Source organism: Indibacter alkaliphilus LW1, from assembly GCF_000295935.2.
In the GTDB taxonomy this organism is placed as follows: domain Bacteria; phylum Bacteroidota; class Bacteroidia; order Cytophagales; family Cyclobacteriaceae; genus Indibacter; species Indibacter alkaliphilus.
This window is the reverse complement of record NZ_ALWO02000025.1, coordinates 1-57,671: the sequence shown is the minus strand read 5'-3', so window position 1 is coordinate 57,671 and position 57,671 is coordinate 1. Positions and strand designations below refer to the sequence as shown.

General features: G+C 39.8%; 55 protein-coding genes, 1 tRNA gene and 1 pseudogene (1 of these 57 running past the window's edge). 29 read left to right on the top strand and 28 right to left on the bottom strand.

Annotation, left to right across the window (positions count from 1 at the left end; all coding sequences use genetic code 11):
• The 3 genes and pseudogenes from A33Q_RS07060 to A33Q_RS07055 form a co-directional block, all read left to right on the top strand.
• Positions 1-683: the 3' portion of a sterol desaturase family protein gene (locus A33Q_RS07060; protein WP_009035610.1), read on the top strand. Its footprint begins 607 nt before the window's first position; only the last 683 of its 1,290 coding nucleotides appear in the window; its start codon lies beyond the left edge, outside the window; it ends in the stop codon at positions 681-683.
• Between the two features lie 16 nt (positions 684-699).
• Positions 700-921, top strand: a pseudogene (locus A33Q_RS22355) (DUF4221 family protein); the annotation flags it as partial.
• 75 nt (positions 922-996) lie between these two features.
• Positions 997-2,103, top strand: coding sequence for a Fic family protein (locus tag A33Q_RS07055; protein ID WP_009035608.1), 1,107 nt, complete (start codon positions 997-999; stop codon positions 2,101-2,103).
• A 5-nt stretch (positions 2,104-2,108) separates the two neighbouring features.
• On the opposite strand, the gene A33Q_RS07050 is transcribed toward A33Q_RS07055, so the two are convergent.
• The 5 genes from A33Q_RS07050 to A33Q_RS07035 all read right to left on the bottom strand — a co-directional run bounded on the left by A33Q_RS07050 (position 2,109) and on the right by A33Q_RS07035 (position 4,636).
• Positions 2,109-3,242 (bottom strand): DEAD/DEAH box helicase, encoded by a 1,134-nt coding sequence (locus A33Q_RS07050; protein WP_009035607.1) that lies wholly within the window; start codon positions 3,240-3,242, stop codon positions 2,109-2,111.
• Between the two features lie 389 nt (positions 3,243-3,631).
• Positions 3,632-3,949 (bottom strand): type II toxin-antitoxin system RelE/ParE family toxin, encoded by a 318-nt coding sequence (locus tag A33Q_RS07045; protein ID WP_009035606.1) that lies wholly within the window; start codon positions 3,947-3,949, stop codon positions 3,632-3,634.
• Complete coding sequence (locus A33Q_RS07040) at positions 3,940-4,182, bottom strand: hypothetical protein (RefSeq protein WP_009035605.1); 243 nt, start codon at positions 4,180-4,182, stop codon at positions 3,940-3,942. The genes A33Q_RS07045 and A33Q_RS07040 overlap by 10 nt, the downstream gene beginning before the upstream one ends.
• A 15-nt stretch (positions 4,183-4,197) precedes the next feature.
• Positions 4,198-4,401 (bottom strand): GIY-YIG nuclease family protein, encoded by a 204-nt coding sequence (locus A33Q_RS21780; RefSeq protein WP_084328472.1) that lies wholly within the window; start codon positions 4,399-4,401, stop codon positions 4,198-4,200.
• A gap of 162 nt (positions 4,402-4,563) precedes the next feature.
• Positions 4,564-4,636, bottom strand: a tRNA-Met gene (locus tag A33Q_RS07035).
• 392 nt (positions 4,637-5,028) lie between these two features.
• Between A33Q_RS07035 and era the strand changes: the two genes are divergently transcribed.
• The 4 genes from era (at position 5,029) to A33Q_RS07015 (ending at position 8,219) form a co-directional block, all read left to right on the top strand.
• The gene (gene era / locus A33Q_RS07030; protein WP_323749297.1) at positions 5,029-5,928 is read left to right on the top strand and encodes a GTPase Era; all 900 of its coding nucleotides are present in this window, start codon (positions 5,029-5,031) and stop codon (positions 5,926-5,928) included.
• Between the two features lie 11 nt (positions 5,929-5,939).
• Positions 5,940-7,253 carry a ribosome biogenesis GTPase Der gene (gene der, locus A33Q_RS07025; protein ID WP_009035603.1) on the top strand — a complete coding sequence of 438 codons (1,314 nt, stop codon included), beginning with the start codon at positions 5,940-5,942 and terminating at the stop codon, positions 7,251-7,253.
• Between the two features lie 83 nt (positions 7,254-7,336).
• Complete coding sequence (locus tag A33Q_RS07020; RefSeq protein WP_009035602.1) at positions 7,337-7,537, top strand: hypothetical protein; 201 nt, start codon at positions 7,337-7,339, stop codon at positions 7,535-7,537.
• A gap of 61 nt (positions 7,538-7,598) precedes the next feature.
• A complete protein-coding gene (locus tag A33Q_RS07015) occupies positions 7,599-8,219 on the top strand; it encodes a transcription elongation protein SprT (RefSeq protein WP_009035601.1) in 621 nt (206 codons plus the stop codon).
• A gap of 2 nt (positions 8,220-8,221) precedes the next feature.
• Here the strand turns inward: A33Q_RS07015 and scpB are convergent, their stop codons facing one another.
• From scpB to A33Q_RS07000, 4 genes are all read right to left on the bottom strand, one after another.
• Positions 8,222-8,782 carry an SMC-Scp complex subunit ScpB gene (gene scpB, locus A33Q_RS07010; protein WP_016254840.1) on the bottom strand — a complete coding sequence of 187 codons (561 nt, stop codon included), beginning with the start codon at positions 8,780-8,782 and terminating at the stop codon, positions 8,222-8,224.
• The gene (locus A33Q_RS07005) at positions 8,783-9,166 is read right to left on the bottom strand and encodes a TraR/DksA family transcriptional regulator (RefSeq protein ID WP_009035599.1); all 384 of its coding nucleotides are present in this window, start codon (positions 9,164-9,166) and stop codon (positions 8,783-8,785) included. It abuts the gene before it with no gap.
• A gap of 121 nt (positions 9,167-9,287) precedes the next feature.
• A complete protein-coding gene (locus tag A33Q_RS22300) occupies positions 9,288-9,434 on the bottom strand; it encodes a hypothetical protein (RefSeq protein ID WP_016254839.1) in 147 nt (48 codons plus the stop codon).
• Positions 9,435-9,500: 66 nt separating this feature from the next.
• The gene (locus A33Q_RS07000; protein WP_152527387.1) at positions 9,501-12,836 is read right to left on the bottom strand and encodes a lamin tail domain-containing protein; all 3,336 of its coding nucleotides are present in this window, start codon (positions 12,834-12,836) and stop codon (positions 9,501-9,503) included.
• A gap of 183 nt (positions 12,837-13,019) precedes the next feature.
• Here A33Q_RS07000 and A33Q_RS06995 point away from each other — a divergent pair, with 183 nt between their 5' ends.
• The 3 genes from A33Q_RS06995 to A33Q_RS22350 are packed head-to-tail and all read left to right on the top strand — an operon-like array spanning position 13,020 to position 15,214.
• Positions 13,020-14,009, top strand: coding sequence for an aspartate-semialdehyde dehydrogenase (locus A33Q_RS06995; RefSeq protein ID WP_009035596.1), 990 nt, complete (start codon positions 13,020-13,022; stop codon positions 14,007-14,009).
• A gap of 31 nt (positions 14,010-14,040) precedes the next feature.
• A complete protein-coding gene (locus A33Q_RS06990; protein WP_016254838.1) occupies positions 14,041-14,967 on the top strand; it encodes an RsmD family RNA methyltransferase in 927 nt (308 codons plus the stop codon).
• Between the two features lie 4 nt (positions 14,968-14,971).
• Positions 14,972-15,214, top strand: a complete 243-nt coding sequence (locus A33Q_RS22350) for a THUMP-like domain-containing protein (RefSeq protein ID WP_016254837.1) — start codon at positions 14,972-14,974, stop codon at positions 15,212-15,214.
• 99 nt (positions 15,215-15,313) lie between these two features.
• Here the strand turns inward: A33Q_RS22350 and A33Q_RS06985 are convergent, their stop codons facing one another.
• From A33Q_RS06985 to A33Q_RS06960, 6 genes are all read right to left on the bottom strand, one after another.
• Complete coding sequence (locus A33Q_RS06985; protein ID WP_009035595.1) at positions 15,314-15,739, bottom strand: PIN domain-containing protein; 426 nt, start codon at positions 15,737-15,739, stop codon at positions 15,314-15,316.
• Complete coding sequence (locus tag A33Q_RS06980) at positions 15,736-15,984, bottom strand: DUF6364 family protein (RefSeq protein ID WP_009035594.1); 249 nt, start codon at positions 15,982-15,984, stop codon at positions 15,736-15,738. Before A33Q_RS06980 ends, A33Q_RS06985 begins: the two co-directional genes overlap by 4 nt.
• A gap of 144 nt (positions 15,985-16,128) precedes the next feature.
• On the bottom strand, positions 16,129-16,650 hold the full coding sequence (locus A33Q_RS06975) for a transposase (protein WP_009035593.1): 522 nt from the start codon (positions 16,648-16,650) through the stop codon (positions 16,129-16,131).
• A 582-nt stretch (positions 16,651-17,232) separates the two neighbouring features.
• On the bottom strand, positions 17,233-17,490 hold the full coding sequence (locus tag A33Q_RS06970) for a DUF4834 family protein (protein ID WP_009035592.1): 258 nt from the start codon (positions 17,488-17,490) through the stop codon (positions 17,233-17,235).
• Positions 17,491-17,565: 75 nt separating this feature from the next.
• Positions 17,566-20,385: a carbamoyl-phosphate synthase large subunit gene (gene carB, locus A33Q_RS06965; protein ID WP_009035591.1), complete on the bottom strand. Its 2,820-nt coding sequence runs from the start codon at positions 20,383-20,385 to the stop codon at positions 17,566-17,568.
• 217 nt (positions 20,386-20,602) lie between these two features.
• Positions 20,603-21,088: a peptide deformylase gene (locus tag A33Q_RS06960; RefSeq protein ID WP_009035590.1), complete on the bottom strand. Its 486-nt coding sequence runs from the start codon at positions 21,086-21,088 to the stop codon at positions 20,603-20,605.
• A gap of 404 nt (positions 21,089-21,492) precedes the next feature.
• On the opposite strand from A33Q_RS06960, the gene A33Q_RS06955 reads away from it, so the two are divergent.
• Complete coding sequence (locus A33Q_RS06955; RefSeq protein ID WP_009035589.1) at positions 21,493-24,033, top strand: transglutaminase-like domain-containing protein; 2,541 nt, start codon at positions 21,493-21,495, stop codon at positions 24,031-24,033.
• A 262-nt stretch (positions 24,034-24,295) separates the two neighbouring features.
• Here A33Q_RS06955 and lpdA read toward each other — a convergent pair whose 3' ends face one another.
• The 4 genes from lpdA to A33Q_RS06935 all read right to left on the bottom strand — a co-directional run bounded on the left by lpdA (position 24,296) and on the right by A33Q_RS06935 (position 30,698).
• Positions 24,296-25,693, bottom strand: coding sequence for a dihydrolipoyl dehydrogenase (lpdA, locus tag A33Q_RS06950; protein ID WP_040490185.1), 1,398 nt, complete (start codon positions 25,691-25,693; stop codon positions 24,296-24,298).
• A gap of 52 nt (positions 25,694-25,745) precedes the next feature.
• Positions 25,746-26,102: a four helix bundle protein gene (locus A33Q_RS06945; protein ID WP_009035587.1), complete on the bottom strand. Its 357-nt coding sequence runs from the start codon at positions 26,100-26,102 to the stop codon at positions 25,746-25,748.
• 134 nt (positions 26,103-26,236) lie between these two features.
• Entirely contained in the window at positions 26,237-27,796 is a 1,560-nt protein-coding gene (gene odhB / locus A33Q_RS06940; RefSeq protein ID WP_009035586.1) for a 2-oxoglutarate dehydrogenase complex dihydrolipoyllysine-residue succinyltransferase, read from the bottom strand.
• Positions 27,797-27,899: 103 nt separating this feature from the next.
• Positions 27,900-30,698 carry a 2-oxoglutarate dehydrogenase E1 component gene (locus A33Q_RS06935; protein WP_009035585.1) on the bottom strand — a complete coding sequence of 933 codons (2,799 nt, stop codon included), beginning with the start codon at positions 30,696-30,698 and terminating at the stop codon, positions 27,900-27,902.
• A 397-nt stretch (positions 30,699-31,095) separates the two neighbouring features.
• Between A33Q_RS06935 and A33Q_RS22140 the strand changes: the two genes are divergently transcribed.
• The 4 genes from A33Q_RS22140 to A33Q_RS06920 all read left to right on the top strand — a co-directional run bounded on the left by A33Q_RS22140 (position 31,096) and on the right by A33Q_RS06920 (position 33,552).
• Entirely contained in the window at positions 31,096-31,236 is a 141-nt protein-coding gene (locus tag A33Q_RS22140; RefSeq protein ID WP_016254833.1) for a hypothetical protein, read from the top strand.
• Positions 31,237-31,297: 61 nt separating this feature from the next.
• Positions 31,298-31,849, top strand: coding sequence for an RNA polymerase sigma factor (locus A33Q_RS06930; RefSeq protein ID WP_040490173.1), 552 nt, complete (start codon positions 31,298-31,300; stop codon positions 31,847-31,849).
• A complete protein-coding gene (locus tag A33Q_RS06925) occupies positions 31,830-32,459 on the top strand; it encodes a hypothetical protein (protein ID WP_009035583.1) in 630 nt (209 codons plus the stop codon). The genes A33Q_RS06930 and A33Q_RS06925 overlap by 20 nt, the downstream gene beginning before the upstream one ends.
• Positions 32,452-33,552 (top strand): hypothetical protein, encoded by a 1,101-nt coding sequence (locus A33Q_RS06920; protein ID WP_009035582.1) that lies wholly within the window; start codon positions 32,452-32,454, stop codon positions 33,550-33,552. The genes A33Q_RS06925 and A33Q_RS06920 overlap by 8 nt, the downstream gene beginning before the upstream one ends.
• 85 nt (positions 33,553-33,637) lie before the next feature.
• On the opposite strand, the gene A33Q_RS06915 is transcribed toward A33Q_RS06920, so the two are convergent.
• The 4 genes from A33Q_RS06915 to A33Q_RS06900 all read right to left on the bottom strand — a co-directional run bounded on the left by A33Q_RS06915 (position 33,638) and on the right by A33Q_RS06900 (position 39,700).
• Positions 33,638-34,885, bottom strand: coding sequence for an NAD(P)/FAD-dependent oxidoreductase (locus tag A33Q_RS06915; protein ID WP_009035581.1), 1,248 nt, complete (start codon positions 34,883-34,885; stop codon positions 33,638-33,640).
• Between the two features lie 476 nt (positions 34,886-35,361).
• Positions 35,362-36,360 (bottom strand): 4-hydroxyproline epimerase, encoded by a 999-nt coding sequence (locus tag A33Q_RS06910; RefSeq protein WP_009035580.1) that lies wholly within the window; start codon positions 36,358-36,360, stop codon positions 35,362-35,364.
• A 515-nt stretch (positions 36,361-36,875) separates the two neighbouring features.
• A complete protein-coding gene (locus A33Q_RS06905) occupies positions 36,876-38,321 on the bottom strand; it encodes an aldehyde dehydrogenase (NADP(+)) (protein ID WP_009035579.1) in 1,446 nt (481 codons plus the stop codon).
• A gap of 488 nt (positions 38,322-38,809) precedes the next feature.
• A complete protein-coding gene (locus tag A33Q_RS06900) occupies positions 38,810-39,700 on the bottom strand; it encodes a dihydrodipicolinate synthase family protein (RefSeq protein ID WP_009035578.1) in 891 nt (296 codons plus the stop codon).
• 199 nt (positions 39,701-39,899) lie between these two features.
• Between A33Q_RS06900 and A33Q_RS06895 the strand changes: the two genes are divergently transcribed.
• Entirely contained in the window at positions 39,900-40,772 is an 873-nt protein-coding gene (locus tag A33Q_RS06895; protein ID WP_009035577.1) for an AraC family transcriptional regulator, read from the top strand.
• Positions 40,773-40,819: 47 nt separating this feature from the next.
• Here the strand turns inward: A33Q_RS06895 and A33Q_RS06890 are convergent, their stop codons facing one another.
• Entirely contained in the window at positions 40,820-41,104 is a 285-nt protein-coding gene (locus tag A33Q_RS06890) for a hypothetical protein (RefSeq protein WP_009035576.1), read from the bottom strand.
• Positions 41,101-42,258, bottom strand: coding sequence for an ATP-binding protein (locus tag A33Q_RS06885; protein WP_009035575.1), 1,158 nt, complete (start codon positions 42,256-42,258; stop codon positions 41,101-41,103). The genes A33Q_RS06890 and A33Q_RS06885 overlap by 4 nt, the downstream gene beginning before the upstream one ends.
• Before the next feature lie 494 nt (positions 42,259-42,752).
• On the opposite strand from A33Q_RS06885, the gene A33Q_RS06880 reads away from it, so the two are divergent.
• Positions 42,753-44,438: a DUF885 family protein gene (locus A33Q_RS06880; RefSeq protein WP_009035574.1), complete on the top strand. Its 1,686-nt coding sequence runs from the start codon at positions 42,753-42,755 to the stop codon at positions 44,436-44,438.
• A 642-nt stretch (positions 44,439-45,080) separates the two neighbouring features.
• The gene (locus A33Q_RS06875) at positions 45,081-45,341 is read left to right on the top strand and encodes a hypothetical protein (protein ID WP_009035573.1); all 261 of its coding nucleotides are present in this window, start codon (positions 45,081-45,083) and stop codon (positions 45,339-45,341) included.
• Between the two features lie 22 nt (positions 45,342-45,363).
• On the opposite strand, the gene A33Q_RS06870 is transcribed toward A33Q_RS06875, so the two are convergent.
• Positions 45,364-46,080 carry a pyridoxine 5'-phosphate synthase gene (locus A33Q_RS06870; protein WP_009035572.1) on the bottom strand — a complete coding sequence of 239 codons (717 nt, stop codon included), beginning with the start codon at positions 46,078-46,080 and terminating at the stop codon, positions 45,364-45,366.
• A gap of 61 nt (positions 46,081-46,141) precedes the next feature.
• Between A33Q_RS06870 and A33Q_RS06865 the strand changes: the two genes are divergently transcribed.
• The 11 genes from A33Q_RS06865 to trxA all read left to right on the top strand — a co-directional run bounded on the left by A33Q_RS06865 (position 46,142) and on the right by trxA (position 55,262).
• Positions 46,142-46,591 (top strand): GatB/YqeY domain-containing protein, encoded by a 450-nt coding sequence (locus tag A33Q_RS06865; RefSeq protein ID WP_009035571.1) that lies wholly within the window; start codon positions 46,142-46,144, stop codon positions 46,589-46,591.
• 20 nt (positions 46,592-46,611) lie between these two features.
• The gene (locus A33Q_RS06860; RefSeq protein WP_016254829.1) at positions 46,612-47,148 is read left to right on the top strand and encodes a CvpA family protein; all 537 of its coding nucleotides are present in this window, start codon (positions 46,612-46,614) and stop codon (positions 47,146-47,148) included.
• Complete coding sequence (locus A33Q_RS06855; RefSeq protein ID WP_009035569.1) at positions 47,132-47,713, top strand: anthranilate synthase component II; 582 nt, start codon at positions 47,132-47,134, stop codon at positions 47,711-47,713. Before A33Q_RS06860 ends, A33Q_RS06855 begins: the two co-directional genes overlap by 17 nt.
• A 98-nt stretch (positions 47,714-47,811) precedes the next feature.
• Positions 47,812-48,477 carry a CBS domain-containing protein gene (locus tag A33Q_RS06850; protein WP_009035568.1) on the top strand — a complete coding sequence of 222 codons (666 nt, stop codon included), beginning with the start codon at positions 47,812-47,814 and terminating at the stop codon, positions 48,475-48,477.
• A 10-nt stretch (positions 48,478-48,487) separates the two neighbouring features.
• The gene (locus tag A33Q_RS06845; protein WP_009035567.1) at positions 48,488-49,363 is read left to right on the top strand and encodes an NAD kinase; all 876 of its coding nucleotides are present in this window, start codon (positions 48,488-48,490) and stop codon (positions 49,361-49,363) included.
• Positions 49,364-49,512: 149 nt separating this feature from the next.
• Positions 49,513-50,259, top strand: coding sequence for a type IX secretion system protein PorG (gene porG / locus A33Q_RS06840; RefSeq protein ID WP_009035566.1), 747 nt, complete (start codon positions 49,513-49,515; stop codon positions 50,257-50,259).
• Positions 50,260-50,343: 84 nt separating this feature from the next.
• Positions 50,344-51,087: an isoprenyl transferase gene (locus tag A33Q_RS06835; protein ID WP_009035565.1), complete on the top strand. Its 744-nt coding sequence runs from the start codon at positions 50,344-50,346 to the stop codon at positions 51,085-51,087.
• Entirely contained in the window at positions 51,087-53,789 is a 2,703-nt protein-coding gene (locus A33Q_RS06830; protein ID WP_009035564.1) for a BamA/OMP85 family outer membrane protein, read from the top strand. The genes A33Q_RS06835 and A33Q_RS06830 overlap by 1 nt, the downstream gene beginning before the upstream one ends.
• A 2-nt stretch (positions 53,790-53,791) precedes the next feature.
• A complete protein-coding gene (locus A33Q_RS06825) occupies positions 53,792-54,322 on the top strand; it encodes an OmpH family outer membrane protein (RefSeq protein ID WP_040490183.1) in 531 nt (176 codons plus the stop codon).
• 21 nt (positions 54,323-54,343) lie between these two features.
• Entirely contained in the window at positions 54,344-54,883 is a 540-nt protein-coding gene (locus A33Q_RS06820; RefSeq protein ID WP_009035562.1) for an OmpH family outer membrane protein, read from the top strand.
• Between the two features lie 73 nt (positions 54,884-54,956).
• Positions 54,957-55,262, top strand: coding sequence for a thioredoxin (gene trxA / locus A33Q_RS06815; RefSeq protein ID WP_009035561.1), 306 nt, complete (start codon positions 54,957-54,959; stop codon positions 55,260-55,262).
• A 188-nt stretch (positions 55,263-55,450) separates the two neighbouring features.
• Here the strand turns inward: trxA and A33Q_RS06810 are convergent, their stop codons facing one another.
• Positions 55,451-56,194, bottom strand: a complete 744-nt coding sequence (locus tag A33Q_RS06810) for a hypothetical protein (protein ID WP_009035560.1) — start codon at positions 56,192-56,194, stop codon at positions 55,451-55,453.
• Positions 56,195-56,196: 2 nt separating this feature from the next.
• Complete coding sequence (locus tag A33Q_RS06805) at positions 56,197-57,243, bottom strand: hypothetical protein (protein WP_009035559.1); 1,047 nt, start codon at positions 57,241-57,243, stop codon at positions 56,197-56,199.
• Positions 57,244-57,671: the final 428 nt, after the last annotated feature.

Genomic DNA, 57,671 nt, shown 5'->3' with positions numbered 1-57,671 from the left:
ATCTTGGGCAGATTTTTATTTTTTGGGACAAGATTTTTGGCACTTTTCAGGAAGAACGGGAGGAAGAGCCACCTGTCTATGGGGTGAAAAAACCTGTTAATACATGGAATCCCCTGATCATCAATTATGTGCATTTTTGGGCCTTGATACAGGATGCCTGGAGAACCAAAAGCTGGTGGGACAAGCTCAGGATCTGGTTTATGCCTACCGGATGGAGGCCTTCCGATGTAGCAGAAAGGTATCCTTGGGCATATTGGAAAAATGCCTTCGATCAGGTCAAATATGACAGCAAGCCTTCCAGGCAGCTCTTGGTCTGGTCTTGGGTACAAATGATTGTGGCATTTGGAATGGTGTTCCATGTTTTGATCAGTTTTGTCAATTTCCAATACCTGGAAGTAATGCTGTATGCGGTCTTTATGATGGTGTCTATTTTTGCCTACACCAGTCTGATGGATAAGTCTAAAATATCCATTCCTGCGGAAGTGCTGAGGTTGACGATGGGCTTTGGCTTGTTTTATTGGACGGGAGGCTGGTTTGGTCTGGATGCTTTGATCCCGGGAGCTGGATATACTGTATTGGCATTTTTGCTGCTTTCTTTCCTCATGACTGTATGGCTGATTCAGAAGGAATCAAAACAGTCGGTAAAAGAAGTGCCTGCTCAGTCCTTTGCAGCGGGTACTTGAATGAAATGAAGTTTTTTATAGATTTGCTTACAAAGAGAAAGGGAATGAGGACCAGGCAGCTCCTTCAGCAGAAACCTATTTGGTGATTATGAACAAGGAGTTTGAGGTCCTGCATGAAATCAAGGTGCCACAGTTGACCAAAAGTCCGAATTTTCATTTTGTAAAGGACGGGATGATCTGGATTTTTGAAAATGTGGACGATGAGGTCAGTTTCATCAGGATAAAGGTCTCATCCTGATCTCTGATTTATATTTTTTGATTTATAACTCAAATATTGCTTATTTTTGAGTTATAAAATACTCATTTATAACTCATGAGCTGGAATTGGCAAAAAAAGAACTGGCCAGACTTTGTATTCGAAGTCACTTCGTTATCGGATTCATTGGATGATTTTTTTCATAATGCTGGCCAACTACTAGGTATAATGAAACACATTTCTCCTACAGATCAGCTTGAGTTGAAATTTGAGCTGCTAACTGATGAAGCATTAAAGACATCAGAAATAGAAGGTGAATTTTTTAATAGAGAGAGTATTCAGTCATCTATTCGGAGACAATTTGGTCTGCAAGAAGATGCAAGGCGACCCTCCGCTGCTGAATATGGTATTTCAGAAATGATGGGGAGTTTATATCGTTCTATTGATGAACCTTTGAGTCATGAAGTTATTTTTACCTGGCATAGAATGCTTTGTAACGGAAGAAGAGACCTTAAAAACATTGGTTCATATAGGAGTGGTTCCGAAGCCATGCAGGTGGTTTCAGGTCCTATAGGAAGGCCAGTTGTGCATTTTGAGGCTCCTCCTTCCGAATTAGTAAGGAATGAAATGAACAGGTTTTTGGGTTGGTTTGAGGCTACATCTCCAAAAGGCTCAGTGCCTTTACACCCTATCATTAGGGCTGGAATCGCCCACCTCTATTTTGTATCTATTCACCCTTTGGAAGATGGGAACGGGAGAATAGGTAGGGCCATTGCAGAGAAGGCCCTTTCAGAAGGGCTTGGAAGACCAAGCTTAATTGCTTTATCCCATACTATAGAAAAGTACAGGAAAGACTATTATGAAGCTCTTGCAAGAAACAATCAAAGCCTTGAAATAACAGGTTGGTTGGAATATTTTACAGAAACAGTACTGTTAGCACAAAAGAGAAGTATGTCTCTTGTTGAATTTATTGTTATTAAATCAAAACTATTCCAAAAAGTTGAAGGTAGATTGAATCCAAGGCAGGCCAAGCTCCTGAATAGGATGTTTAAGGAAGGGCCAGATGGTTTTAAAGGTGGGCTAAGCTTAAAAAATTATGTCACCATCACTTCTGCCAGTAGAGCAACTGCAACGAGAGATTTGCAAGATTTGGTAGAGATGGGAGTGCTTTATAAAACCGGTGAATTGAAAGGAACCCGATACCACCTGCTTTTGCAGAATTGATTTTTTCAAAAATCCAGGTTGTCCGTATCTACCAGTTCTACCCAGCGCTTCATTTTCTTTTGGATTACTTTCCAATGGTGTCTATCTTCTTCAGTAATCAGGGAAATGGCTTCCCCTGAAGCTCCCGCCCTGCCAGTTCTTCCTATCCGGTGGATGTAATCCTTGGGTGATCTTGGGAGTTCGAAATTGACTACATGGGGCAAAAATTGTATGTCTATCCCTCTTGCCGCAAGATCTGTTGCAACAAGTACACGAAGTGTTCCTCCTTTGAATTGCTTCAAGGCCTCTGTCCTGGCTCCCTGACTTTTGTCACCATGGAAAGCCATGGCCTGTATGCCGTTTTTATTCAGCTTTGCTGTCAGGTTATCAGCTGTTCGGATAGAGGAAGCAAAGACCAATACCTGCTTCCAATCTCCCTCCTGTATCAAATGCCTCAAAAGCGGTCCCTTTTTCTCTTGGGCTACCAAGTAGGCAGTTTGGTTGATGAGTTCAGGTGTGATTTCTTCCGGTTTGACTTCAATTTTTACCGGATTCTGTAGCAGTCTATCAATCAATTGGCCTACCGAGTCTTCCATAGTGGCAGAAAAGAGCAGGTTTTGTCTTTTCTTAGGTAGGCGGGAGAGGATTTCATCCAACTCTGCCTTGAACCCGAGATTGAGCACTTTATCAGCTTCATCCAATACAAGGGTTTTCAGATCGGAGATGGAAATGGCGTTTCTAGCAATCAGATCCAGAAGCCTGCCAGGTGTAGCCACTAAGATGTCCGTACCGTTGAGTTTGATCATTTGGGGATTGATGGATACTCCACCAAAGACCGCGTTGCTTTTTACTTTTCTAGGTAAAAACTTACCGAACATCCGGATGACTTCCTCTACCTGGGCTGCGAGTTCCCTTGTAGGTACTATGATCAGGACAGGGACTGATCTGCTTTTGTGGATGGAGGATTTCTGCAATTCCTCCAGTATGGGAAGGATGTAAGCGGCTGTTTTGCCGGATCCAGTCTGTGCCAGGCCCAGCAAATCCCTTTTTTGCAAAATGGCTGGAATGGCTTCCACCTGTATGGGATAAGGTTTTTCGTAATTTGCTTTTTGGATGGCTTGTAAGATGTCGGGAGATAAGCCCAGGTCTGAAAAGTTCATGATCAATCGGTTTTCAGGACAAAGGTAGGGTTTATTTTAATACCAGTTTGTTGAAAGGAATTTCTCAGGGATTGGATTGGTTTTTAGTTTTTTATTGATTCCAGTGAGCCGAATAATGTTTTTAATCGGCTCAAATATCATATAGTCCAAACTCATATGGTAGCTAACAAAAAAATGAGAAATTCTTAACATTAAGCCAATACAATGTAAAAGAATTCAAATTTTCTTTACATTAAGGCTTGCTGAAAAAGTGTAAGGTATGCCAGCTCTACCTGTCAGTAAGCAAGTTCAAAGCGGGCGAATGAAGATGAATGCTTATATGCGAATGAATGCTGAGAATATTGTGGGAGTCGAAATCAAAAAGTGATGTTTATTTATATTTTACCTCCCTATTTTGTTTCATTTATTTTATCAGGATTTAGCCTTGTATCAAAAACATTGGCTATTTCTACACGATTAAATTCTTTGTTGATCCAATAAACTATTTTGTAATTTTTATAAATTAAATATCTGAATTTTTGTGGCCTTTTTTCTAAACTTAACTCAATAGGCCCAACTTCTGGCTGATTCTTAAGTTTAATAGTACTATCAACAATTCCGTTAACTAATTTTTCAGCAACTCTTTTACTAGCTCTTATGGAATAATAACCGTAGATATCTTCTAGTTTATTTTCGGCAAGTTCAAGCCAGTAAACTTCTAACGCCATTTTTGAATTTTAGATTTTAGATCTGTCGCTTTGATCATTCGTCCATTTTGTGAGTCCTTCATTGCCTGATCAATTTCTGCATTGTATTCCTCTTTTGTCATCGGCTTAAAATTTCTTTCAATTAACTCGGCCTTTTGTTTTCTCAGTAAATTCTCAAGAACACTAACGATTTCCTCGTTTTGAAGTCTTAAGAACTCTTGAACAAACAATATCTTTCTTGCTTCTAAATCCATTATTTTAGTCTTTGATCAAATATACAAAATTAAAAAATTACATTTAATTTTTGTAAAAGCATAAAAGAAGATAATTGGACGTTCAAAACATGCTTCACGATCAAGACAGAAATTAAATTTATTCACATTATGGGAAAGTAGTCTTTGCTCTAAATTAGAGGTGAAGCCAACGTAAATCTTGTCAAAAGCCGGACTGTAAAGGGCATATACGGTAAACATGTGGTCTAAAAATTAATTTGCAAAAAAAAGGGCGCAGTTTCCAGTTTCCTTTGAAGTAGCGGGAACAGTCCCGAAAGCCTGTGTCCACCGTGGCGGATATGAGTCAGACGATCTGGTAAACGGGAACAAAAAAAACCGGTCAGTTATGACCGGTCTTCGTAGTAGCGGGAACAGGACTCGAACCTGTGACCTTCGGGTTATGAGCCCGACGAGCTACCAACTGCTCCATCCCGCGATATATTTTCAATATTTCAAATCAAATAATTTCCGGACTCGAGGCTGTGTCCGCCGCGTCGGATATGAGCCCGACGATCTGCCGTTGCAGATCCATCCCGCGATATATTTTTAAAGCTTTTAGCTTTTAAATTCGATTGTTGAAAGGCCATTTGCCTTTAGTGTGGTACAAAAGTATGGGGCTTAAGATTAAAATGCAAACATGTGTACTTATTTTTTATTCAATTTCCTTTTTCAGAGAGCTGGAAATTGGAATATATTGCTGATTGAGAGGTGATTTAACCATTAAAATTCTTTTTCGAGCCCGATTAGATGCTGTTAATCGAAAGCTTCTTTGGTTTATGGGGGTTAAACTGACTGATACTCAAAAAAATCAAGTACCTTTGTGAAAAAATTATTGTCATGACCGAACAAACACACAAAGCAGGATTTGTAAACATAGTGGGCAAGCCCAATGTAGGCAAATCTACCTTGATGAATGTATTGATCGGTGAGAGACTTTCGATCATCTCCTCTAAGGCACAGACTACCCGGCATAGGATCATGGGTATCATCAATGATGATGCGTACCAGATTGTGTTTTCGGATACACCAGGTATGCTCAAACCCAAATATGAACTGCATAAGAACATGATGGGTTTTGTGAATATGTCGCTGGAGGACGCAGATGTGATCCTTTTCGTAACCGATCTATTTGAAACAGATGCTGAAATAGAAGACGTAATTGAAAAGATCAACCAATCAGGTGTTCCTGTATTACTTGTTATCAACAAAATTGATCTTTCCAAAGAAAATCAATTGGAGGAAGTAACGGCGTATTGGACACAGAGAATCAAAGCAGAAACGGTAATCCCCATTTCAGCCACCGAAAGTTTCAATACCGAACGCATTCTGATTGAAATTTTGGAAAGACTTCCGCAACATCCTCCATTTTATGACAAAGAAGAACTTACTGACAAACCCGAGCGTTTCTTTGCATCTGAAATTGTCAGGGAGAAGATTTTCCTGAATTATAAAAAAGAGATTCCTTACAGTACTGAAGTGGCAATTGAGGATTTTTATGAAGACGAAAAAATCATCAGAGTCCGGGCTATCATTTATGTGGAAAGAAAAAGCCAGAAGGGAATTATCATAGGCGAGGGTGGAAAAGCACTCAAAAGGGTAGGAATTCAGGCAAGGGAGGAAATGGAGAAATTTTTCGGAAAGAAGATTTTCCTGGAGACCTTTGTCAAAGTAGAAGATGATTGGAGAAAAAATAAAAATAAGTTGAGAAAATTTGGTTACGACCAATAAGTAATATAAGTATGGCAAATATAGTAGCAATAGTAGGTAGGCCCAATGTAGGCAAATCTACCTTTTTTAATAGATTGGTTGAAGAGCGTAAAGCAATAGAAGATAACGTATCAGGAGTCACCCGTGACCGACATTATGGACATGCCACTTGGGGTGGGAAGTTTTTTTCTGTAATTGATACTGGAGGTTACGTGATGGGTTCAGAGGATGTTTATGAAGCTGAAATACGCAAGCAGGTGAAGTTGGCTTTGGAAGAGGCCAATGTGATTCTCTTTGTGGTGGACTGCCATGACGGACTGACTGACATGGATAAAGATTTTGCAAATGTCTTAAGAACATCTGAAAAGCCGGTATTTATTGTAGCGAATAAGGCAGACACACCTGAAAAGTCCTTGGCCGCTGCTGAATTTTATGCGATGGGTATTGGGGAAAACGAGGTGTTTCCTATCGCAGCAGCGAGTGGGAGTGGGACAGGAGACCTTTTGGATGAGGTTATCAAGCATTTTCCTGATGAAGGAGTAGAAGATCCTGAGGATGGAATTCCGAAGATAGCTATTCTAGGAAGACCCAACGTTGGAAAATCTTCTTTCCTTAATGCGCTTTTAGGTAAAGAAAGGTCTATAGTCACAAATGAAGCCGGAACAACCCGAGATGCAATCCATACAAGGTATAAGCTATATGGCCAGGACTTTATTATCACAGATACAGCTGGTATCAGAAAAAAAGCTAAAGTCAAAGAAGATATCGAGTTTTATTCTGTCATGCGTTCTTTGAGGACTTTGGAGGAATCTGATGTTTTGATAGTCATGGTAGATGCGAGTAGGGGGCTGGAATCTCAGGATATGAACCTGATTTCACTTGGAATCAAAAACAACAAAGGAATTATGATCATGGTCAATAAGTGGGATTTGATCGAAAAGGATCACAAGACCATGGATAAGATCAAGAAGGATATGCTCGAAAAGTTGGGCGAAAATAAGTGGATCCCGATTATTTTTACTTCGGTAGAAGAAAAGCAACGGATATTTCAGGCAATCGAATTGGCTGTCAAGGTATTTGAAAATAAGACCAGAAAAGTGTCTACCTCTAAGCTGAATGATAAAATCCTTCCGGAAATTGAAAAATATCCTCCTCCTGCAAATAAAGGGAAGTATATTAAAATCAAATACATCACGCAATTACCCACCAAAAATCCGGTATTTGCTTTCTTCTGTAATCTTCCCCAATATATCAAGGAGCCCTATACCAGATATCTGGAAAATAGACTTCGTGAAAACTTTGATTTTGAGGGAGTTCCAATCAAAGTGACTTTCAAAAAGAAGTAAAAAATAATTGCTAGCTGAGCTTGACAATCCATTTCATTGTTTTACATTTGCGTGCTTAAATTTTAAGAAACAAACAAAACATCATGAAAAAGGTATTTGCAATGTTCGCTGTGGCTGGTATGTTATTTACTGCTGCTTGCGGAAACAAAGAATCAAACGAGGAAACAGAAGAAATCGAAGTAATCATCGAAGAAACTGAAGAGGCTATCGAAGAATCAGCTGAAGAAGTAGAAGGTGCAATCGAAGACACTGTTGAAGTTATTGAAGAAGAAGTAGAAGCTTAATTTTCTACCTATTTCATTCAAAAGTCCCGTTGAAAAGCGGGACTTTTTTTATATTCGACCAATGAGTGCGGATGATAAATTTCTTAAGGCTTTTCAAAAACATGTACCTGCAGGTTCTGTAGATTATTGCTTTGACCTTTGGAGAGAAAAACCTTTCAACTTTTTGATTACGAAGGAAAGAAGTAGTAAGCTTGGTGATTTTAGATTCAGGAAAGACAGGATTATCCAAACGATCTCAATCAATCATAATCTAAATCCCTACCAATTTCTGATTACCTACATTCATGAGGTAGCACATTACAGAGCCTATTTGCAGTATGGCTTAGGTATAGCTCCGCATGGAAGAGAATGGAAGCAGACTTTTCAAAAATTGCTTTCTCCGGTATTGAATGAACATGTGTTTCCAAAAGATATCCGACTTGCACTGACCAGGCACATGGCAAACCCAAAAGCCAGTACCGGTGCTGATTTATTTTTGAGTAAAGTGGTAAAAGGGTACGATAAAAAAGACTCAATTTCAGGGGTTTTGTTAGCAGACCTGAAATTTGGTGAAAGTTTTGAACTGAGAGGAAGAAAGTTTAGAAAAGAAGTTTTAAGGCGGACAAGGGTGCTTTGCGAGGAATTGTCAACTGGGAGAAAATATTTGATTTCAGCACATGCCGAAGTCAGCAGGGTAGAGTAACCCTAATCTTTCTCTTCTCCAATCTGGTTTTCTTCTTGGGTGAAATCCTTTGGTTGAGGGAGATCGGAAATTTTGTTGATTCCAAAATACTCCATGAATTTTTCGCTTGTGCCATAAAGCAAGGGTTTTCCTACAGAATCAGCTTTGCCTTTTATAGCAACCAATTCTTTTTCCAGTAACTTTTGAATGGAGTAATCGCAACTTACACCACGAATTTGCTCTATTTCTGACTTGGTTACCGGTTGCTTATATGCGATGATGGAGAGTGTTTCCAACTGTGCTGCTGATAATCGTTTTTGGGATTGTTGTTTAAGCAGAATAGAAATGCTGGTTTGATATGCAGGCTTGGTTAAGAACTGATAGCCCCCCCCAAGTTGCTCCAGGGCAAAAGAAAAGTCTTCTTGGACATATTTGTCCTGAAGAACCTCTATAGCTTCCAAAATATGATCTTTGGGGACTTCTGTTTCAAACATCTCCGTGAGGCATTTTTGAATTTCATCAATACCCAACGGAGATGGAGAACAGAATATTAAAGCTTCAATATGCTTGTGTAGAAACTCCAATTATTTTTTTGCAAGTTTAGCTTCGATGGAGTGCATCGTATGAGGTACAGCTTTCAAGCGGTCTTTGGAAATTAATTTCCCAGTATCCACACATACTCCGTATGTACCGTTTTTTATTCTGACCAAAGCATTTTCCAGGTTGATGATGAATTTTTGTTGCCTAGCTGCCAGTTGGCTTAGGCTTTCTCTTTCCAGCGTGTCTGCCCCGTCCTCTAATAATTTGGAAGTAGAAGCTGTAAAATCAGTCCCGGAATCATTTTTTTTGCTTAAGGTCGACTTAAGAGAGCTCAATTCCTCTTTGGCGACTCCAAGTTTTTTTAAGATGATTTCTTCAAATTCCTTTAACTCCTCTGGTGAATATGCTGTTTTTTCTTCTTGGCCCATAGTTGTACTGTTTATGTAGTGTAAATCCAATCTACCCAGGGTGATTGAAAAGTTCCCTAAAATACGCTTAGCTTTTTAAAATCAAAAATAAAAAAACCGTCAGCCGACGGTTTTTAATTACTTAAAGGTTTTGCACCCTTTTCATCAGCACTTTTTCATCCATAATCAATTTATAATGAATGCGAAGGTATCTTTGGATTACTTTGATTGTCTTTCCTTTTTCTACGAAATAGGTTTTGAGGGTTTGGGAAATGAGGTCGGGTTTCATTGGATTTTTGGGTTTGTGGATGCGCATTCTAAATTACTGATTTTAGGTAATTTAGACTATATAATTTTAAAATTTTGTCCCAACTATCACTGTTTTTCTGATTTGGGAAACTTTTCCCTGTAAATCAAAAATCTCCAACCAGACTACATAGTAGCCCGGCCTTACTTTCCTGCTATTTGAATCTGTTCCGTCCCAGAGATAAAATCCATTTTCTCCCCAAATGGCGTTCTGGCAAAGTTCTCTCACCAAAGCTCCCGTGGCACTGTATATTCTTAGGGTAGCTATATTTCCGCTTTGTGGCATACGGTAAGAAATAGTCGTAAAAGGTTGTTCTCCTGCCGCTTCAGGAACAAAAACTCTTGGTTGAATTTCTATACCCATTCCATGATTCCCTTCAAAGTTTTGTGAATTTCTATAACCGGGGCTCGCATACCCTTCCGTTGATGATGCTGAATGCCAATTGTTCAGGTCATTGACAGGGCTTGTTGGGGAAAGTCTTTCCAGTGATACCCCCTTGGTTTCTTTGAGCAATGGGTGATGCATTTTATCTGAATAGCTGAAGATTTCAATAAGGCTTTCATCTGGGTTTAAAAGTATTACATTCCCCGCGCTTATGGGATAGCTTGGAAGGGTATTGAGCTCAATAAAATTTTTTTCTTTTCCTTTTGGGTACTCTTGTTTGAGCTTTTCAGAATCTGTGGTGAAAATCAGGAAACTGTGGGGCTCAAGGATAAAATCCTGTGGAAATAGCACTCTTCTATTGGCTACTTCCTCATCTGAATTCAGGTTAGCTAATTTCCAGTCTTTCAGATTTAAAAATTTCGCAGAGGAATTATAAATCTCTACAAATTTTGGGGCACCCGTACGCGGGTTGAACAGCACCTCGTTGATAATGATATCACCTTCGTTGGCGTCGGAAGGCATTACAAAGTAAACCTCAGAAGTTTTGTTGAATGCATTCCCAACACAGTCCCTAAGGTTTAAAATCTTTAGTTTGTACTTTATGTCAACTTTTATTGGTTCTGCAAAAGTGAGAATGAGCGAGTTTTGGGTTTCCCCTATTTCAACATTCTTTAGTTTAAGTGAAGGGGTGGTTTCAATCAAAAGACTGCGAAGGTCCTGTTGTAAAATTTTTGAAAATTCCAGCAATACTTTATGCGGGTCAATTACCAAACTTTTTTCAAAAACAGGTTCAGAAAAATCTGGTGTATCTGTATATACTGAGTTTTTACTTCCTGGAGTTCCTCTATTTTCTGCCTGAGATACTTTGATATTGGAGGGAAGGTAGCAGTTCAGGTAGGGATTGGCTATTTCAAGGCTATAGCCTCCATTTGCAATTGCTGTTCCACCAAATGTATCCCTGTCATAGTTAAGGCTGTCTAGTATCTCATTTTCAGCACTCAATAGTTTGACTTGGTCCGCAGTATTCAGAAGTGTAGGCCAGTTACTCAGTCCCAAAACATCACCATACTTTTCAAACTGGCTGGCTTGGTTTCTAGGACAGAGTATCAAATATGCTTTTGGCTCAATGACAGCACTGGGCAGGATACTTTCTCTTCTGGAGTTTGCCAACTGCATGCCTCCTAAATAAAGGGGTTTTTCTGTAGGGTTGTAGAGTTCAACAAATTCTACGTTCGGTAAAGGGTTCGTTGCTCTCGGGGCAGGCATTATTTCATTCAGAACAACATCCTTAAAACCTAATTTTTGTTCCTCCTCAAAGGTGAAATTTTTAGAGATGTTGGAAATGGAGTTTCCCTGCAAATCACTAACGGTTTCAATTTGAAGGGTGTAGGTTTCGTCTTTTTCAAAAATCAAATCCCAATCTAAAATGACATGGTTTTTTTGTAGGCTCACACGAATTGGGTTTTGACCCAATATTTCAAAGTTGTTTAGGATGGAAGCAAATATCGGATCTATCTCCTCAGAAAATACCAGCATTAAACGTGATTGAGCTATTGCTTTGATTTCTATCAGGCTTGGAGGCAAGGTGTCAAAGATGAAATTATGGATTGATCCCGGAATATACATCCCTCGCTTACTTTCACGGGATGGCAAAATAAGGGAATAGGCAACCCCCTCTTCAAAAGCTGTATTGCTTTTAAGTGTTACTTCCTGATCACCTGTCAATATTGGAGATAATTTGATGTCAGTCCTTTCCTCAATTTCAAAATTGAGGCTTTCTGTATTTTCCTTATTGAGGTCAATTTTACTCTTCAAGATTAGAGTCTGAGCATCTTTCACAAAAAGGTCCTCCACATAGTCCTCATACAAGATGAAAACTGAAGAATTGTTTGGGTTTGGAATAGATAGCTTATTTACAAGACTGCTTGCCAATACTTGGACTTCCTGTCCCAATTGAAGGTTTGAGGCCAGATGGAGAATGACATCATACCCATTTTCAAGCAATGAGATATCCTGCGGGGGAGTTTCATTTATTGAAAAATGCGAAGTTTGGCTTACCGAGTTGGCCTGAAAAGGCTGTGAAAATCCCAGAAGAATGTTTTTTGGGCCTTGAATGTTTAAGTTTCCAAGTGTTATAAATTCATTTTCTATAACAGTGCTTACTGACTCCTTTTTTGAGCTTTCTTTTTCTGAAATGTCCACCAGGTCAACCTTGCCTTCATGAATCAATTCAGAATTGGTGTAAATTATTAAGGTTGTGTCTGATGGGTGAAGCAGCTCTAAAATCCGGTTGTTTGAAATCTGAACCTGATGGATGGCTGGGGTGTTGATTTTTTTGTTGAAGTCTAATTGTAGCGTGTATGGATTGAGTACGCTTGTATTTTTTACAATTATTGGATCTACGGCTTCTTCGAATTCAAATAGTCCCACATCATCCATAAAAAATCTTGCAGCTGAGCCTGTTCCGGGACCGTATTTGACATGGAATTTTATCCAAAGTTCGTTTTTTCGGTGTAAATCCTCTGGTATTGTGATTTCAAAAAGACTGTAAGTTTTGTTTAGGTTAGGGAAAGTATTTTCATCTCCGACAGGGATTTCAGAATCAAATGAAAGTCCATCTTCAGAAAATGAAACAAAGAGCATCGCTGGCCTATTGCCTGAGCCATTTATTTTTGATTTGGCGAAGAAAGCCAATTTTGGATTTAAAAAGTCTACAGTTGATGTTTTGAAGTAAATTTCTCCATTGAAAGAACTAATGGGCTGAACTCCAAGTGCTCGAGTTCCAAACCTTCCTTCAGTATTGGCTTGGAAAACCCTTGCAGCGTTATTTCTGACTTCATTGGCCGACCAAGATGGAAGAAACTCTTCAGGATGGTTGACAATTGCAAAGCTGTTTTCAAAATCCTGTACTTGTGCTAGAGCAGGATGAAAAAGGGAAATCAAAAATACAGATAGCAGATAATTCCCCAAAGTCGCTAAAAATAAGATTGACCGCATCATATTTAAAATTAAAAAATGAGAGAATTTGGTGCTAATAATAACCGATTAACAGCTATTCTTTCGATTTTTAGCAAAAAATAGGCTAATTTTTTGAAAACTAATCAATTATCCTGCTTGGATGTATCTTTTTTGGGAATTCTTCTTTTACCTTTGCGGTTCTTAAGAAAATTAACCAAAATAAAAATGAAACTAGCAGTAGTAGGAGCTACCGGATTGGTAGGCTCAGAAATCCTCGAAGTGCTGGAAGAGCACAATTTCCCATTTAATGAATTATTACTCGTGGCAAGCGAAAGGTCTGCCGGAAAGCAAATGACTTTCAAGGGTAAGGAATATACCATTATGGGATTGAAACAGGCTGTTTCTGAGAAGCCGGATGTTGCGATCTTCTCTGCTGGTGGTAGCACTTCTCTGGAGTGGGCGCCACAGTTTGCTGCTGTAGGTACCATTGTTATCGACAATTCTTCGGCATGGAGAATGGATCCTTCTAAAAAACTGGTGGTTCCCGAGATCAATGCCAAAGATATTAGAATTGATGACAGGATTATCGCAAACCCAAATTGCTCAACCATTCAGATGGTTGTTGCTTTGAACCTGCTTCACAAAAAATATAAAATCAAAAGAATTGTCGTGTCTACATACCAATCTGTAACAGGTACAGGGAAGGCCGCTGTGGATCAAATGATGGCTGAGAGGGCTGGTGGAACGGCTGAGATGGTCTATCCGCACAAAATTGACATGAATGTCCTTCCTCACATTGATGTTTTTCAGCCAAATGGATATACCAAAGAAGAAATGAAAATGATCAACGAAACCAAAAAGATTTTTGGGGACGATAGCATACAGGTCACAGCTACTACGGTAAGGATCCCGACCATGGGCGGTCACTCAGAAGCTGTAAATGTGGAGTTTCATGAAGATTTTGATCTGGAAGAAGTAAAAGAAATTCTGTCCAAGACACCAGGAGTTATTCTTCAGGATGATCCGGCAAATAACATCTACCCAATGCCATTGACAGCGCATAAAAAGGACGAGGTATTCGTAGGTAGGTTGAGAAGAGACGAATCTCAGCCAAATACATTGAATATGTGGATAGTGGCCGACAATTTAAGGAAAGGCGCTGCTACAAATGCCGTGCAGATTGCAGGTTATTTATTAGAACACAGCATGAAATAATTTGTCTCAAGTAGGATTATATACCGATGAAATGAAACAGTTTGTGCAGGATCACCTTGATGATGATCCTGCACAATTGCTTTTGGGCTATCTTGGAAAGGTAGACTTTGACCTGAAGTTTGCGGTACAACAAATCAATGCCCGACAAAAAGTAAAGTCCAAGGTTCCAAGTTGGTATAAAAATAGAAACCTGATTTTTCCTGTTAGCCTTTCTATTGAGCAGGCCTCTTCAGAGCTCACCGGTAGATATAAGGTTGGATTAGTTTCAGGAGGGAAAATGGTAGACCTTACAGGTGGCCTGGGAGTAGACAGCTATTTTTTAAGTCAAAAATTCCAAACGGCAGTTTATTGTGAGCAAAACAAGGATCTTTTTGACATAACTAAGCACAATCTTAAGGTCCTGTCGCCAGATAAATTCGAATTTGTATTGGGAGACAGCATGACTTGGTTTATCCAGCAGCAAGAAGTATTTGACTTGGTTTTTATTGATCCTGCCAGGAGAGGAGAGGGTAACCGAAAATTATATCGACTGGAAGATTGCGAACCGGATATAGTAGGGCAATGGGATGGTCTGAAGTCTAAGTCTAAAGCTATATTGGTAAAAGCCTCTCCTATGCTGGATCTCAAGCTGGCTTTGGGAAGTCTCCAGGACCTTGCCAAGATTATGGTGCTATCTGTCAAAAATGAGGTAAAAGAAGTTCTTTTATTTTGGTCTTTGGAATCTGTAGGGTCTTCTCCTCGGATAGAAGCAGTTGATATCAGAAATGAGGCTTCTATAGCTTTTTCATTCACATTCGAGGAAGAGGAAAACTCATCCAATAAGATAGCGGAGGAAGTAGGCCAATTCCTATATGAACCTAATGCGGCCATTTTGAAAGCGGGGGCATTCAAAATCTTCGGGCATCGTTTTGGGTTGGGAAAAATCCATCCAAACTCACATTTTTTTTACAGGAAATAAGTTTGTGGGACAGATTCCTGGGAGGGTTTTTGAGATTCTTTCAGAGATCAATCAGCCAAAAAAGGAGATTAAGAAACTTTTCCCTTCAGGGAAAGCCAATGTCTTGACGCGGAATTATAGTATGAGTGCCGATGAACTGAAAAAAAAATTCAGACTAAAAGATGGTGGTGAGGATTTTTTGATCGGCTCCCAGACGGTGAGAGGGTTTCAACTTTGGCATTGCAGGAGGTCGTCAGGAAGGAAGTGAGTGAGGGCTCTCACTTAGGCTCTTCATCCCATTACCTTGGTTCTTTCGACGCCCGTGAGTGTCTTCCCTGATGGTTAACAGCTTAGCATGTATTATTGATCACATTAATGAGTTTAGAAACTCTTTTGGAGACATGACTGCGATGTTACTTTCTTTATAATCTTTGGTGTTTCTGGTAATGATGATAGATATCTCTGGATGCTGTTCGGCAGAATAGTTTTGAATAGCATCTTCGAAATCCGAAAAATCTGAATCAATTGCTTCTAAGATAGATTTTTTATCTATTTCCACAATGTCAAAAAGTATATTGGTGAGTAAATTCCTAAAATGATCAAGTATATGAGTATGTTTCATCCCCAAACGTCTTAAGATATAGTATAAGTTGCTCAAAATCACAGGCGTGGTCAATCCATGAATTTCTCTTCTTTCGCATAGATTAAGAATTCGGATAGCGTCATCTGAAAAAGGGATGCGGTCAGACATTGCGTCTAGGATAATGTCAGAATCCAAAAGGACTGCTTTCATTTCTTAAGGTGTTTTTCGGCTATTGCATCACTGAGTTCTTTCTTGTAATCAAAGTCTTTTGGGACTTTTATGACACCAGTTAGTTTTTTTACATTCGGTGAAATCTCTTCTTGTCCCTTTTCTGTTGGAAGTGATTTTAAATAATTTTCAATAATCTGAGACAGACTTCTTCCTTGTGCTTTAGCAAAGGCCTTAGCATCTTCTATAACTGATTTGTCTATTGTTAAGGTTAGTTTAGTGCTCATTTCCGATACGTGTTAATTTATAATTAAATATACGTGATTTTAAAGAATGATGATATGATTAATTTGATTAGATTCTTTTCAGCCTTCATGCGGCCCCCGATTCAGCCCCCGTTAATGTCTTCACTAACGGGTTCAAGGACACATTCATATTCTTTGACCAATGTGAGTTAGTATATTGAAAGGGTCTTCTCCAGTTTCATAAAACAAACAAGAAGAAAACTTATAATCCAAAGGGCTTTGGGCCAGTTCCCACTTGCCCCGGCATGGATTATTGTGGATGTATGTCAATTTTTGATATATGACGGAAGGAGAGTACAATTCTACATCTAATGGGTCTCTTTGCCAGAAACAATGCTTTTTGTTGGCCTCATCCACCTTAAATTGAATAAGAAAGTTGGGGTTTGTCTTTCTTAGAATGGTTAAAAATTTATGAGCAGTATATTTATGAAAGCTTGCATGGGGCATTTCTTTTCCATTCAAATCAGTCATTTCGAAAATAAGATGGATATGATTTGGCATAATAACGTATCCATAAATCCTCATGAGAGATTTGTCTATTAGATATTTCCAGCTATCAATGATAATCAATTTGAAATGATCTTTATAGAGTAAGGGTTTCCAAGAGTTTATGGTGGCTGTAAAAAAGTATATTCTCTCCAGTTCCATGGTCAAAATGCTGATTATTATTATGGTAAAAATAGTTTTATGTTGATCGAAGTTAAAAAAATAAGCACAACTTATCCGTTTATCTTTCATTTATCCCTTGAAAACAAATTGGAGAAGTCAAAAGCCAACATGAGTTTTTCACCAAGGATAAACCTTGTGTTTGCAGGAGAAAGTGAGTGAGGACACTCACTTAGGCTCTTCATCCCATCACTTTGGTTTTTTTCGGCCCCCGTAAGTATCTTCACTAACGGAAAACATATGCGGTTGCAGGGGAAGTGATTGATGACACTCACTTAGGCTCTTCATCCCATCACTTTGGTTTTTTTCGGCCCCCGTAAGTATCTTCACCAACGGCAAACATATGCGGTTGCAGGGGAAGTGATTGAGGACACTCACTTAGGCTCTTCATCCCATCACTTTGGTTTTTTTCGGCCCCCGTTAGTGTCTTCACTAACGGAAAACATATGCGGTTGCAGGGGAAGTGAGTGAAGACACTCACTTAGGCTCGTCATATCTTTACTTTGGTTCTATTCGGCCCCTGTTAGTGTATAACAGGGCATGGAATAAAAAAAGTGAAGGATTTTAGTCCTTCACTTCTTCATAGTCGATGTAATCTCCACCACGTATTTCTTTGGTACGTTTTTCCTGATAATCTCTGGGAATATGGTCTACGTTCACATTACCATCTTTTGGTTTATTGCGTCTTTCCTCTTCTCTTTTAAGATCATTGGCATGATTGGCAAACTGCTTTAGTTTACTTCTTAGAAAAAATTTGAGTAAGCTGGAGAATATCCATGAAAGCGCAACAGCAATTAGAATAAATTTGAATATAAAACCCATTTTTTATAGATCTGAGAATCGAGAATAAAGAAGCGAGACTTTTTTTGTAGTATTGTCTCGCTTCCACTTTTCAAATTAACGGCTGAGGTACAGATTTCGTTCAGAATATATTTTCAGAAAATAATCATCCATCAAGTCTTCAATGAAGTAGATGGCCTCACCTGTAGACTTCATTTCAGGTCCTAATTCCTTGTTTACATTAGGGAATTTGTGAAAAGAGAATACTGGTTCCTTGATGGCATAGCCACTCTTGTAAGGTTTGAAATTGAAATCTGTCACCTTTTTCTCACCCAACATTACTTTAGTGGCATAGTTGACATAAGGTTCTCTATATGCTTTACAGATAAATGGTACAGTTCTGGAAGCTCTTGGGTTGGCTTCTATAACATAAACTTTGTCGTTTTTGATGGCAAACTGGATATTGATCAAACCTACCGTTCTAAGTGCCAAGGCTATTTTTTTGGTGTAAGTTTCAATTTGTCTCATGACGTAATCTCCGAGATTGTAGGGAGGAAGGACTGCATAAGAATCCCCAGAGTGGATTCCTGCTGGTTCGATGTGCTGCATGATTCCTATGATGTAGACGTTTTCCCCATCACAGATTGCGTCTGCTTCGGCCTCTATGGCACCTTCTAGGAAGTGGTCAAGTAAAATTTCATTGTTTGGGATATCCCTGAGTACGTTGACTACATGCTCTTCCAACTCTTTTTCGTTGATGACGATTTTCATTCCTTGTCCTCCCAACACATAGGAAGGTCTGACAAGCAGAGGGAATCCAATGGTCTTGCACAACTCAAGTGCTTCATCTGTATTGTGTATTGTTCCGAATTCCGGATAAGGCACTTCATTTTCTTTGAGCAAAGTGGAGAATCTTCCTCTGTCTTCAGCCAAATCCAAAGCCTCGTAGCTCGTTCCTATGATTGGTATTCCGTACTTATCTAATTTCTCAGCCAGTTTCAAGGCAGTCTGTCCACCTAATTGAACAATTACTCCAACTGGTTTTTCAGAGAGTATTATTTCATAGATATGCTCCCAGAAAACCGGTTCGAAATAAAGCCTGTCAGAAACATCAGGGTCAGTAGATACAGTTTCAGGATTACAATTGATCATTATTGTTTCGTAGCCGCATTCTTTTGCTGCTAAAACACCATGTACACAAGAGTAATCAAACTCGATTCCTTGGCCCACCCTGTTTGGGCCGGAGCCTAACACAACTACTTTTTTCTTATCTGAAGGAATCGCCTCATTTTCTTCTCCAAAAGTAGAGTAGTAATAAGGTGTTTTGGCTTCGAATTCAGCTGCGCAGGTATCCACAAGTTTGTAGACCCGCTTTATTCCCATTTCTTCGTATCTTTTGTTAAATACTTCCGACTCTAAGCAGCCCAGCAAATGTGCAATCTGACGATCCGCATATCCTTTTCTTTTTGCAAGTTCCATGAGTTCCAAAGGGATGTCATCAATCTCGTATTTTTCGATTTCTGCTTCGATATGAACAAGCTCCTCGATCTGCTTGAGAAACCACTTATCTATTTTAGTCAGATCCTGGATTGTTCTAAATGAAATCCCCAATTTGAAGGCGTCATAAACATGAAAAAGCCTGTTCCAGCTTGGGTTGGCCAAGCTATATAGGATTTTTTCCTGGTCTCTTAATTCCTTTCCATCCGCGCCTAACCCGTTTCTTTTTATTTCCAATGACTGACAGGCTTTTTGTAGGGCTTCCTGAAAGTTTCTTCCTATACCCATTACCTCACCTACAGCTTTCATGGAAAGGCCTAGCCTTTTGTCGGACCCTTTGAATTTGTCAAAGTTCCATCTTGGAATTTTGACAATTACATAGTCAATCGATGGTTCAAAAAATGCAGAGGTAGTACCTGTGATTGAATTTGTCAACTCATCAAGGTTATAACCTATTGCTAGCTTAGCAGCTACTTTGGCGATTGGATAACCTGTTGCTTTGGAGGCAAGTGCAGAAGAGCGTGACACTCTGGGGTTTATTTCTATCCCAATGATTTCAGAGTTGTCAGGGCTTACCGCAAATTGTACGTTACAACCTCCTGCAAAATTCCCTATGCTGTTCATCATGGTGATGGCATAGTTCCTCATACGCTGATAGACCGTGTCAGGAAGTGTCAGGGCCGGAGCTACTGTAATAGAATCTCCTGTATGCACACCCATAGGGTCAAAATTTTCAATGGAGCAAATGACAATCATATTTCCGATATTGTCACGCATTACCTCCAACTCATATTCCTTCCATCCAAGAATTGATTGTTCGATCAATACTTCATGGACCGGGGATGCCTGTAAACCTGCTGAGAGGGCTTTTTCAAAATCTTCGGCTTTTTCTACAAAAGCACCTCCCGCTCCACCAAGGGTATAGGATGCTCTTATGATCAAAGGGAATCCGATTTCCTGAGCTATTTCTTTCCCTTGGAGAAATGAAGTAGCTGTAGCTCCTTTACACACTCCAACTCCTATTTTTTCTAATAAGGCTTTGAATTTTTCCCTATTCTCTGCGGTGTCAATTGCATCAATGTCTACCCCTATCATTCTAACACCGAATTTTTTCCAAATTCCAGCTTTTTCGCAATCAATCGCTAGGTTCAGAGCGGTTTGTCCACCTACAGTAGGAAGCACACAGTCAATGTCCGGATGTTCCTGAAGAATCTTGATGATGGATTTTTTTTCGAGTGGCAACAAATACACATTATCTGCAGTCACAGGATCAGTCATGATAGTGGCTGGGTTGGAATTGATCAAAGTGACTTTGATACCTTCTTCCCTGAGTGATCTTGAGGCTTGAGTTCCTGAGTAGTCAAATTCACATGCTTGTCCAATGACAATAGGGCCTGAACCGATGAGTAGAATGTGTTTGATGCTGGAGTCTTTAGGCATTCTTAATGAGGTTTTAAAGAGGTTAATTACTTACGGCTAAATTGGTGCAAATTTAGGGAATTAAATTTAAGCAGCCCGATGGAATCCGAAAAACATCCGCTATTTTAAGGAATTAGCCCTGATTAATCCCTTTTGCTATACTTTCTATTTAATGAACTCCTGAATTTTTAAATGATTCAATTCGCAATCAACTCCCAAATTGTCTCTCAAGACATTTCTAATTCCTCAACTTAAAACTCTTCTCATCAATAGCCCTCATGGTGCATAGAATTCCATCTAAATGATCGTATTCATGTTGGATCAATTCAGAAATGGCTCCTTTAACGGTCCAGGTTTGCTTTTCCCAGTTTTCATCTATGTATTCCAAAGTCAATGACTGATGTCTTTTGACCTTGACAAAAAGGTTGGGGAAACTCATGCAATCGTCCCAGAGTTCAAAAACTTCCTCGCTTGGGTTTACGATTTCAGGATTGATGATGACATAGGGGCGGTCTAGGTTAAGGTAAAAAAGTCTTTTCATAATCCCTAGTTGTGGTGCAGCTATCCCCCTTCCAAACCCATACTTTGCACGGATATCTTCCATTGCTTCGTGAAGGTCATTTACCCATTGCTTTACCATTGGGAGTTCTTCTTTTTTCACAGGGTCACATACCTCGTATAGGCGTGGATCACCAAGTTTCAGAATGTCATCAACTGTTTTCATCTTTCATTGGGGGCATATGAGAAAAGGTAAAAATAAAAAAAGTTGGTCAGGTTACCCTGCTAAATTCTAAATGTCCTGTAATCAAAAATGAAGGTTTACTGATTGATTCTGAAAAAATCATCCTTCATAGCTAGCTTGATTTCTAAGCTTGAAAAAGGTGATAATATCTGAATAGTTTCTATTTAAATATCATATGCTGTATTTTAGGAATTAAATAATAATTGGGAAAGCCAAAAGATAGAACCTGCCAAGAGGTTGAAAGTATGATTTGGCTGATGGATGGGTACTATCCATCAGTTTTCCTTAGAAAATACAGTATGTTTTCCTGAATGTTTTGTGGAATGTATTCCTAAAATGGTTATGAGAATACTGTAGATATATCCTCAAAATAAATCTTTACAGCTATGATATCTTCAAGACAAGCCACTACTTTTTTATTAAATGAGCTAAATTTTCACTATTTTTTTAATCGATACTTTTGGATGAGAATTTTTGCGGTTTTTTCAGCTATGGTCTTTTCGTTTTTTGTAGAGGCACAAATTCCTGAAGGGATTGATTACCATGAAATTGTTAGAACATGGAGCAATGATAATGGGGTTTATGACTTTCCAGACCATATTTCTGCCACATACGAACAAACAGTGGAGCGATTGAGTGTAACGGAATCAGTAATCACAATAAAGTCAGCCAAATCATTTCCAGAGTTCCGCTCTGGATTGCCAGTTGATAACATTCCAGAAGGAATGGAGGCATACTTGGCTAACGACAACTTCATTCAGCGGGATGCACAAGAAATTATTGAAACAGCTGAGTTGATCAAACGAGAGGGGACATATAGCGATCTCTTTACTCTTGTGATAAACGTGCTGTATTGGACAGGACATCACTTGAGCTACGGCAATACATCGGATATTCCTGACGCTGTGAAGGTCTACAATGAGCAAATTGCAAATTGTATTGGCTATGTACATTTGTCAGCTGCAATATTGCGGCAAATGGGTGTTCCCGCCCGAACCGTGCGCACATTGATTCCAATTGCTGATCGTGGTGCAACAAGGCATTACCTTCTCGAAGTTTATTTTCCAGAAGACGAAACATGGGTTACTTTCGAGCCCCAAACGCTCAGTCCACCTATGGGAGGGAATACCGTGGCCTATAGCGATGCCACTTGGAATCAATCCAAGCATGAGGTGTCACGGGATTTCAGCAGGGATGAGAATACATCTATCCGACGTGGAATGCCATACGTCATATCGCCAACGCCTGAAATCGGACAGTGGCCTAGGCTTGATCCAGAGGATGTAAGCATCTCTAATCAACGGGTTATAGGCCTCACGCTCACAGGAAATGAGAATTATTTTGCAACGCTTGCATATCCACCGGCATCCCCTGGGCCAAGCTACAATAAAGACGCACAATCCGATAGGTCAGCACTAAGAATTTACGGTCATGATGCCAACCAAAATCCCACTGTGCAGCACCTCATTCCAGCAGACGATTTCGGTTCGGCCATTGACGCAAATGGTGGGTTAAGTGAAGCCAATAAAATCACTGCTGGAGCTATCGACCGATACAGCGGCCTTTCAAGAGCGCACCTTGGTCCCAATATCACAATGAATGATCAGTGGTTGGTAATTGCCATGCATTACAAAGGTTCTGAAATGAAGGAGGGATCTGTTTTTAGACCCCTTCCCAATGGATCTTTTACACAACGCGATTCTGTACACATGGGTATGCTTATGATGTATAAATTGGGTGAGGATGGACAATGGAGCCATAGTCATAATGTGGTACAGCCTTTTCTTGGCGAGAGGAATCGTTTTGGCTCAGCTGTTGTTTTTCAGAATGACTTAATGCTTGTGAGTGCCCCAAGTACTACTGTTGAAGCTTCAATGGGAGGTGAAATTCAATTGTACCGGCTGAGGGAAGACGAGTGGTTGTTCGAAGAAACCATCACCGAACCGGAATCCAATCTGCGCCAAAGTGACTATGGAAGAATAATGCATAGCGATGGCGATCATCTAGCTGTATCGAGTAATGAGGGTGTGTATATTTACAATTTTGCTGGGAATCACATTGAACGCGAATCCTTGATTGAAATTGATATCGAAGGGATTGCTCCAGAGTTTAAACCACATGATATCCATATATCGAAAAATCGATTACTGATTGGCTTGGGTGATGCCGAATTACGTGGAGAATCTTCAGGAGCTGTGCTTGTGTACGAAAAAGAAGACGGTGAGTGGTTGCATGCCGCCTTACTGGCTCCTGACGAGCTTATGCGGAACGATCAATTCGGTGCCAACGTTCTCGAAATTGATGGAATGATTGTGGCTACGGCGCACAACCAAGGTACTTCATTCTCGGAAAATGCGGGTGCTATTTATGTTTTCAACCAGGTGGAAAGTGAGGTGTGGGTCCCGACAGACTATCTTACCATTCAAAATCCGATCGAGAATCCGCTCGTACCTTATTTAGATGAAAATATTCATCGAGAAAATGTTGGGCTGAACATCCTTTTATTTGGTGGAGAATTAATTGCAAGTGCCACTGGACATTTTGTAGGTTCAATGACCGGAAAGAGAATGGGAAGTTTCTATCGCTTCGCTTTGCCTGAACCTATTCACCGTCTCCGTAAAATTAGAGAAGCTGATAACGAGCGAAGCACCATAATTGATCTGCAACCAAATCCTGTGGTAACCCTAACTGAAATCATCTTTACCCTTCCAGAAAGTGGGAAGGTCGAGCTGAAAGTTTCCTCGAACGATGAAGGTGTCCAAATGAAACTTGTCGACGAAATCCTTGAGGCGGGCACTTACCAAATTGGGGCCGATCTTTTAGAACTCCCTCCAGGTAGTTATCGGTTAGATTTAATTACATCGAAAGGAGTTGATCATTTTGATTTATTGAGAATTGCTCGTACTCAATTGGAAAAAATTGAATAAAATGGAAGTATAAAGGCTTTTTTACGTTGAGTAATCCTAACCTTCAATACATATTCTGGTTTTAGACAATTTGAAAATTTCATTCCATTCCAAGGTCTTTTTGATCATATCAGCTTTAGATCTTTTACTGATTCACACTTCTCCATAGCTGTTAGATCGGCGCCTTGTAACCATAAAAAAAGCAAGAAGTCCGGCTATAATCCCGGACTTCTTACTCAAATATTTCAATTATAAACTTGCCTTCAAGGCAAAAACAGTAGCTTTAAATATGCAGTGCTCTATTATCCGTAGCTGCCAAACATGCTTCTTTGAATGCCTCAGTATAAGTTGGGTGGGCATGGGACATCCTGGCAATATCTTCTGCCGAAGCCCTGAATTCCATTGCGACAACCGCTTCCGCGATCATATCAGCTGTTCTTGGACCTATCATGTGTACGCCTAGGATTTCGTCAGTCTCTGCATCAGCAAGTACTTTGACCAAGCCATCGGTATCCATAGAAGCCCGAGCTCTACCAGATGCCATGAAAGGGAATTTACCTGCTTTGTATTTGATACCCTTTTCTTTCAACTGCTCCTCGGTATAGCCAACAGCAGCCACTTCTGGCCAAGTATATACTACTCCGGGAATCAATAGGTAATTGATATGTGGCTTTTGGCCTGCAATTACTTCTGCTACAAAAGTACCTTCTTCCTCAGCCTTATGTGCAAGCATGGCACCCTTGACCACATCACCGATTGCATAGATATTTGGAACATTGGTTCTCAAATGCTCATCAACTTCCACTTGGCCACGATCGGTGATTTTCACCCCCGCAGCTTCTGCATTGAGCCCATCGGTATAAGGTCTTCTACCGATAGATACGAGCACATAGTCACCTTTCAATTCTATGGTCTCGCCTTTTGCATTCTCAGCTTTCACTGTGACTTCTTTTCCTTTGTTCTCCACCTCCACAACTTTGTGTTTCAAGAAGAATTCAAAGCCAAGCTTTTTTAAAGACTTCTGCAATTCCTTGCCCATGGTCTTGTCCATCGTTGGGATTAGAGAATCCATGTATTCTACAACAGATACTTTTGCACCCATCCTCCCGTAGACAGAACCCAATTCCATTCCGATCACACCACCGCCTATGACGATCATGTGCTTAGGGATTTCTTTTAAGTTCAAAGCTTCGGTAGAAGTGATGACTCTTTTCTTGTCCAATTTGATAAAAGGAAGTGTAGATGGCTTAGATCCAGTGGCGATGATGATATTTTTGCCTTGGATATTTTCAGAAGAGCCATCTTCCTTGGTCACTTTTACCGTGTTTTTATCCACAAATGATCCCAAACCATGATGCACATCGATTTTATTCTTTTTCATCAGGTATTGGATACCATCGACATTCTGCTTGACCACTTCGTCTTTTCTGCCGATCATTTGCTTCAAATCTACCTTCAAGCCGCTGAGGTTGATGCCGTGGGTTTTAAAAGTATGTGCCGCATTGTGATAGTGCTCAGAAGAGTCCAGCAATGCTTTGGAAGGGATACAACCTACATTGAGGCAAGTACCTCCCAATGTTGAATATTTCTCAACGATGGCTGTTTTCATTCCCAGTTGTGCCGCTCTGATGGCCGCTACATATCCTCCAGGTCCGGAGCCGATTACGATTACGTCGTACATGATTTTTTCTTTGTACCAAGTACCATGTACAATGTACAAAGCACCTAGTTGGTTATTGAAGATTCAAACTCATCTTCAGCTTGGTTATCATATTCTGAAGATGTTCTAATTCGTTTTCTAAATACTCAAAATCTTGATCATCGATGTATTCTAGCCTATAAGATATAATGACTTGAGTCTCTAATTCAAACGATGAACCTAATGCAATTCCTAGATAATTATTGAAATCCTTATTAGAGTTTCTTCCAGCTCCTTCTGCAATATTTGAGGCTATTGAAACATCTGACCGATTCATTTGGCTAACAAGTCCAAACTTTTCTGCTTTTGGGAGTTTTTCAGTAATTCTATAGACTAAAGTTGCTAAGTCTATGGCCTTTTGCCATACTTTCAATTCTTTGTATCTGTGCATTTTGTAGGGTTGAGTGAAAAGAAATTAAACTTAATTTACCATCACTCAACCTTATTTTCAAATGCAATAATTAAATTAAACGGATAAGTTTAATGACTCTTGGTACATTGTACTTGGTACTTTGTACCAAAAGCTTACACTCCAAACAACAACCTCGTCGGGTCTTCGAGAAGCTGCTTCACTCTCACCAAGAAGCTTACGGATTCTCTGCCGTCGATGATCCTGTGGTCATAAGAAAGTGCCAGATACATCATTGGGAGGATTTTGACTTCTCCGTTGACTGCCATCGGTCTCTCTACGATATTGTGCATACCTAATATGGCAGATTGTGGCGCATTGATGATCGGTGTAGACATCATAGAACCAAAGATACCTCCATTGGTCAATGTGAAGGTTCCTCCGGTCATTTCCTCAATAGACAATTTGTTGTCTCTGGCTTTAGTAGCCAATCTCACGACTTCTTTTTCAATTTCTTCAAAAGACATGGATTCCGCATTCCTGATTACAGGTACCACAAGTCCTTTAGGTGCAGATACAGCAATTGAGATATCACAGAAATCATTGTAAACGATCTCATTGCCATCGATTTGGGCATTCACTGCAGGCCACTCTTGTAGGGCTACACATACAGCCTTGGTGAAGAATGACATAAAGCCAAGGTTCACCCCATGTTTCTCCTTGAACTGATCTTTGAATTTCTTCCTCATCTCCATGATCGGCCCCATGTTCACTTCATTGAAAGTGGTCAACATGGCCGTCTCATTCTTCACAGCAACCAATCTTCTGGATACAGTTCTTCTCAAGGAAGACATTTTTTCTCTTCTGCTATCTCTAGCCCCTGATACTTTAGGCGCAGGAGCAGCACTAGCCTCAGATTTGCTTGCCGCAGGCTTAGAAGCTTCTTTAGGCGCTTCTGGAGCTTTTTTCTGAGCATTTTCAGCATCTTCTTTGGTGATTCTGCCATCTTTGCCTGTACCTTTTACATCCTTGGCATCAATTCCTTTTTCTGCCAATATTTTAGCTGCTGCAGGTGAGGCATGTCCTGTAGCATAAGTTTCTTTATCAGAAGTAGAAGCACTGCTTGGAGCAGAAGATGCAGATTCAGTAGCAGACGCTTCCTCAGAAGGGGCACCACCTTCGGTCACTTCGATCTTACAGATCAAGCCACCGATTTCCAAAGTATCACCTTCTTGAGCAACATGTCTCAAGATACCATTGGCTTCTGCAGGCAATTCAAAAGTTGCCTTGTCAGAATCAACCTCTGCGATGATTTCATCTAATTCTACAAAATCACCATCTGCTTTCAGCCAAGTGGCAAGGGTAACTTCTGTGATTGATTCTCCTACTGTAGGAACAATCATTTCTTTTATTTCTCCGGTTTTGCCTCCTTCCGAAGATTTTTCTTCAGATTTGGATGGATTGTCTTCCTTAGTTTTGCTTTCGCTTGAAGAAGCCTCCGCCTCTGTGTCTATGATGCAGATGGTTGCGCCGATTTCAAGGGTGTCCCCCTCCTGTGCTTTGATTTTCAACACACCGGCAGCTTCTGCTGTGAGTTCAAAAGTAGCTTTGTCAGACTCAAGTTCACAGATGACTTCATCCATTTCAACTTGCTCACCGTCTTGCTTGAACCATTGACCAATGGTTACTTCTGAGATAGATTCCCCTACCGCGGGGACTTTCATTTCTAGGCTCATTGTTTTAGTTTTTTTACCCCCAAATCCACCGTAGTGAACCCAAGGTTAATTTAAAATTGATTTATTAAATTAAACCTATTCCCGTAAAAAACGGGATTAGGGGTTATTTTGAAAGTTTTAAGGCTTTTTTTACAATTGTTGACTGCTCCTCGACGTGTACTTTATTATATCCAGTTGCAGGGGAAGCTGACATTTTTCTTGCAATTACTTCCAATGGGAGTTCCTTGTACAACATCCTAAGTATAAAATTCCAGTATCCCATATTTTCAGGTTCTTCCTGTACCCAAACTACTTCTGCATCTTTATAAGCTTTCAAAGCTTCTGTAATTTGCTTGATAGGTAGTGGATGGATCTGTTCTACCCGGATGATGGCTACATCTTTTACTTTTTCTTTTTCCCTGACTTCATCCAAGTCGTAGAAAATTTTTCCTGAGCAAAGCACAACCCTTTTTACATCTTTAGCTTTTACGGTGTTGTCAAGAATAATTTCTCTAAAACCACCATTTGTAAAATCCTCTAAAGGAGAAACTACTTTGGGGTGTCTTAGGAGAGATTTTGGAGACATCACCACACAAGGCTTTCTGAAATCCCAAGTCAATTGTCTTCTCAATAAATGGAAGAAATTAGAAGGCTCAGTAATGTTGGCTACTACCATATTGTATTCAGCGGATAGCTGTAAAAATCTTTCAGGTCTTGCATTGGAGTGTTCCGGTCCCTGTCCCTCATAGCCATGAGGAAGTAGCATTACCAAGCCATTCATTTTGCCCCATTTGGATTCTCCTGAGGAAATGAACTGGTCAATCATGGTCTGGGCACCATTGGCAAAATCTCCAAACTGCGCTTCCCATACTGTCAGTGCATGTGGGTTTGCCATTCCATAACCGTATTCAAATCCCAAAACAGCATATTCAGAAAGCAGGGAATTGTAAATGCTGAAAAGACCTTTGCTTTCTTTCAATTCCTTTAGAAAATTATATGGCTTGTTGGTTGTAGCATCGTGAACCACAGCGTGTCTGTGTGAGAAAGTACCTCTTTGGCAATCTTGTCCTGTGATTCTGACAGTTTTACCATCCATTAAAAGCGAACCGTAAGCAAGTAATTCAGCTGCAGCCCAGTTAAGGGACTTGGAGTTGAAATACATATCTTTTCTTTGCTTCAATTGCACTTCAATCTGTTTGATAGGCTTGAATCCTTTTGGCAGTGAAGTCACAGCATTGGCTACAGCCTCAATGGTTTTCTCAGAAACTGCAGTTTCGGGAGATTTATCAAAATCTTCTGGGTTTGATCTTCTCAAACTTCCCCATTCTTGCTCGAACTTGGTTTGTTGATAAGGCAAAGGTTTTTCTTTGACCATGTTGAGCCTGTCCTGCAAAAGCTGACGGAACTCTTTGTCCATTTGCTTGGCAAGTTTGGCATCAATATCACCTCTTTCCGTCAATTTTTTGATATAAATCTCTCTTGGATTAGGATGCTTAGAGATGATATTATACAATTCAGGTTGGGTGAATTTTGGCTCATCAGATTCATTGTGTCCATGTCTTCGGTAGCAGACCATGTCCACAAAAATATCCTTGTCAAATTTTTGACGAAATTCTGCCGCAAGTCTGGCGGCAAATACTACTGCTTCTGCATTATCTCCGTTGACGTGAATGACAGGAGCATCTATTATTTTGGCTACATCAGTACAGTAAATGGATGAACGGGCATCATCAAAGTCTGTGGTAAAGCCGACCTGGTTATTGATGACAAAATGAACGGTACCTCCTGTATTGTATCCCTTCAATCCTGCCATTTGGGTAACTTCATAAACTATACCTTGTCCAGCGATAGCGGCATCACCATGAATAAGAATAGGAAGTGCTTTTTTGCTATCACCTTTATGTTGGGAATCTATTTTGGCCCGGATAAAGCCTTCCACAACAGGATTTACAGCTTCAAGGTGCGATGGATTCGGAGCTAGTTTGAGATTTACCTTTTTCCCTCCGGTAGTAACTATGTCAGAAGAATAGCCCATGTGGTATTTCACATCACCATCTCCCATGGTCAGGTCTGGCTTGGCAGTACCTTCAAATTCAGAAAAAATCTGCTCATAGGTTTTACCCATGATGTTAGCAAGTACATTCAATCTTCCTCTGTGGGCCATTCCGATCATAACCTCTTCTACTCCTAGGTCAGCAGTAGTATTGATCACGGCGTCCAGAAATGGAATAGTACTTTCACCACCTTCTAAAGAAAACCTCTTTTGTCCCAAGTATTTGGTATGGAGGAAGTTTTCAAAAACCACGGCTTGGTTCAGTTTGGATAGAATCCTTTTTTTCTCATCTACAGAAGGATTGAATGCCAAGGATTCTTGTTCTACTTTGGTTTTGAACCAATCCAATATTTCCGGATCTCTAATATAAAGGTATTCAAAACCAACTGATCCTTCATAAATAGTTTTTAGAGATTCAACTATTTTTGAAAGTTTGGCTTTGCCAATACCTATTTCATTTCCTGCTTGAAACTCGGTGTTTAAATCATTTTGATCCAAACCAAAATCGTCGAGATCAAGTAAAGCCTTGCGGTCTCTTCTTTCTCTAACTGGATTGGTCTTGGATCTTAAGTGAGCACGGGACCTGTATGCATGAATTAAGGCACGTACCTTAATTTCTTTTGGCAATTCTTCCATGTCCATGATAGTCCCCTTTGTTGCAAGTGAACCGTTTGGTGCGGAGGATGATGGCTTTGAGCTTGACTGAGCTCCACCGTTTTCATCTTCACCATATTGGGCGATGGCAAATTCAAAGCCGTCAAAAAAAGTCTTCCAACTTGGATCTATAGAATCTGGATTGTTTTTGTAATCTGCATATAGCTCATCTATGTAGGCTACATGGGCATTGGCGATATAGGAATATTTATCCATAATTGAGTTTTTGCTAACCATACAAAGGTAAAACCAATATTGATATATAGAAAATTGAATATTCGTATAAGCAAATATAATTGACAATCAGTAATATTAGTTTGTTTTCTGTAATTTTATTCTGTCAAGAAGTGTGTTTCTGCATTTAGTGCAAATAATATTCTAAAATCTTCGAGTATTCATTACGATTTTAGTGGTTGAAAGGAGTTTTTTGTAGGTTAACAGGTGTAAATATATAGCTAATCAGCACAATTCTTGAGATATTTAGTCTGGCTCAGGCCTTGCTAAACAGGAATTCTAATCTAAGTCACAATGGTTTTTTGAGTTGTTTCTTAAAATTCCGGTTCAATACTATCTATTTTAACTGTGTAGAAAACCGGGCTTATCAAAAGTAGATATGATGAATGCAATAGGGAGACTTAGGGATGCTTTGGCTCACTCTCAGCTAAGGTTGGGTTTTTCCTGGGAAGAAATAGACCGTATTCTACTTTTTATAAGGAGGATTATTGATGCGGGAGATATAGATTTTGTAAAATAATTCAGTTTCAGGCAACCCTTTGGTGAAAAGACGCATTTTTAAAATAAACGGGTAAAGTAATTTGTTAGAAAAGAAAACCATAGAGAAAGCGTCAAAAGGCAACCTTAAAGCGGAAAGATTAATCTATGACTCTATTTCTAAACCCTTATTTATGTTGTGCTTACGCTATCTCAAACATCAGGAAGATGCTGAAGATGTATTGTCAAGTGCTCTGATAAAGGTATTTAGGTCTCTTCATAGGTTTGAGTATAAAATGGAGGGTTCATTTGAAGCCTGGGCCAGAAAAATAACAGTTAATGAGTGCTTGATGTGTTTGAGAAAACAAATGAGAAGCCCGATGATGGTAGAGCCTGAAGAACATTTTCAAAAAGAGGGAGAAGATATTTTGGACAAGTTATCAGCAGATGAATTGTTCGGGCTGATTCTCCAACTACCTGAAGGTTACAGGACAGTCTTTAATTTATATGAAATTGAAGGTTTTTCACATCCCGAAATTTCCGAAAAACTTGGGATAAGTGAGGGGACTAGCAAATCACAGTTGAGTAAGGCCAAGAATTACCTAAAGAAATTAATAATAGCAAACGGCTGGAATCATGCTTCGAAAATCATTTGAAAATATAGACCAAAGAGCCAAGATCCCAGTTGGTGTGGAATTCCGAAAGGAAGAGGTCTGGGGCAAGGTGGTAAAAGCATCCCGAAAAGATAGAACAAGATACCGGTATTGGGCAGCAGCTGCTTTAATTCCAATTATCGCACTCTCAATTTGGTATTTTAAGGCTTCGACTGATGCTGAACCTCGGTATTTACTTACTGCTATTTCTTCAGATCAATCAAATATGGTAGAAGAAATCCCAACATCGAATTGGGAACAAAAGCCGGAAAAGACGATAAGCACAGCTACTCATCAAGAGGAAGAGTTTGTTGAAAAAGAGGTTTGGAAACCTATTACTCCTGATAGTACGGAAACATTGCATAAAAATGAGCAATCGAAAATCCTGAGACAAACCATTGTTTTGGAAGACACTTTTGCTACGTCTGAAGAAAAGAAATTAAGTCCATCTGCTCAAGCTTTTCAGCAAGCCTTGGAAAAAACTAAAATCGAAAAAAAGGTAGAAGAAAGGATGATCGTGGAAAAATTGACTTTTGAACAAATGATTCAGGCGAGAAGACAATTTATGCAAGAGAAAGGAAATCCAACAAAAAACAAAAGGAAAGATGACTAAATCTAGGAGGACGATTTTGATGTTTTTGGTGCTATTTCCATTGATTAGCACCGTTTATGGACAAGGATTATATGACCTGCTACAACTTCATCCAAAAAGTTGGGAACATCCCCAAAAACCATTGGAGTACTTCTATGATCAGCCTGAACTAAAGCTTAATACCGCACATGATACCTTGGATATTTTCGTCTTAGGTCATAAAAAAGTTTCCTATAGATGGCACGATGTCAATAGGCAAAGGGATTTTAATGGATGGTTTGGGTTTGATAAAGATATTGAGATCCTCTTAGAGAAGTTAGCGGCTATGGGGCTGAATTTCGACAAGCAGAATTACCATATTATATTCAGCCCAGAATCTGATGAATTGAAGGTTTTAATGAATCCAGTCGGGATGTTTGCCAAAATTGGAGATGATTTTTTGCCGGCTTTAAGGCACCAAATTACTATGACCTACTATTCTTATTTGATGGAAGTGGAATTCTTTTTAGGTGAGATTGATGAACTGGAGGTGTTGAAAAATGCGGGTATCAATGATATGGTAAAGTCAGCGGCTTTGGAGAATAACTGGTATGATCAGTATAAGAAAAGGAACTTGAACAAGGTACTTTTTATAGATGAAGAAGGAAAGGTTAGCCTAGACACCTATTATTCTAAGGAAAATCCTTACTACCCCAAGACAAACCTAGACCTCGGTGCGGGCTATCTTTTTGGGAATGGATTTAGTATGTTCTTTCAACCACGGTATAATATTAAACTACGGACAAAAAAAACCAATACCCGTAACAATACTTTGTTCTTTGCATTTAGCGGTTATCTGTCCCACCTGCCACAAAGAGAAGCCTCATTTGAAGTGGCCCAAGATTATTTTTTGGGTTTAGGCTATGAAACAGACCAATTGGGAAATGAACTGACTGCTACCTTGGGCTTTAGGACTTTTGGGAATAATGGAGTTCTGGACGAGCTTCCGGTCATGTTTAAGGTTGATTTTGAAATAATTCCCAGACTAAAAATCAGCCACTCTCTTTTTTTTAAGCCTTTTTCAGGTGAATTTAGAGAAGCTCATGTTGTGGGCTTGTCCTATATGATATTTTGATTACAATTTTAAATTTATTGTAATGGACATTACAGTAATAGCCATTACAGAAATATGATCGAGGAGTTATAAGATCCAAGGGCACTCAATATCTCCCCACGGCAAAGGCCTTGATATCCATTGTGCCCGCATGACCTTGATGAAGGTCTGCCAATATTTTTCCAGTACCCGTTGCCATACTTACACCCATCATCCCATGACCTGTCCCGACCCAAACGTTTTCATATCCCGGTGCCGGACCGATGTAAGGAATGCCGTCAGGCGAACAGGGGCGAAGGCCTTTCCAGATGTTTTCTTCGGAAGGAAAAACGGCCCGAAAATCCGGGTAGTACCTGTTTATGGATTCAAAAATTCCCCTAACGCGGTTCATATTGATCCGCTCATCCGTTCCGGCTATTTCCATGGTGCCTCCGAAGCGGATTTTTTGGCCATAGGGGCTTACCGCCACTTTCATTTCGGTGAGAATACTCGCTTGTTTGATTTCAGGGATATTGTCCTGGATGAAACTGTAGCCTTTTCCGCCCATCATGGGGAGGTTGAAATCCAAAAGTTTGGCAAGTGAAGCAGACCAAGCACCACCGCAAATTATGACATTTCCAGCGGCTTTGCTGCCCTCGGCCGTGATGACCGAAGTAACCTTTCTTTTCGATTTTTCGAACCCTAAAACTTCCTGCTGGGTCAAAAACTCCACACCCTTTTTTCTCAGGTTGCTTTTCAGGAAATTGAATAGACTTGAAGGAGATAAGTGGGCATCACCAGGAAAAAGAACAGCACCCAATGCCTTGACTTCTAGGTTGGGTTCTATTTTGGATATATCCTGATGGGTCAGAATATCAGCTTTCAGCCCATGTTTTCTAGCTAGATGGGCAAATTCTATTTCTTCCTTTTCGACTTGGGGAGTTTGATAAATCATCATCAGGCCTTTCTCGGCCAATTCCAGATCCACCTCTTCTTGGTGCGTATTTTTAAATTCCTGGTAAAGCCCCTTGCTGAGTAAGGAAATGTTTTTCAAGTAAGGAATAGACCTTTCCACATGAGCGGCATTGGCCGATTTGTAAAATAGCCAGGACCATTCCATCAGTTTGCGGTCCAGTCTTGGATGAATATAAAATGGACTTTTGGAAGAAAACATCCAAGAAATGCCTTTTGCTATCATTCCCGGTGCAGCTAGGGGGATGATATGGCTGGGCACAATCATACCTGCATTGCCTGTTGAAGTGGATACGTCCAAGTTTCCTTTATCTATGATGCAGACTTCTATTCCTTGTTCGGTGAGGTAATAGGCTGTGAAAAGTCCTATAATTCCTCCTCCAATGATGATGGTTGGTTTCATTTTTTGTACAATGTATCAAGTACCAAGAACTTGGTGTTTAGGCTTTTGATGGTATTGATGGAGAAAGATAAACGTCTTGGTTATATGTTTTTGGTTTCTTTCAATCTACGAATATAAGATTTCTTGGAAAGATAGAGGTGGAGAGGGTTGACGAAAAATGGTTTTGGATTGACGGATGTTGTGGTGCCTCTTTGTAGATTTCACAATAGCTTTTTGATTCTAATAGTAAAAATATCGGATAATTTACCTAATAGAAAAATAATCCTGTCTTAAGATGGAACACTGATGACACGGATTGAGCAGATAGTCGCAGATCAAAAATGTATAGATTAAGAAAATCTGATTTATGAAAAAATTCTGGGTTGGACGGAACGCAGAACCTGTCCCGAGTATCGTGATGACGCGGATTATGCGGATGATCGCTGATAAAAAATCCGTGTTCATCCGCCAAATCAGCGTCTTCCGCGTTCCATTCTCTATATCACTTGAAATCCATGCACATAAGGATCATCATCATCCAGTATGATCGTATTGTAGCCATAGACTTTTGCCCAACCTTCTATGCTTGGGATGATCGCTGGCTTTCCTTTAATCTCGGTAACTTCTTCTATCTTGCCAGTAAACTTTGATCCAATGAAACTCTCGTGGATAAATTCATCACCAGGCTTCAGCCAACCCTTGGCAAACCACTGTGCCATTCTTGCCGAGGTTCCAGTTCCGCATGGAGAGCGGTCTATGGCTTTTTCACCATAAAAGACGGCATTTCTGGCTGTACTTGAGGCATCTATGGTCTCACCTGTCCATAGTACATGTGACAAGCCTTTGATCTGAGGATGTTCGGGATGCACAAACTCATACTTTTCATTCATCTTTTGACGTAGATTTCTTGCCATTGAGATCAGCTGCTCCGCTTTGAAATGCTGAAGCCCGGCAAAATTTTCCTGAGGATCTACAATACAATAAAAATTGCCCCCATAGGCCACATCTACCATAAGCTTACCCAGTTCATCAGTTTCAATCTCCAATCCTTCCGCTGCAAGGAAGCTCTTTACATTTGTCAGTTTTACCGAAGTTACTTTTTTACCTTCCTGCTTGTATTCCACCATAACCAATCCTGCGGGGGCTTCCATTCTCAGGAAACCTGGTTTTTTGGGCTGGATCAATCCTTCCTCTATAGCTACAGTGATCGTGCCGATAGTGCCATGCCCACACATGGGCAAGCAACCTGATGTTTCTATAAAAAGCACTGCAAAATCATTTTCAGGATCATGTGGAGGAAAAAGCATAGATCCGGACATCATATCATGTCCCCTAGGTTCAAACATCAGCCCCGTCCTGATCCAATCCAGGTTTTCCAGAAAGAATTGGCGCTTCTCCAGCATATTATTTCCTTGCAGAAACGGAACTCCGCCGGATACTACTCTAACTGGATTTCCACAAGTATGGGCATCAATGCATTGGAAGGTTTTTTTCATGTTTTATAATTGAAATACTGTAGAAATATGGTAGGAATAAAGTGGAAATACGATTGATATATGATTGAAATATTTCGCGAAGCATATCCCGAATCGCTTCGCTCTTGGGACTTCCGCTAAAGCTCCAGTTTCTATCTTATTTCACAAAGTGTATTTCAAATCTTTTTATTAAGGTGAGGGTCAATATCCACAAATATCGCACTGCAAATATTCATCAATATCTATTTCAATATATTTCAGCGAAGCATATCCCGAATCGCTCCGCTCTCGGGACTTCCGCTATAGCTCCAGTTTCTATCTTATTTCATCAAGTATATCCCGAATCGCTTCGCTCTCGGGACTTCCGCTAAAGCTCCAGTTTCACCTTTATTTCGCGAAGCATATTTCAAATCTTTTTATTAAGGTGAGGGTCAATATCCACAAATATCGCACTGCAAATATCCATCAATATCTATTTCAATATATTTCAGCGAAGCTATATTTCTACTTTATTTCACCGAAGGTATACTTCATTTCTATTTTTTGAATTCCCCATCCACCATTCTCCAAATCCCCAAGGGATTGTCTTCCATCAGCGCGTCAGGAAGGAGGGTAGCTGGCATGTCCTGGAATGCAATCGGTCGAGCGAATCTCTTGATAGCATAGGAGCCAACAGATGTGAATCTACTATCGGTGGTAGATGGAAAGGGACCTCCGTGTTGCATGGCATGTCCTACTTCTACTCCGGTTGGCACTCCTTTGAATAATAACCTGCCGCACTTTTCTTCCAACTGATTGATCAAATCGATTTTATTGGCCAACTCTTCTTCTTCCCCCCAAAGGGTGATGGTCAATTGACCATGAAGCCTCTGCGCAATGGCAAAGAGGTCATTGAAATTTTCATAGACCACCATCAGGGCAAATGAACCGAATACTTCTTGCTGAAAATGATCATCCTCTAGCCAGTCTGTAGCCTTGATTTTGGCCAAAGCAGGATAGGCTTTGATCAGGTCTTTTGCCTCAGCTACCTGTACCCAATCGAGTTCTTTGCGCTCCTTCATGCTCTCCAACGATTTATAGTAAGCCTCTGCTATTCCCTCGTGCAACATTGGAGCTGCTGCGATTTCTTCCAATTCTTTTTTTACAGCCTCAGCAAAATCCTCTGCATGCGCGCTGGGTACCATGATTAATCCGGGGTTGGTACAAAACTGTCCCGCTCCGAGTGTCAGAGAACCGACAAATTGCTTGGCTAAAACTTCTAAGTTGTTTGCAAGCTTCTTTTTAAAAGTAATGATTGGATTGACAGAGCCCATTTCTGCAAAAACAGGGATCGGTTCTTCTCTTTGATTAGCAAGGTCAAATAAGGCTTTTCCACCTGTAAATGATCCCGTAAATGCCACTGCTTTAGCCAAAGGGTGTTTCACCAAAGCTTGACCTTCGGCTATTCCTCCTTCTACATGGGTAAATAATCCTACGGGCAATCCGGAATCTATGGCAGCTTTTTGGATGATCTGTCCTACCAATTTGGAGGTGTCTGGATGCGCTGGGTGGCCTTTGTATACAACGGGACATCCTGCTGCCAAAGCGGAAATCGTATCCCCGCCAGCGGTAGAAAATGCCAAAGGAAAATTACTTGCTCCAAAAACCACAACAGGCCCTATGGGTGTCAGAAATCTCCGTAAATCAGGCTTAGGAGCAGGGGTTCTATCTGGATCAGCATGGTCTATTACAGCTTCTAACCAAGATCCTTCTTCTACCAAAGTGGCAAATAGTCGAATTTGACCGACAGTTCTACCCAGTTCTCCGGTAATTCTACCTTCAGGCAAGTTGGATTCCCCAGAAGCCATGGGGATTAAAGTCGATTTTTCGGCCTCGATTCCTTCAGCGATCCTTTTTAAAAATTCACCTTTTTCCTTTCCTGAAACATTTTTGAAGTGCAAAAAAGCATCATGGGCGGATTGGAATATTTGGTCGTAGTTCATGGTTGTTTAGGTTTAAGATTTATGGTAATAAAGGCTTTAAGTTATTAAAATATGCTGGAAATACGGTAGAAATATGATTGAAATACAATTGATATATAGTTGAAATATGGTAGAAACCGGAGCTTAGTCGAAGATCCCGAGAATGAAATGATTCGGGGCGAAGGTCCCAAGAGCAGAGCGATTCAGGATAAATTAAAATAAAATAGCAATATCTCACCGTGCGTATCTAATAAATGTATATATATACGGAATGATACCAGTAGGATAGTTTATAGCTGGTTTTTTTTCATTTCGATATTAATTGATATTTAGATACAAGTTGATATTGAACTAATGCAAACATTAATTTTTGGATGTTGCTGGCAAAGTGGTGTATAATCATATTTCCATTTATTTCGCCGAAGGCATATTTCTACCATATTTTCAAGAACAAAATTCCAGTTAGTCAATATCATGAAATTAATACCCATCAATATCAACTTAATATCTTAAAGTTTAGGCCTATGCTCCAAACCTCTCTTAATGATATTTTCAACTTTTACTCTCTCTTCTCCTACCAAAGTCAATCGCGGTGCTCTGACCCATTCGGTTCCAATTCCGGCCATTTGCTCGGCCAATTTGATGTATTGAACCAGCTTAGGGTGAATGTCTAATTCTAAAAGAGGCAGAAACCAACGGTAAATTTGTAAGGCTTCTTCGTATTTTCCAGCCTTGACAAAATTGAAAATAGCAACTGTTTCTTTGGGGAAAGCACAAACCAAGCCTGCTACCCAGCCGTCTGCACCCATTACCAATTCCTCCATGGCCAAGGTGTCCACTCCACATAGAATTTTGTACCGATCTCCAAAGCGGTTGCGCATGCGTGTCACATTGGAAATATCCCTTGTGGATTCTTTGATGGCTTGGATGTTTTCACATGCGGCCAATTCATCAAACATGGATATAGTCACTAAAGTCTTATAATCCACAGGGTTGTTGTAGATCATGATGGGTAGGTCGGTACTATTGGCTACAGCTTTAAAATAAGTGACTACTTCCCTATGGTCAGCAGCATACCGCATAGGAGGTAATAGCATCAGACCAGAAACGCCAAGCTCTCTGCCCTTTTCAGCCCAAAATATTGCATCTTTTGTAGCGCCTTCTGCGATATTCAAAATGACGGGAACCCTTCCATTTATGTAACTTATGGCCTCTGTGGTCAATTGGATTTTTTCGTCCAGTGACAATACCGAAGATTCACCTAAAGTGCCTCCTAAAATGATTCCATGCACCCCTGAATCGAGTTGAGCATCTAAATTTTTAAAAAACATGTCCATATCCAAGCTCCCATCTTGATGAAACTTAGTAGTGACTGCCGGAAATACGCCTTGCCAGTTCATAGTTTGAGTTTTTTTGGTCAAAGGTAGAGGCTTATTCACCTGCTTACCTGTACCAGATTAGTATATAATAGCACTGTATTGATCATACTTTGATTTTATAGCCTTAAAATAATTAATATTATATCATAAATTAAAAGAGATTATAAATCGGCTACATGAATTCAAGTAATTAGCTGGTTTAAATTAGAGTTCCCTAGCCATGAAGAAAATTATTTCATTCCAGATACCAAAATCCAACAAAGAATTTGTTCGATTTCAAGTAGATGCCGGCAAGCATTTTTATGATAAGTTGCATCAACACCCGCAATGGCAGCTGACCTGGATCAAGGAAGGGAAAGGGCAATTGATGGTTGGAGATTATTTAGGGAGGTTTGAAAAGGGAGACCTATATTTATTGTCAGCTAACATGCCGCATGTATTCCGCTCAGATGCTGAATTTTTTGATCCTGATACCGACAAACAGTCTTTAGGCAATACATTGTTCTTTGACTTTGAAGCATTGGGAAAGGGGCTTTTGGAAGTGGAAGAGTTTGCGGGGCTTCACCATTGGCTACAACAGACCAAAGGCAGCTTTAAGGTACTTGGAAAAACCAAAGAAAGTATATTGGAAATTATGGAAGACTTTAAGGATTATCAAGGTCTGGGAAAAATTCTCGCAGCGCTTCATGTCCTTCAGGCCCTTCAGGAGGGGAACTCACTGCAAGGCTTGAACAAATTGGTCCCACAAAAGGACTATACGGAAACAGAAGGCAAACGTATGGGACAGGTTATGTCTTACATTTTGTCCCAAAGCCAAAACGCTATTGGTCTTCAGGAAGTGGCCGAGGTTGCCAATTTAAGCAAGGAGGCATTTTGCAGATTTTTCAAAGAAAGAACAGGTAAAACCTTCACTGAATTTTTGACACAAGTGAGAATACACCAGGCTTGCCAACTCCTTCAGGAAAGTGATTGGACCATTTCGCAGATTGCCTATCATTGTGGCTTTCAAAACCTGTCATATTTCAATAGAGCTTTCAAAAAAGCTCAGGGAGAAACTCCAAAAGAATACAGGTCAAAAATGTCATATCAATGAAAAAATCGAAGAAGACCTTAGCCTGTTCATGATTAATAGCTCTTCTGCTAAAAGTACTTCCTTCGGATATCCCCGATTTTCATCAGCCCATTAAATAACAGGGCTATTCCCGAAGTTGCAAGAGAGAAAATATAAATCCAGTATTGATAACCATGAATACTATTTGAATGCCTTAAAGGTGCGATAACTAGACGGTAATAAGCAGTAAAGCATAATAACATAAACCCAAATAAAAGTGACAGAACGGCAAGAGTTATATCTCCCCTCTTTTTGATTTTGGCATCTCTTTCCAGCCATTCCTTATCAGAAATTTTTCTTTGCTGCTTTTTCATGAGCTACTACTTATTTCTAAAAGAAACGCTTTGACTCCTAGTACTTCTACATTTGGCTCGTAGAAATATCGATCTTCTACCGGGCTTATGATGAAAAGTTTTTTTATACCCAGATCCTCCATGGCCAGGTAACTCCCTTTGGTCAGTTTGGGGGAAAAACTGAGTTTGATTTCAGCGGCAGCCAGCCACTGATTATCCCTTCTGATCAGCAGATCAATTTCAGCACCATCTTGAGTGCGGTAGTAATAGATTTCATCATCAATATTCAATACTGACTTTACCTGGTGGATAACAAAGGTTTCCCAAGATGTCCCCACTATAATATTCCCAAAAAGTGAATCTCTATTGCTGATACCTAAGAGATAATGTAACATTCCAGTATCCCGAAAGTAGATTTTTGGAGACTTTATGAGACGCTTTTTCACATTTACATACCAAGCAGGGAGTTCCGTTAGCAAGAATGCATTGATAAAGAAGCTCAAGTAGGTCTTGACTGTAGGCAAACTCAAGCCAAGTGATTTTCCCAGCATACTATAATTGAGGGTTGCACCATTCAAAGAGGCCATCATCATCATCAATTGCCGGCTCACACTGGGATCCGCAGGAAGACCAAGAGAAGGCAAATCCCTTTGGATGTAACTATTGATAAAGCTCCTATACCAGCTTTGGATGAATTTCTTGCTATCACTCAAAGCTGGTTCTGGAAACCCACCATTGACCCATAAGCTTTCTATGGATAGCCGTCCGTCTAACTCTAGTAAGTTCAAGGGGTACAATTCAATATAATTGATTCTACCTGCAAGACTTTCTGAGGACTGCTTTAGAAGTACTGGTGAGGCAGACCCAAGAATGATAAATCTCCCTGGAATACGATTTTCATCAACTAATGACCGAATTAAAGGAAATAATTCCGGTTTGTGCTGAATCTCGTCCAAGATGATGGTATGATCAGGTATGGATGATAAAAAGAGTTCTGGATCATTTAACTTATTCAGGTCAGACAATTTCTCCAAGTCCAGATAAAGAAAAGACTTCTTGTAGGTAAATGTTTTTACCAATGTAGTTTTACCCACTTGTCTTGGACCAATTATACCCGTCACTGGAAAATTGGAAACTGAAAACTCAAATTCCGTATGTATTAATCGCTCAATCATCCCTGCAAATCTAAAAATATTTTTTAAATTTGCAGGGATGATTATTTTTTTAATCCTATTTTCGATTTCTTAAAAGCATTCTGTTGAATTTAAAACAATATGTATATCCGCAATTATACCACTAACCAATTTAAATAAGGGCCTAGATCAATCCGATACTAATAGATATTGGATATTTATTGATATTAGCTAGAAATCATAGGTTTGTTCCATTATTTAGGTTCTACTGGTAAGAAAGCGGATATTCATGTAAAACAATTATTTAATCGAATACCCCCCCTTCCAAAAACTTCTACGAAAGAAATTTCTGAAAAAACTCTCTTTTGTACTTACACTCGCGATATTTCTAGTGTCCTTTTAACCTGTACTTAGAGTTTTCACACCAAAATCCATTGATTTTATCACCATCCATCAATACAAGCCAACCTTTTATCAACCCACTATTAGTCTTTCCTGAAATTTTCAGGGATATTAAAATCCTAAAAACTACTACAATGAAACAAATTCTACTTCTTTTCATCTTAAGCATTGCCATTCCCTGCACCATCTTGGCCTCCGAGCTCTATCCGGCCATCAGCAGCTACCAAGCAGACAGGAGCGCACTTGCAAGAAAATACAACAATCCCCTGTCTGATGAATACTTCCAACGTTTCGAAAAACTATACAAAGACTGGCTGGATGCCTTGGAAAAAATGCCCTATGACAGCTACACTTTGGACGGTAAAATGGATTATCAGCTATTCAAAAATCACTTGGAAAAAGAGCTTTTTTTTCATGGGTTAAGCTATGAGGAATTTAAAGAAGTAAAAAATGTAGTGGACTTCAAAGGTGAGCTTGAGAAGTTTTACCAAACCAGAAGAATGGGCATAAAGCCCAACTCACAGGAAATCGCCGCCAGGTTTGCACAAACAGAAAACGCCATCAAGTCAAAATGGGAAGCCATGAAAAAAGTGAAGCCTTTCAATTCTTGGCAAAAAGCCGAATTGGCCTCCAATACCGTAGAAGCACTGAGAAGAAGCACAGAGGAAGCCTATAACTTTTATTATGATTATGACCCCGAGTTTACCTGGTGGATGAAAAAACCCATGGAGAGCATGAATGAAACCTTAAAGGCTTATGGGGCTTTTTTGAAAGAACACTTTGAAAATACTGTAGTAAAAGATGACGGATCAGGCATTATTGGGAAACCTGTCGGAAAACTGGCTATCGAAAAAGAGCTTTCTTACAACATGATCCCATACACAGCCGAGGAATTGTTGAAGGAAGGTGAAAAACAGTATGCCTGGTGTGAAGCTGAAATGATCAAAGCATCTGAGGAGTTGGGGTATGGAAAAGACTGGAAAGCTGCCTTGGAACATGTGAAAAATTCCTATGTCCCTGCTGGAGAGTGGCCGCAGATGGTTGGAGAAATGGCAGAAGAGGCCATAGATTTTCTTGAAGCAAGAGATCTTTTAACCATTCCTGATATGGCAAAAGAAACCTGGAGAACTACCATGATGTCAGCAGAAAGACAAAAAGTAAGTCCTTTCTTTTTGGGAGGAGAAACAATCATCATCTCTTACCCTACCTCCACGATGACGCACGATGAAAAAATGATGAGTATGCGTGGCAACAACCCGCATTTTTCCAGGGCCACAGTGCAGCATGAGCTGATCCCGGGACATCACCTGCAACAATTCATGAACCAAAGACACTTCCCACATAGACGGGTTTTCAACACTCCATTTTGGGTGGAAGGATGGACCTTGTATTGGGAGTTCAATCTGTGGAATAAAGATTTTCCGAGAAATGCAGAGGACAGAATCGGTATGTTGTTCTGGAGAATGCACAGAGCAGCAAGGATTGTCTTTTCTCTCAATTACCACCTGGAAAGATGGACTCCTCAGCAATGTATAGATTATTTGGTAGATGCGGTAGGTCACGAAAGAGCCAATGCAGAAGCGGAGGTTAGAAGATCATTCGAAGGAAGTTACGGACCTCTTTATCAACTGGCATACATGATCGGAGGCTTACAGGTGTATAGCTTGAGAAATGAAATGGTAGGAGGAGGTAAGATGACTGAAAAGGAATTTCATGATTTTTTCATCACACAAAACTATACCCCTATCGAGCTACTACGAGCTAGGATGAATGAAGATATACCGAGGGACTTTAAAAGTAAGTGGAGGTTTTTGGATTAATTGGATCTCATGTTGTAAATCCTAAAATTTAACAACAAAGAAACAAAAACCAGATTCTGGGTCAATTCCTATATTTATAGATATCTAAGATACTATTAGATATTCTACCCACCTTTATCGGGATTGACTGCCATTGACATAAATAGGAACGACACGTCACCCTGAGTGAAACGAAGGGTCTCTTTGACTTGAGTGCAGGAGATTCTTCGTTCGTTCCTCACTCAGAATGACGGGTCTGCAGATGTCATTCCCTTTCTGTAAATGTCAATTTTAATAACTCAGAAAAAACAAAGATTTAGAAAAAGGTCATTTTTGCAACATTACAGCCCTATGGTCTCTAGTATAATAAGTAAAACCAAACAATGTCTCGTTTACTTCTTTTACAATCCTTTTGACAGTAACCACTGTTATGAAAAGTGAATCCTGTTCTGTTGGTATTGCCTGTTGATTATGAAACAGGTCTTCCCCTTTGATTTCAAAAGTAAATATTTAAATTAATTTTTATATTTTTCCTATTTATAAATTCGATAATAACACTTTAAAATATTAAAATTATTAAACGTTCCATTCAAATTTTATAATAGGGCTTGCATGGTTTAAACCAATCAACTAAATTAGCAAGGAGGTTTTAATTTAGAAATAATGACAGGTGGAATAGGTTTTTCAGGGCAGGGAAAAGAATCATTCAAGCAAAACCGTGATCTCAGGATTGCCAGACCGGGATTGAAAGACAACCCGTATGCCCCCCACAAAAAAGTTTCTGCCAAGGAAGCCAACAGTAAATTCGACGAACTAAAGGCCTGGAAAAAAGAAGAGGAAAAGCATAAAAAACACATCAAAATAATGGTTTATTTAGGCTTTTCCCTCCTATTGATTACAGTATTGCTTTTGGCTTTGATTTGACAACCCGTGTTTTCTCTGTCTTTTACAACTCCAATTGCCTTCTGTACATCTGAATGGTATTTTCCAACCCAAAGTACAGGGCATCACATACCAAAGCATGGCCTATGGATACTTCTTCCAAAAAAGGTATACTTTCTTTGAGAAACCGGAGATTGTTCAGATCGAGATCATGCCCTGCATTCAGCCCCAGTCCAAGTTCCCTTGCCAGAAGTGCCACTTCAATATATGGAGCCACGGACTTTTGCTTGTCTTCATGATATCCGGAAGCATAGGGTTCCGTGTACAGCTCCACCCTGTCTGTCCCGGTCTCTTTGGCTGGCTCAAAATATTTGGATTCGGGATTGATAAAAATTGAAACCCTGGTTCCATGACTCTTCAATTCCGCTACAATATCCTTTAGCATTTCTTTGTGCGAAATAGTATCCCAGCCTGTATTGGAAGTGATCGCATTGGGTGGGTCAGGAACAAGGGTAGCTTGGGCAGGTCTTACAGTTTTGACCAGTTCCATAAATCTTTTGTCAGGATACCCTTCAATGTTGAATTCTGTGGTCACCACAGGAGCTAAGTCCAGTACATCCTGTTTTGTAATATGTCTCTCGTCCGGTCTGGGATGAACAGTAATCCCCTGTGCTCCAAATCTCTCGGCATCCAAAGCAACTTTTACTACATCCGGATTATTTGCACCTCGGGCATTTCTCAGGGTGGCAATTTTGTTAATATTTACACTTAGTTTGGTCATGTTCCTAAAATAAAAGATAATTTTGTGACAAATTTACACCTATAACACAAAGAACAAGAGAATGAGTTTAAAGGCAAGTGTAGAAAGTGAAATCAAAAAGGCCATGCTGGCCAAAGAAAAGGACAGACTCCGCGCATTACGTGCTATTAAGTCCTTGATTTTGTTGGAAGAAACTAAAGGAGGTGCTGCGGAACAGCTTTCCGAAGAGGAAGAATTGAAGCTGTTGACCAAAGCGGCGAAACAAAGAAAAGATTCAGCTGATATTTATAAGCAGCAAAATAGAGAGGACCTTTATGCTGTGGAAATGGCTGAACTGGAGATCATCAATGAATTTCTTCCCAAACAGCTTAGCGAGGAAGAGCTTGAGGCTGAATTGAAAAAAATCATTGCCGAGACAGGTGCTGAGGGACCCAAAGATATGGGTAAAGTAATGGGTGCTGCTACTAAGGCACTGGCAGGAAAAGCTGATGGAAAAGCGATTTCCACAAAAGTAAAAACACTTCTTTCCTAATCATTTGCAAATTGGGGGCATTGGACATCATTATATTGGTTTTTTGCATCCTTGGGGCATACAGCGGCTACAGGCAGGGTTTTTTCATAAGTATACTGTCTGTAGTTGCATTTATTGTGGCTTTGGTTTTGGCATTTCATTTTATGGACTGGGGTGCTCAGGTCTTGGCTTCCAGAGTAGAGGATATGACATTTGCCTTACCCTTTGTGGCATTTATCATGATATTTTTAGGAGTTATTTTGATTATCAGAGGGTTGGCATTTTTAGTTAAAAAAACCTTGGACTTTACAATTTTCGGGTCAGTTGACAGCATCGCTGGGGGAGTATTGGGGGTGGTTAAAACTGTCTTCATATTGAGTCTTTTTATTTGGATAGCGGATGCTTTTGAATTTAATCTAACAGAAGAAATGAAAGCAAAATCCAAGTCTTATGCTTACGTGCAGCCAATAGCGCCTGTCATTATTGGGGCGATGGATCAATATACTCCGATTATAAAAGAAACGGTTGCCAGCATACAACAAATCGTTAAGTCAACCTCCGATGGTTTTATTGATTGATAATTTCGATTCATTTTCGTACATACTTGCAGATTACTTCCGACAGCTCGGAAAGGAACTTTTTGTAGCAAGAAACGATATTCCCCTGGATGAATTAAAGGTCCATCACTGGGAAGCACTCATACTTTCTCCTGGCCCAGGTGTACCTTCTGCTGCGGGAAACCTAATGGAGATTTTGGATTATTATGCGGGTAAAATCCCGGTTTTGGGAATATGCCTAGGGCATCAGGCAATAGGCGAGTATTTTGGTGCAAGCTTGGAAAAAGGGAGATTCCCTGTTCATGGTAAGGTTCATCAGGTATTCAAAAGGAAAAGCCACGAAATATTACAAAATCTTCCAGAAGTATTTTCTGTCACCAGATATCACTCACTGATACTTAAAAATCTTCCGGATGATTTGGAAGGAATTTTAGAAACACAAAGTGGAGAGCTGATGGCTTTTGTTCATAAAACACTGCCTATAATGGGTATACAATATCATCCCGAGGCGCATTTAACGGAATTTGGATTGGAGATTATCAAGGGCTGGATGGAATTTTCACTCCAAAAAGCGGTGATGAGTTAGGGTTTTTTGCCCGGCTTTCTAGTTTTAAACTTTGTCTGCAAAACTATGGACTGCCTTTTGTAGTTTTATATTCAAAATCAATTTAATATATTTAGATCATGCAGGCATACGAATTCATAAACAATCTCATCCCACCATTGAAAATCAATGACAAAGCCAAAATGGCTCTTTCATGGATGGAAGAGATAAGGACGAATGTTCTGCCAGTAGTCAAAGAAGGTCAGTTTTTAGGTTTTTTGTCCGACGATTTGATCTATACACTCAATACACCTGAAATGCATGTAGGGGAGTTTGAATTTGATTCTCCGGCATGTTTTGTATATCAGGATAAGCACATCTATGATGTAATAAAGGTGGCTTCTGAATATGGTCTCAACATGGTAGCAGTTATAGACAGGGAAAACCAATATATGGGTGTAGTGACCATGGAAGACGCTATCGGTGCTTTTGCCGACACCCTGTCCATACAATCTCACGGGGCAGTTGTTGTGCTTTCTATGTTTATGACAGACTACAGCCTTTTTGAAATTGCGAGGATAGTGGAAACAGAGAATGCCAAAATATTGAGTAGTTTTATTTCCAATGATCCATTAGACGACAGCAAGATCAAGCTTACCCTCAAATTGGATCAGACAGAGCTTAGGCATATCAAGGCTACCCTTGAGCGTTTTGGCTATAAGATTATCGATCACTACCAAGAAGAAGCGGGTGTCAGTGAAGAACAGGATAGGATTGGAAACCTGCTGAGATTTTTGGATATATAAACCATAGCACATGAATATTTGTATACATGGGATTAATCTCCAAGATGAGTTTATTCCATATATAGAACAATTGATCACTTCAATTTCAGACCGGGGAGCCCGGGTTTTTTTTACAGAAACATTTAATAAATCCTTATTAAGATCTAAAAGTAAGTTTAAAAACAAATTTCCGGTCGTGGACAAAAACCATGCTTCGGAATTAAATTTTATGCTTTCTGTCGGAGGGGATGGGACTCTCTTGGATACAGTGACATATATAGGCAGCGAGGAGATACCTGTTTTGGGAATTAATACGGGAAGATTGGGTTTTTTGGCTACCGTGGCCAAGGGAAACATTGCCGCAGCTATGGAAGACCTTTTTAATGGTGATTTTACGATTGAATCCAGAGCATTGGTGGAAATGGAAGCCTCAAGACCTGTTTTTAATGGGGCTAATTTTGCGTTAAATGAATTTACCATCCATAAAAGGGATACCTCCTCTATGATCACTGTTCATACCTATATTGATGGTCAGTACCTCAACAGTTATTGGGCAGACGGTCTAATTGTAGCCACGCCGACAGGCTCTACTGGTTATTCACTCAGTTGTGGAGGCCCCTTGATTACGCCCGGTGCGAGAAACTTTGTGATTACGCCTGTAAGTCCCCATAATCTTAATGTGAGGCCTATTGTGGTTTCAGATGAGTCAGAGATCAGTTTCAGGATAGAAGGGCGGTCTGAGAAGTTTTTGATTTCGTTGGATTCAAGATCTACTGCCATAGATGCAAGTATTGAGCTTAAGGTGAGAAAAGCACCATTCGCAGCCAAATTGGTCAAGTTTTCTAAATACAATTATTTCGATACCCTCCGGCAAAAATTAAATTGGGGATTTGATATGAGGAATTGAAATTTTTAATTCATAAATGTCTATGTTTATCCCGGTTTTGGAATTTAGGTTTTCGAATCGGTCAAAGCTTGTTAAACTTAACAAAAATTAACCCTGACAATACTAGAGTTGATTTTTATATCGTTTAGTACTTCATAAATTGCAACGTCTTGAAGAAGATCAAATTTCTGATTTCTACTTTCCTACTGATTCTGCTTGGATCAGTAGTGACTCTTAAAACTAAAGCCCAACAGTATGAACTTGGGGGAGGTTTAGGTATAGCAGCTTATTCCGGTGATATAGTCAGAAGGTTGGATCAGGGTAAAATCGGACTTCAAGGAACGTTATTTGGCAGACGAAATTTTGACAATGTATGGTCATTGCGGGCGGGTCTTTCTTATGGTAGGATTACGGCGGCTGACAGTATTACGAGGATTGATCCAGCGGCAGTCTACCGAGATGCTGGATTTAAAGGCAATATATGGGAGGCTTCCGCAGTGATGGAATATCATTTTCTTGACTTTACCCATCCTCAGGCATATTTCAGGTTTTCACCTTATGGCTTCTTTGGTCTAGGGGTGAGCTATTACAGTGCGGAAGGTCAATCTTTTGCGGGCGATCCTGAAGCTGGAAACTATAGCTTGGCTACACCTGTAATTCCATTTGGAGCGGGGATCAAGTACAGACTGACTGACCGTTGGACATTAGCTGCAGAATTGGGATTTAGAGCTACTTTTACAGATTTATTGGATAAGATTGACGGTTCGCAGCCCAGTATCCCAAGATACCAGGATGTAAACAATCCAAGTCAGCCATTCGGTAATAATACAGGTAATTATAGTGACAAAGACTGGTATTATTTTTTAGGTCTTACGATCAGTTATTCCTTCAGTTCGGTAAAATGCTATGCCTATTAATTAATTGGGCAATAGGTTAGATTATTGAAAAAGAAATAGCATTTTTGTACCTCCAAAAAAGGAATTGAATCCTTAAATGAAGGAATGAAGGAATTATTAGACAGGAAAAATATCCCTCAGCATATTGCGATTATCATGGATGGAAATGGGCGTTGGGCCCAGAAGAAAGGGGCAATGAGGGTTTTTGGTCATAGAAATGCCCTCACAGCTGTCCGTGAATCCATTGAAATGGCAACAGAGCTTGGTATAAAGTACCTTACCCTGTATGCTTTTTCTACAGAAAACTGGTCCAGACCACAGGATGAAATCCAAGCGCTGATGGAAATTTTGGTAAATTCTATCGTAAAGGAAGTGCCTACCATGATGGAAAATAACATTACCCTTTCCTCAATCGGCGATATTTCAAGTTTACCGAAGGGTGCCCAAGAAAAACTTCAAGAAGCTTACGAGACCACCAAGAATAATGATGGGCTGACAGTCTACCTTGCCCTCAGCTATTCGGGAAGGTGGGAAATACAACAGGCTGTAAAAAGCATTGCCAAAAAAGTAGTCGATGGCCATTTGGACATTGAAGAAATAACACAGGCGCAGATTGCTGCGCATTTGAATACAAAAAATATTCCTGATCCGGAACTCCTGATCAGAACTAGCGGAGAGTTGCGGATCAGTAATTTTCTCCTCTGGCAACTGGCATACACAGAGCTTTATTTTACAGAAGTTTTGTGGCCGGACTTTAGAAAAGAACACTTGGTGGAAGCCATTCTCGATTACCAAAGAAGGGAAAGAAGGTTTGGCAAAACTGGTGCTCAAATTAAATCAAAAGGTTGATGAAAAGAAGTACGATTATCCTTTTTCTGTTGTTTTTGGCAGGTTTCGCAGAGGCTCAGATCCGTCTGGGGCAAAGCAGATTTTCCAGCTCCAGACCAGTAAATATTCTGGAACTGAATTATTCCAAGCCACAGAAATTCAGGATTGCCGAAATCAAGGCCGTTGGACTTTCTACCCTGGATGAAGTGGCAGTGATTTCTCTTTCCGGATTAAGAGTAGATGATGAAATTTCTGTTCCTGGTGACGCCATATCAGGTGCATTGAAGAGACTTTGGGGACAGGGCATCATAGGTGATGTAAAAATTTTAGTTACCAAAGTAGAAGGAGATGATATCTATTTGCTTCTGGAACTGACCGAAAGGCCGAGATTCAGTAGAGTGGAGTTTTCCGGAGTAAATAAAACCCAGGAAGGTGAACTCAAAGATAAAATCAAAATCAGAGGAAGGGTGGTCAGAGATGATGTATTGGCCACATCCCAAAGAAATATCAGACAATTTTTTGTGGACAAAGGCTTCCTGAATACAGAAGTTAAGGTCATTCAGGAGCGAGATACAACATTACCCAATAGTGTAAAGATCAGATTTGATGTTGACCGAAAATCCAAGGTAAAGATCAATGAGGTGAAAATCTATGGGAATGAAGAAATCAACGACAAGAGGTTAAAAGGGAAGCTGAAAAACACCAAAGAGCACCCAAGACTTCATTTTTTCAGGGAAATGGCTTCCAGAATCACGAATACAACCCCGCAATCAGCCAAAGAAGCGGTAGTATATAGGAATCCAGTCACAGAAGAAGAAATCAGGAATTATATCAATAAGAACTTTAAGCTTAATTTCTTTAATGCGTCCAAATACGTCGCTAAGGATTTTAGAGAAGACAAAGACAATCTGATCAATTTTTACAATTCCAGAGGTTATAGAGATGCTGAAATTTTGGCGGATTCCACATACAGGCATTCAGATAACACCATCAATGTTGCCATCAGCCTGGAAGAGGGAAGAAAGTATTACTACAGAAATATCTCGTTTGTTGGTAACTTCCTGCATGAGGATCAAATTCTTCTGGCAAGATTGGGGATTGACAAAGGAGATGTTTACAACAAAGAAAAGCTTGAGAAAAGACTGAATTATGATCCCCAGAAAGGAGATGATGTAAGCTCACTCTATCAAGATGACGGATATCTTTTCTTTAACATTGACCCTGTAGAAGTAATGGTCCAGGGGGATTCCATCGATATTGAAATGCGGATTTTTGAAGGTCCTCAGGTAACAGTGAATTCTGTCAATATTCAAGGTAATGAAAGAACCTCCGACCACGTGGTCATGAGAGAGATCAGGATCTTGCCAGGACAAAAATTCAACCGAAGCCTTTTGGTAAGAACTATCAGGGAACTTTCTCAGCTGGGTTACTTTGATCCGGAAAAGATAGAACCTGACATGAGGCCAAATTTCGAGGATGCAACAGTAGACATCACTTTCATCCTGGAAGAAAGACCCAATGACCAGATCGAACTCTCAGGTGGATGGGGTGGATTCTTTGGGTTTGTAGGAACTGTAGGTCTGGTATTCAACAACTTCTCTATCAAGAATGTGGGGGATTTCTCCAAGTGGAGACCACTGCCTGTAGGAGATGGACAGAAGCTATCTCTAAGGGTTCAGGCCAATGGGAGAACATTCCAGAATTATAGTGTCTCTTTAACAGAACCGTGGTTTGGTGGTAAAAAGCCAAATGCATTGAGCTTTAGTTTTAATCACTCTGTGCAAAGGCAGATTGATTTCAGAGATATGACGACGGTTCAGGGTGCCTTTAGAATCACAGGGGCTACATTAGGGTTATCCAAAAGGGTAACCTGGCCTGATGATTACTTTATGGTCAGTCACTCCTTACAATATCAAGTCTATGACTTCGACAGGTTCGGTGAGTTCTTCGGATTGAGCTACAATACCGGTAGGGCCAATAGCTTAACATTCAACAATACAATCGCCAGAAACAATATAGATAATCCTATTTACCCTAGATTAGGATCCAATATTTCATTGGCAACCTCATTTACGCCGCCTTATGCAAATCTCAACCCTAACATCGACAGAGAGTCTCCGGATGAAGAAAGATTTAGATGGTTGGAATATCATAAGTGGATGTTTGATGCTACTTTTTATACGCCTGTATTTGGTTCTACCAAACTTGTGGTCAGCGCAAGAACCCATATGGGCTTCTTGGGTAGCTATGGAGAAAGAATCGGGATGATTCCTCTGGAAAGATTTGTTTTGGGGGGTGATGGAATGAACTTCAACAACTTCGCTCTCGGACAGGAAATTATAGGTTTGAGAGGATATGAAAACCAGGCTATTACACCTGGAAGGTATGAGAGAAACGTAGGAATTTCGGGTGTGCCATTTGGTGGTATTGCTTATAATAAGCACGTGATGGAGCTTCGGTACCTGATTTCTCCAAATCCTTCGGCGACCATATTCGTATTAGGATTTGCTGAAGCAGGAAACAACTGGGGAAGTTACGCGGACTACAATCCCTTTAACTTGAAAAAGTCAGCGGGTGTAGGTGCCAGGATCTTTATGCCGGCATTTGGTCTCCTTGGATTAGACTGGGGTTATGGATTTGATTCTCTGGGAGACTTGGATCCACGTGAAAGAAATAGATCAGGTGCCCAGTTCCACTTTACCATTGGTCAGCAATTCAGATAATGATGGTGAAATCATTTAAATTGTTAATTTTGTCCGTCCTATTTAATGGCCTGTTTTTAGGGCATCATTTAGGGGCTCAGACATTTGGCTATGTTGATTCTGAATTTCTGCTCAACAAACATCCTGATTACAAGCTTGTCCAGGATGAATTAGAGGCCTTAAAAGCAGAATGGAAAAAAGAGGCACAAAATTTGGATCAAGAGATCAAAGAAATGAGAGCAAGTCTCAAAGCTGAAGAAGTATTGTTGACAGAAGAAATGTATCAGGAGCGGGTTGAAGCGATCAGGGAAAAGGAAAAAGAAGCGGTGGCATTCAATAATAGGGTGTTTGGCCTCAATGGTCAATATTACCAAAAACAATTGGAACTGATGCAGCCCCTACAGTCCATCATTTTTGATGCGATTGATAAAGTTTGTAAGCGGTTTAGGTTGGCAGTCTTATTTGACAAAGCGGCCGGGCCGACAATGATTTATACAGATCCCCGACATGATTATTCGGAATTTGTTCTTCAGGAATTAGGAATTGAAAATTAAATATTAAAAATAGAACCAAAAATGATGAAAGTAAAAGTTGTCCTTTCCGCAATTGCTTTGTTTTGCATTGGATTTGTAGCGCAGGCACAGGATTTGAAAATTGGGTATACCAATGTAGAATTGATCATGGATTTGATGCCTGAGATGGAGCAGATTGGTGCCGATATACAGGATTACCAGTCACAGCTTCAAACAAACATTCAGACAAAAGCACAGGATTTCCAAAGAAAAGTACAGACTTATGAACAGTCTGCTCAAACTATGACTGAAGAAGCAAGAAATGCCAAAGTGCAGGAGCTTCAGAAGTTGCAGCAAGAAGTTCAAAAGTATGAGCAAGATGCTCAGACATCTTACCAAAGAAAGCTTCAGGAACTGTTAGAGCCTGTACAGGAAAAAGTATTCAACGCTATCAATGCAGTAGCTGCAGAGAACAATTACACCCACGTTTTCTCTGAAACTGCCGGAAATGCTCCTGTTTTGTTGTACACCAGAGACGATGACAAATTCACTGAATTGGTATTGGCAAAGCTGGGAATTGAAATACCTGCAAGACAGCAGTAACATTTGAAAATCATAAGATTTAAAAACCTGCATTCGGAAAGGATGCAGGTTTTTTTAATTGACCTAATCTTACATGCCGAAGAAGAAATTTAAAGACATCATAAAATCTCCGGGAGAAGCCGTCTTGGTAGACTTCTATGCCGACTGGTGCGCTCCTTGCCAAACGATGACACCTATACTGGAAGAAACACTGCATGAACTGGGCGGAAAGATCAAGCTCTACAAACTGAACGTGGATAAAAATCCCCAGGCCAGTCTACAATTTGGGGTAAGGTCTATTCCTCATTTTATTCTGTTCAAAAACGGGAAAATTCTCTGGAGAAAAGGTGGCTATATGACCAAAAGAGATTTGCTTCAATCCCTCAAAGGATTTATTTAACAAAAAAAAAGCCATCGGCAAATCGAGATAGACCCTAAACCTGCTCCATTATTGAAGCAGGTTTGTTTATGCTATACAAGCTGTTCATCGACACTCTCCTAAATTTTAGCTGTTTTCGGGAATGAGCTTTTGTTGTTCAGGCCAAAATATCCACGCTTACCGCAAAAATTAAGCTTAGAGAAACTATCTTAAAATAAGAATTCATATCCAACTTGTAATAAGGCAAAGTCACCGGAAAATCTATGCTTCGTAGAATAAAAATTTCCCATGAGCGAAATTGATCTGTAATCCTTAACATATAAATCTTCGCCTAAAGCAATCCCATATATAAAAGAAGTGTAGAATCTATTTTTCCCAACTTGTTTATAAAGACCGATTTCTGGCCGCAGATGAAGCAAAGTGGAGTTTTGCCTTGTGGCGTAGACAACATCATGACCCAAGATTGAACTAACATTTCCATCAGAGTCTGTCTGTAAATGAGCCCCCAACCTATAACCTTCTTCGCTTTGATTCCTAATTACTTCTCCTGCATTTTGTCCCAGATAAGTACCTTGAAATCCAAAGGAAGCCAAAAGTCCCCAACTACCTGAACCAAAGGGGATCAATCTATCCAAACTCAGGTTAACACTAGGATTCACTCCTCTATTGGATCTCCCATATTTTGTATTCAAATACTCTCTGGCTGTACTCATACCCATCACTCCAAAACCAGCTCTTACCGCCAAATTTGGAGCAAAATAATACCGTCCAAATACACCACCATTAGCGTCAATCGACCCTGCCGCATTGAAACTTTCCAAATGATTTGAGGATTCTTTGGTATTGGAAATTAACTTCGAAATCCCACCTTGAACACCTACAGAAAGTCTTTCCTGAGCATGAGACGAGAATGTCAGGAATAGAATTGAAAGTAGAAAGATTTGCCTTTTCATATTTAATTTCTATTTTCTAATTGAAAGACATCGAGATAACCTGATCCATAATTTCCTCCACCAAGAAAAACGTCAAAAATTCCGTATAAATTGTATTGGGTCAATCTTCTCCCTGCTTCATAGTGAACTTTCTGAATCTTTTGAGTATTCGCAGGAGGAGGCCAACACCCTTGGCAACTATCCCAACAACCACTCCGAGTTTCTGTTTGTCGATTTCTCGGAGTTAAAGTACCCCAATAAGTAATAGTCATAGGACTATCACCATGAGCAACGTAGGGATTTTGATGCAATCTTCTGTACTGGGATACTTCAGATTTGAGTCTAAAATATATCGCAGCTGCCTGATAAGCATGCATTGCCTCTGCCTTAAATGTATAATCTCCCTCAGGATAAATTGTTGTCCATTCACACTTCCTATCATCACAGCCATCTCCAATCATAGGTGGAAATGGTGAACCTATTGGATATAATCCAGGGCAGGATGCTAAAATCCTGGCATTTGGATCATCCATGGCTGTTACCTCTCCATTTGAACTTTCTACTTCTATTGGATTATAACTTGATTCAAATAAAATTTCCAAAACATCTTCATCAAAATCAAATATAAGTATTTCTTCATTCGACAATTCTTTTTGAGAAATTTGATCTTTCAAAGTCAAATTTTTTGTCACGTATGCCTTTTCTTCATCAAAATTCAAATAAATCAGATATTCACCAATTATGATAAAACCATCTTTATCTAAAATGTCAAGAAGTTTTGAATCCTCAAACTCTTTAATTCTATATTCTGAGTTAGACAAGCGAAGAATTTCTGAATTTAAAATAAATTCCCAATCAATATTCATTCTAAAACTTGAAAATTCAGGTATTTCAAAATCTTCAGTTGACCCTAAGAATGACTCATAATCTTCTACTGATTGAAACTTTAAGGTCTCATTAACAACGCTAACTGGGTTTAAATCTAAATCCAAGAAATTATCTTCTTCAATATCTTGGCAACCTGCAATCGCGAGGAATAATATTCCACAAAGTAATTTAAGTTTTTTCATAATATTGGATTTTTAGTTTAAAGCGATTTAAAAAAAAAAACAATTTTCAAATTTGTAAACATGTTTTTTTCTTATTTATTTAAAATAAAAACAATATATAGTAATATTTATTTCAGTGTTTGATCTTATACAGTAATTTAAAAGAGCAAGTCTCGTGATTAGGAACATGTTAAAATCTTCGCTTCAATCCCTCAAAGGATTTATTTAAAAAAAAAACCGCTGGCAAAACCAGCGGTGTTCAATTATATTTATTCCATTTTTTTACTTTTTCCAGCTTGCTTTTCCTCTTTTTTCGGAATCCACATTGGTGGAATAGTATTACAGATTATTGGCCAAATTAATTTTTGCTTCAATTCCGTTGAAATAATCTACATATTCGGTTACGTCAGCATCTATCCATTTCAATAAGGGAGTGTTAGCTAAACTCT

What these genes read in the sequence shown, in the direction of transcription:
- A33Q_RS07055 (WP_009035608.1), top strand. Translation starts at nt 997, where the DNA reads ATGAGCTGGAATTGGCAAAAAAAGAACTGGCCAGACTTTGTATTCGAA.
- A33Q_RS07050 (WP_009035607.1), bottom strand. Translation starts at nt 3,242, where the DNA reads ATGAACTTTTCAGACCTGGGCTTATCTCCCGACATCTTACAAGCCATC.
- A33Q_RS07045 (WP_009035606.1), bottom strand. Translation starts at nt 3,949, where the DNA reads ATGGCGTTAGAAGTTTACTGGCTTGAACTTGCCGAAAATAAACTAGAA.
- A33Q_RS07040 (WP_009035605.1), bottom strand. Translation starts at nt 4,182, where the DNA reads ATGGATTTAGAAGCAAGAAAGATATTGTTTGTTCAAGAGTTCTTAAGA.
- A33Q_RS21780 (WP_084328472.1), bottom strand. Translation starts at nt 4,401, where the DNA reads ATGTTTACCGTATATGCCCTTTACAGTCCGGCTTTTGACAAGATTTAC.
- der (WP_009035603.1), top strand. Translation starts at nt 5,940, where the DNA reads ATGGCAAATATAGTAGCAATAGTAGGTAGGCCCAATGTAGGCAAATCT.
- A33Q_RS07020 (WP_009035602.1), top strand. Translation starts at nt 7,337, where the DNA reads ATGAAAAAGGTATTTGCAATGTTCGCTGTGGCTGGTATGTTATTTACT.
- A33Q_RS07015 (WP_009035601.1), top strand. Translation starts at nt 7,599, where the DNA reads ATGAGTGCGGATGATAAATTTCTTAAGGCTTTTCAAAAACATGTACCT.
- A33Q_RS07005 (WP_009035599.1), bottom strand. Translation starts at nt 9,166, where the DNA reads ATGGGCCAAGAAGAAAAAACAGCATATTCACCAGAGGAGTTAAAGGAA.
- A33Q_RS22300 (WP_016254839.1), bottom strand. Translation starts at nt 9,434, where the DNA reads ATGAAACCCGACCTCATTTCCCAAACCCTCAAAACCTATTTCGTAGAA.
- A33Q_RS07000 (WP_152527387.1), bottom strand. Translation starts at nt 12,836, where the DNA reads ATGATGCGGTCAATCTTATTTTTAGCGACTTTGGGGAATTATCTGCTA.
- A33Q_RS06995 (WP_009035596.1), top strand. Translation starts at nt 13,020, where the DNA reads ATGAAACTAGCAGTAGTAGGAGCTACCGGATTGGTAGGCTCAGAAATC.
- A33Q_RS06990 (WP_016254838.1), top strand. Translation starts at nt 14,041, where the DNA reads ATGAAACAGTTTGTGCAGGATCACCTTGATGATGATCCTGCACAATTG.
- A33Q_RS06985 (WP_009035595.1), bottom strand. Translation starts at nt 15,739, where the DNA reads ATGAAAGCAGTCCTTTTGGATTCTGACATTATCCTAGACGCAATGTCT.
- A33Q_RS06980 (WP_009035594.1), bottom strand. Translation starts at nt 15,984, where the DNA reads ATGAGCACTAAACTAACCTTAACAATAGACAAATCAGTTATAGAAGAT.
- A33Q_RS06975 (WP_009035593.1), bottom strand. Translation starts at nt 16,650, where the DNA reads ATGGAACTGGAGAGAATATACTTTTTTACAGCCACCATAAACTCTTGG.
- A33Q_RS06970 (WP_009035592.1), bottom strand. Translation starts at nt 17,490, where the DNA reads ATGGGTTTTATATTCAAATTTATTCTAATTGCTGTTGCGCTTTCATGG.
- carB (WP_009035591.1), bottom strand. Translation starts at nt 20,385, where the DNA reads ATGCCTAAAGACTCCAGCATCAAACACATTCTACTCATCGGTTCAGGC.
- A33Q_RS06960 (WP_009035590.1), bottom strand. Translation starts at nt 21,088, where the DNA reads ATGAAAACAGTTGATGACATTCTGAAACTTGGTGATCCACGCCTATAC.
- A33Q_RS06955 (WP_009035589.1), top strand. Translation starts at nt 21,493, where the DNA reads ATGATATCTTCAAGACAAGCCACTACTTTTTTATTAAATGAGCTAAAT.
- lpdA (WP_040490185.1), bottom strand. Translation starts at nt 25,693, where the DNA reads ATGTACGACGTAATCGTAATCGGCTCCGGACCTGGAGGATATGTAGCG.
- A33Q_RS06945 (WP_009035587.1), bottom strand. Translation starts at nt 26,102, where the DNA reads ATGCACAGATACAAAGAATTGAAAGTATGGCAAAAGGCCATAGACTTA.
- odhB (WP_009035586.1), bottom strand. Translation starts at nt 27,796, where the DNA reads ATGAGCCTAGAAATGAAAGTCCCCGCGGTAGGGGAATCTATCTCAGAA.
- A33Q_RS06935 (WP_009035585.1), bottom strand. Translation starts at nt 30,698, where the DNA reads ATGGATAAATATTCCTATATCGCCAATGCCCATGTAGCCTACATAGAT.
- A33Q_RS22140 (WP_016254833.1), top strand. Translation starts at nt 31,096, where the DNA reads ATGATGAATGCAATAGGGAGACTTAGGGATGCTTTGGCTCACTCTCAG.
- A33Q_RS06925 (WP_009035583.1), top strand. Translation starts at nt 31,830, where the DNA reads ATGCTTCGAAAATCATTTGAAAATATAGACCAAAGAGCCAAGATCCCA.
- A33Q_RS06920 (WP_009035582.1), top strand. Translation starts at nt 32,452, where the DNA reads ATGACTAAATCTAGGAGGACGATTTTGATGTTTTTGGTGCTATTTCCA.
- A33Q_RS06915 (WP_009035581.1), bottom strand. Translation starts at nt 34,885, where the DNA reads ATGAAACCAACCATCATCATTGGAGGAGGAATTATAGGACTTTTCACA.
- A33Q_RS06910 (WP_009035580.1), bottom strand. Translation starts at nt 36,360, where the DNA reads ATGAAAAAAACCTTCCAATGCATTGATGCCCATACTTGTGGAAATCCA.
- A33Q_RS06905 (WP_009035579.1), bottom strand. Translation starts at nt 38,321, where the DNA reads ATGAACTACGACCAAATATTCCAATCCGCCCATGATGCTTTTTTGCAC.
- A33Q_RS06900 (WP_009035578.1), bottom strand. Translation starts at nt 39,700, where the DNA reads ATGAACTGGCAAGGCGTATTTCCGGCAGTCACTACTAAGTTTCATCAA.
- A33Q_RS06895 (WP_009035577.1), top strand. Translation starts at nt 39,900, where the DNA reads ATGAAGAAAATTATTTCATTCCAGATACCAAAATCCAACAAAGAATTT.
- A33Q_RS06890 (WP_009035576.1), bottom strand. Translation starts at nt 41,104, where the DNA reads ATGAAAAAGCAGCAAAGAAAAATTTCTGATAAGGAATGGCTGGAAAGA.
- A33Q_RS06885 (WP_009035575.1), bottom strand. Translation starts at nt 42,258, where the DNA reads ATGATTGAGCGATTAATACATACGGAATTTGAGTTTTCAGTTTCCAAT.
- A33Q_RS06880 (WP_009035574.1), top strand. Translation starts at nt 42,753, where the DNA reads ATGAAACAAATTCTACTTCTTTTCATCTTAAGCATTGCCATTCCCTGC.
- A33Q_RS06875 (WP_009035573.1), top strand. Translation starts at nt 45,081, where the DNA reads ATGACAGGTGGAATAGGTTTTTCAGGGCAGGGAAAAGAATCATTCAAG.
- A33Q_RS06870 (WP_009035572.1), bottom strand. Translation starts at nt 46,080, where the DNA reads ATGACCAAACTAAGTGTAAATATTAACAAAATTGCCACCCTGAGAAAT.
- A33Q_RS06865 (WP_009035571.1), top strand. Translation starts at nt 46,142, where the DNA reads ATGAGTTTAAAGGCAAGTGTAGAAAGTGAAATCAAAAAGGCCATGCTG.
- A33Q_RS06855 (WP_009035569.1), top strand. Translation starts at nt 47,132, where the DNA reads ATGGTTTTATTGATTGATAATTTCGATTCATTTTCGTACATACTTGCA.
- A33Q_RS06850 (WP_009035568.1), top strand. Translation starts at nt 47,812, where the DNA reads ATGCAGGCATACGAATTCATAAACAATCTCATCCCACCATTGAAAATC.
- A33Q_RS06845 (WP_009035567.1), top strand. Translation starts at nt 48,488, where the DNA reads ATGAATATTTGTATACATGGGATTAATCTCCAAGATGAGTTTATTCCA.
- A33Q_RS06835 (WP_009035565.1), top strand. Translation starts at nt 50,344, where the DNA reads ATGAAGGAATTATTAGACAGGAAAAATATCCCTCAGCATATTGCGATT.
- A33Q_RS06830 (WP_009035564.1), top strand. Translation starts at nt 51,087, where the DNA reads ATGAAAAGAAGTACGATTATCCTTTTTCTGTTGTTTTTGGCAGGTTTC.
- A33Q_RS06825 (WP_040490183.1), top strand. Translation starts at nt 53,792, where the DNA reads ATGGTGAAATCATTTAAATTGTTAATTTTGTCCGTCCTATTTAATGGC.
- A33Q_RS06820 (WP_009035562.1), top strand. Translation starts at nt 54,344, where the DNA reads ATGATGAAAGTAAAAGTTGTCCTTTCCGCAATTGCTTTGTTTTGCATT.
- trxA (WP_009035561.1), top strand. Translation starts at nt 54,957, where the DNA reads ATGCCGAAGAAGAAATTTAAAGACATCATAAAATCTCCGGGAGAAGCC.
- A33Q_RS06810 (WP_009035560.1), bottom strand. Translation starts at nt 56,194, where the DNA reads ATGAAAAGGCAAATCTTTCTACTTTCAATTCTATTCCTGACATTCTCG.
- A33Q_RS06805 (WP_009035559.1), bottom strand. Translation starts at nt 57,243, where the DNA reads ATGAAAAAACTTAAATTACTTTGTGGAATATTATTCCTCGCGATTGCA.